The organism is Symplocastrum torsivum, assembly GCF_059505465.1.
In genome coordinates this window covers 55991-113661 of the sequence record NZ_JCACKQ010000133.1, presented here as the reverse complement: position 1 = coordinate 113661, position 57671 = coordinate 55991, and the positions used below count along the sequence as shown (strand labels likewise).

Sequence of the window (57671 nt, the reverse complement as noted above, 5' to 3'; positions counted from 1 at the left end):
CGCCAATCGGTTGAAGAAGTGCAAGATAAGATGGGCGGTGCCAGCGAGTATGATCGCATGACGCTGGAAACGGAGCTTGCGGAAGAGCAAGACCGCTATCAGATGCTTGATGAATCGCTGGTAGGTTCACGCCGTAACTTACGAGAGAGAGAAGAGATTCTGAATCAGCACATGCGGGTGTTGCGGCGTCGCCAAGGTGTGGCTGAAAGTAATAGCCCAGATAACCAGAAAATTGACTTAGGGCCAGTTTTAAGCCAGCTAGAGGCACAAAGGCAACAACAGGAAGAGGAACTGCGAAAACTGGAAAGTCAGATCGAGCAGATGCGGATTACTATCAGCCAAGCTGAAGGAATGATTCGTCATCAATCTGGCGAACAGGAGTCAACATTGGCTCAGCTAGAAAGTTTGGAGCAGGACTGGCAGTTAATAAAGGAATCGGCGGCTCAACTGTTTGGTCGGGTGAGTCTTTATCAGGAGACACTACAACCGAGGCAGGATGGTCTTAATGAAATCCGGCAGAGGTTAGAAGCGATCGCAGACGCTCTCAATCAAATTCAGGAAACAGGTGACTATCAACTTCAAGCGATCGCCCAAATGCGGCAAACCATCAATAGTTTGTTACTCTCACCTGAGTTTGCAGCGTCTTGATTAGTGGTTGGTTGTTGGTTATTGGTTGTTTGTTGGAGAGTTGGCGAGTAATGCTCAAATACTCTCTAAGCTACTTTTGAGATTGCTCAAAGGTAATCCAGTTGTCTTCTACAACGCCTGTTGCACCTGTAGGAAACGACGAGGTGCGAGAACGGTTTGGGGCGGTGATTAAAGCGGTCATTTCTTCGATTTGCTCAAAGGTGGGAGCCGCCTGTTGGACGAGAGTGAGAAACTGCCGGATAACACGACGTTGTAGGGCAAGGGAGGCATGACGCAAGACTAGGCGGTTTAACCGAGGGGGAGTACAGCCATTGTCTACTCCTCCTGGTTTAGTGACTTGTTCTTCCCCGTCAACAGCTATCATCGCTTGCTCTCTTAGCTGATGGGCGGCAGTTTCGAGATATTCAACATCCGCTCGGAGCAGTTCAGCGGTTTGGGCTAAAGCTGTTTCAACCTGTGGATTGAAGTGGGTTTGTAAATAGGGCAGTAGCTCTTGCCGAATGCGCGTCCGAGCAAATTTCAGGTCTTGATTGTAGGCATCTTCCCAAATTGGTAGATGCTGCTGTTGGCAGAACTGGAATGTCTGTGTGCGGGTGATTTCCAAAAGGGGACGTACTAGCTGTAGTCCTTCAGCAAGTGGACGTTTCCAAGTCAGGGATTGTAAGCCATCCGCACCTGCACCACGGATTAGATTGTAGAGGACAGTTTCTGCGCGATCGCTTTTTGTGTGACCTGTAACAACGTTCTGGTAGCCGTGAGCTTGAGCAACCTCAATTAGGGCTTGATAGCGCCACCGCCGTGCTGCTGCCTCGCTTGTAGTCACCTCTGAAGCGGTTTGGAGATAAAAGGGAAGCACCCAAGTGTCAGCAACGTGCTGAACATGAGCAGCAATTCCGTCATCGGCTAGCCAACGGTGATCACAATGGGCGATCGCAATTTCCCATCCCCATTTCGGTTGCAAATCCAGCAGCAGCTTCATTAGGCACAGAGAATCTTGTCCCCCGGATACCGCCACTAAAACCGGCTGGTGCTGCGGCAGCAGTTGCCGTTGCCGCAGCGTTTGATGTAACTGGGCATGGAGAGGTGTCCAGTTGGGACGATTAGACATTGTTGAACAAGAAGCGACTAATTGATAGGGGGGGGAGAATGGTCTGAAAGTCAAGACTTTGCAAAGCATCCGCCATATCTAGAACCTGTGCGTAAGTCCTGCTCCTGAACTTCTGCGTTCTTCTTGTTCAATATGCCATTTAAATGCACATCAGCTTACTGATTGTTCTGCCAACTCGCCTGATTCATGTCTTGCCAAACATCATCCAGTAATGAATCAGTTCCGTTGTCGTCTGACTCATTGCTCAAGGAAAAGTCACCGAACTCAAACTCATCATCACTACCAGCAGAGGTTTCACCAAAATCTAGGTCATCTAGGTCATTATTGCTGTTTACAGAGAATTCAGCAGTGCTAGCAGAGGTTTCACCAAAGTCTAGGTCATCTAGGTCATTGTTGCTATTTACAGGCATTTCGCCAAAATCAATGTCATCGTCGCCTAGATCCATTGCTCCCAAATCTAGCAACTCGTCGTCACTTGCCACGGGTGGCTCGACAAGCTCCAACTCTTGCTCAATACTCTCAGATATCTCTCCTAGGTCAAACTCGTCGTCTAGGCTAGTGGACATCTGGGCAATAGCAAGTTCGTCTTCAGGGCTGAACGTTGAGACTTCTATTACCGTCTCGGAATAAGTGACGCTCGGAGCTTCATCACCTGTATCTGGTATCTCTAGGTCAAACTCAGGCTCCATGCTTGTTGGTGGGGCGACTTGGTCTAGCTCCTCCATAACAAGCTCCTCCATAACAAGTGGAGATTCTTCTATATCCAGTTCTAGGTCATCCATCGTGTTGACAGGTGGCATTACCAGGATGACCTCCTCTTGCACGATTAGGGGAGGTGCCACTTCCAGATCTAGTTCAGCCACTGGACTAGGATCGGGCGGTGTCAGGTTTAGCCCTTCTTCCATAGTGAAGGCAGGCTCTCCCAGATCGACTCCCAAGTCTAGGTCATCCTCGCTATCTACTGGTGCTGCTGTAGATGACTCATAGTCAAGGTTTGCTGAGATATCTTGCTGGTCATCCTCAAAGTCTTGTGGGCAAAATTCAAGGTTGATTCTTACCTTGCCTTTTTGCCAGCCGTTTGCCGTAAACCTTAAGACTTCGCAGGGAATACCATCTTCACTAAACCAGGCATTTTTTTGTTCACTCCAGCCACTGATGCCATATTCAAGCTGCATCCTGATGGCTTCTGAAATTTCGCCAACTCTGAACGTGCGGTGCCCAATCAAAAATTGAGCCGATTCATCAACGGATAGAACTTCGCCAGTAACAAGTGGCTCGAATCGATTATCCACGCCGATTTTCCCCGAATAACTTTATCTGTTTTTTTTTGCAAGTCGTAGTCAGTTTGGGTTAACAGCTGGCATCTGTAGGCAAATGTGCTTTCGATTCGCTGTCCAGAGGACGTAAACGCTTAGAAGAACCAGCCGTAGGAATGTAATCCTTTACCCAGCAGATTCACACCAAGATAGCAAATCCAGACGACTACAAACCCTGTTGCTGCTAAAATTGCTGGTCGCCTTCCTTGCCAGCCACGGGTAATACGGGCGTGAAGGTAGGCAGCAAAAACCAGCCAAGTAATCAATGCCCAAGTTTCTTTTGGGTCCCAACTCCAGTAGGAACCCCAAGCCTCATTTGCCCAAACAGCACCTGCAATAATCCCGATTGTAAGCAGGGGAAATCCCAGTCCAATAACGCGATAGCTAATATTGTCGAGAGTATCAGCAAGGCTGAGGCGTTGTGGAGAGAGAATTGGTATCGCTCCTAATACAGATGAGGCAGGAGTCGTAACGAGGTTCAGAACGGCTATATTTCCAGCACCGTTGTTCTGGGCAACACTTCCAATAGCTGTGGACGTATTAGAAGTGGGTTGTGGCTGAGGTTTTTGGTTATCGCCGTTGCGTTGCAGTCGGTAGTAGGGCTGAGCCGTGGCATCATCTTTGCTACGATATCCACCCGTGCCAACGGAACTACCACGTAGCTCGATATTTTGTCCACGAGTGACGACTAAAAAAGCGATCGCCAAAAGTGAACCTACCATCAGCGCGGCATAACTGAGCATCATGACACTGACGTGCATCATCAACCAGTTGGACTTCAACGCGGGTACCAAAGGTTCTGAGTGCTGCATTTCTGATGGCAGCGTCAACGCGGCAAACGCTGTAATCGCCATAGCAACAGGAGCTGTTGCAACACCTACTAAGCGACTACGGCTCATGTTTTCGGCGATGAGATGAACGGTTGTAATCCCCCAGGTAAGGAAAAAGAGGGATTCATAGAGGTTACTCAAGGGAAAGTACCCTGCCTCTAGCCATCTTGCTCCGAGCAAAGCGGCAATACACAGATTTGCGATCGCCATGCCCGCTGTTGATAATGCTGATAGATAAGGAATGCTCCCAAAAGCCGCTCCTACCCAGTACATCAACATTGTCACGAAGAGGACGAAGAAGGAAATATTGTCCAATCCGTTCTGGAGTGCAACCAGATCCATAAAGTATTCCCTCTAACCAATTATTTAAGTCTAAATTCTTGCAGCGCTAATCTTATCCTATCGGTTCCGGTTACGCTCAAGCTCAATTGAAGAAGAGGCTGAAGGAGTAGGTGATGCTGAAGGAGTAGGTGATGCCGAAGGAGTAGGTGATGCCGAAGGAGTAGGTGATGCCGTGGGAGCAGGTGATGCCGAAGGAGTAGGTGATGCCGTGGGAGTAGGTGATGCCGTGGGAGTAGGTGATGCCGTGGGAGTAGGTGATGCTGTGGGAGTAGGTGATGTCGTGGGAGTAGGTGATGTCGTGGGAGTAGGCGATGTCGTGGGAGTAGAGGGCGTTGGTTTAGTGGCTTTTTGTAACTGAACGAACAGATTAAAGCGGTTGCTGCGTTCATCGCTAATGGCGGTGGTGACACCGATAGCACGAACTGCCTTCGCTAGCCGTTTCTGATCTGGAGAAAGCAGTTGTGGCAGATTCAGATTACTGCTGTTGATTGTGTCTTCAACATCTAGGAAAAACTGACCATTACTGGGATTAGGCTTGGTGGGCACTGATTCTTGGAACAGAGGGTTTTGGATTAATGTGGCTTGGGGTTGGGGAACAATCGCATTAACAATCGGTGCTCCTAGGGTGAGGAAAAGCACGTTACCCTCTAACCAACCGTGAGTAGCACTTACTCCTCCCAATGGGGATGCCCAGCTAACAAGAGGTTGACGCCCTAGTTTAGTTTCCTCGACGATGAACTGATAGCGAGTCGCCATCACTTCGTCGAGCTGCTTGAGGGATTTTTCCGCGAGTTTGCGATCGCTAGCCTGGATCATGAAGACTACACCTGCGCCTAACTGGGTAGACTGCTGGTTTTCTGGAAGCGCTAAAGCATTTCGAGAGGCAGGAATGAGAGCTATTGAAAACTCGCCTCCCATCCACGGTAGTAAATCTTTCTCTAAATCTAAACCTAAAGTCGCTTGCAAACCCGCAGTGATATTGACAGGTGGAATTGGGGTTAGAGGATTCGATTCAGCTCCTTGGGCATAATCCTGCCAGAACTGCGCTAAGTTGCCCCCAGAGAGCATGAACCACGTCTCCTCTGGCAAACGTCTAGGTAAGCGGCTAGTGTTGTTTTGAACAGCATTTTTTTGAGAGCTGTTGGGCTTGAGCCAAGAAATGCCTTGAAAGTGCATTCCTTCTCGCTCTAATGTTACCGTTGCCGCAATTCCCTGCCATTGTTGATTAGCTGCAAGATTTTCATTTTGCGATCGCAAAGCGCCATTGGGGAGTCCTGCTCGTGTTGAATTAGCAGCCGCGATCGCTGAAAACGTCGGTATATTCAAATACAGTTGAGCAAAAGGCTCACTTGCCCCAATCTTACTCAATTCCTTGATATACCCAGGTGTTGCTGCAACCGATGCTGCCCCCTTGTAAGTTTCAATCACACGCTCCGTTGTTTTGGGATTGTTTGTAACAACCAAGAAGCGTCCTAGCACAGTCGTTGATAATCCGCGAACATTGCTCTTTTGGGTTTCTCGAATCCGAATACCCTTATAACTTCGTTCAATAAACGACTTGGCTTTCTGGGAGTTAGCTTTTTCTAGCAACTCTTTCGCTTGAGCTGGGTTCTCAATTGGCAGCACAATGATGTCCGGCAGCAATGAACGCCCACTTGGAGGTGCCTGTTCTGTGTCTGTTGGTAGTGCAACAGATGAAGACGATAGATAGGCAATCATCGCCGTTTCGCCCAACCACGGCTGGATATCTTTCTCATAGTTGTAGCCGTTGCTGGTTAAAAGATCGTTCCGTAGCTGGGTAAGTTGTTTTTCCAGCGCTGCTTTAGTTTCCGCTGTTCCGTACTCGCTCAATTGCTCCCATTGTTCAGAATCCGTAGAGATTGATGCTGTTAACAAGGCATCTTGAGGAATGAGTTGGGCAGGGGCATTCACTTGAGAAAGATTCCGCTGCACCAGTAGCCAGTAAGCGGTTGCTCCCCCGCCAATTAGTAAGATAGTCGCTCCTAGAGTTAGCAGCAGGAACGGTTTATTTTTTTTGAGCATAAACTTTAGTTTGTCTGTTGTCCGTTTTAGGAAGATTCAGTAGTTTCCCTATTCCCCAACTCTTAGCCACTTACCATCACTGTGAGCTTAGGTGTTGATAGATGTCGATACAGTGTATCTCGCTGCTGGTAAGGACGCCCTAGAGAGCTAATTGCTTCCTGCAACGTTTCCACTTCCATGCAAGTACCACCCTGCGCTCCTGCCATTGAGGTGATATGCTCTTCCATCAACGTGCCACCAATATCGTTACAGCCCCATCTCAGGGCTTCTGTAGCACCAGTAAGACCAAGTTTTACCCAACTCGGTTGATGATTGGGAATCCAGTTGCCAAGGAAGATTCGGGCGACGGCGGTGAGTAATAGTGCGTCTTTGAGATCGGGTTGGTCACGTCCAACACGGCGGCGCAAGGGTTTCGGGGCTTCTTGTCCAACAAAGGGTAAGAGGATAAATTCAGTAATGAAGCTTGGGTAACCTCGATCGCGGGCAGTTTGTTGAAGCGATCGCAATTTCTCCAAATGCCCCATCTGCTGTTCTGGCGTTTCAATATGACCAGAAAGCATCGTACTCGTAGTAGGCATCCCCAAGCGATGCGCTGTTCCCACAATCTCTAACCAAGTGGCTGTATTCGTCTTTTCGGGACAGAGAATGCGCCGCACCTGATCATCCAAAACTTCCGCCGCTGTTCCTGGCATTGAGCCAACACCCGCCTCTTGGAGGGCAGCAATCACTGCGGCATAGCTAATCCCGTCATTCTCAGCAATAAACTGCACTTCTTGCGGCGAGAAAGCGTGTAGATGCAGTTGCCCAAACTCATCTTTTATCGTTCTCACCAATCGTTGGTAATAAGGCAAGAATGCGCCGTTGATTTTTGCTTCCGGGTTCAGCCCTCCCTGCATACAGATTTCCGTCGCACCCCGCCGCACCGCATCAGTTGTCTTCTCCTGGATTTGCCCCCAGTCGAGCCAATAGGCTCCATCTTCCCCGGCATCACGACGAAATGCACAGAAACTACAGTGCTGTTCACAGATATTCGAGAAATTAATATTGCGGTTAATTACATACGTCACAACATCGCCAGCTTGTCGGTGGCGCAGTTGGTCAGCCGTTTCCTGAATCGCTGCGAGGAGGGTCTGTTCGGTTTGATGAAGAAGTACAACACCCTCTTCTGGGGATATGTCTTCACCAGTCAAGGCACGGTTAAGAATGGCATCAACAGTTTGAGTAATCACAGGGCATCAGGAAAAACCAGGTTACTCTTTCCAATTTTGGCAGGGAATCCTCAACGTGAGGCGAAGAAAAAGAAGAGAGCAAGGGCAAGGGAAGCAGAGGCTGGTAATTCTTGTCGTCCAAAAGCTGCGATCGCGAAGCGCTACTGCTTGCCGCAGATCGCTCTTTCTCTAACAGACGGGTAGATATTAATACAAATTCTCCTCTATTTCCCTGCCTCTGCTGCTTCCTCCGATTCCCTTCTTCTCTCAATCAACATCCTCCTGCTGTCTTTTTCGCTCCTTTTCCTCTAGAGCTTCCTGAGGAGATTGGCGACGGCGTCGATACCAAGTTGCGCCACCAACCAGCAATCCTGTCAAGCACAATGCTCCAATTAACGGTAAGAAATCACCAGTTCTCATTGCCTGTAATCCGGAACTTCCTAACATTACGAAAGGCAATACCCCCGGCACTGTACCCAAAATTGTGCCAAGTAGGTAGTCCCGAAATTGAATGGAGGTTAAACCAGCGGCAAAATTTACTAACCCATAGGGAATAATCGGCAGCAGTCGAATGGCAAACATATAGAACAAGCCACCTTGAAGCATTTCAGCATCCATCGCTTGCCAGCGCCCAGCTAGCCTACGGGCAACCAAGTCTCGTCCAACCGTGCGGGTAAAGCCAAACGCTACTACAGCTGCAATTACTGCTGCAATGCTCGTCCAGAGAGTACCCCACCACGGTCCAAAGATTGCACCACCTGTAAGATTGAGGGCTGTTGAAGGTAAAACTAATACCGTTGCTGCTGTATAGAGAGCGATGTAGATAATCGGTGCCCAAATTCCGGCTTGATTGAGCCGTGCTTGGAGTTGAGCGGAGTCAATACCTCCCAGCAGAAATACTGCTAAGCCTGTGACAATAATACAGAACACGGTGAGAAGGAAAATCCCGCTTTTGAAGTTCAATGCAATACTCCTTCGCCCTATACGTCTTCGGAAATTAGGTTGTGTTTGTCACAACTTTAAAACAGCCAGCTTGCTTGAGCATTAACTGTTTTTTATTATCACTTCGTTGGCAAGGATAGCTTGACCTGCTTTATGCATTTATGATTCAGGTTGGACTGAATACAGGTGTTTAAATATAAATTTCTTGCAAAAATCCCTCTAAGGGAAGAAGCATTTTTAGACAGGTTTTGGAGTACTGCTGAAAATCCTGGAACTAATGCTTTGCAGGTAAAGGTGTGCATCACTTTCCCGCTCTTTTTAAACCGTAAGACTTGCTCTAATGAGTATCTATCACCCTCCCTCCCTTCTTCAGGTTCCCTCAGGTTCATTGCAGATACCGCTAGCTGTTGACTCTGAATCGCCAGATACTAGCCCTGAATTATTGAATGGCGAAATGCAACCGCATTTAAGGAAGACAGTGTGCCCAATTCTGTTTTCTCTGGTGATTCCCACTTATAACGAAGGGAAAAATATTCCAAAAATTGTGACTCTCCTGAGTCAGATTTTGGATGAAGCAATTCCAGAAGCTTACGAACTGATTGTCGTGGATGACAATAGCCCTGATGGTACCTGGGAAATCGCTCAGGCGCTGATGCCAGAGTACCCTCAACTACGAGTAATGCGGCGGGTTGAGGAGCGAGGACTTTCTACGGCTGTCATTCGCGGCTGGCAAGCCTCCAAGGGAGACGTGCTGGGTGTGATTGATGCTGACCTTCAACACCCTCCAGAAGTATTGCTGCAATTGTGGAACGAGATACAGCGAGGCGCTGATTTAGCCGTTGCTAGCCGTCATGTGGAAGGTGGTGGCGTTAGCGATTGGAGTGTTGCGCGTCGATTTTTGTCGCGTGGTGCTCAAACGTTGGGGTTGATGATCTTACCAGGGGTGATTGGACGGGTTTCTGACCCGATGACGGGTTATTTTTTGGTGCGTCGTGCCTGTATTGCTAGTAAAACCCTAAGTCCACTAGGTTACAAGATTTTGATTGAGGTATTAGGTCGCGGTAATATCCGCTGGATTGGAGAGGTGGGTTATGTTTTCCAAGAGCGGCAAGCGGGGGAGAGTAAGGTTACCTGGAAACAATATGTGGAGTATATCCAGCATTTGTTGCGGTTACGCTTTGCTCGTTGGCCAGTGGCGAGATTCCTCCGCTTTGCTGTGGTTGGCTTCAGTGGTGTATTTGTCGATTTGGCTGTGTTTTATCTCCTGCGTCAAGCGGGTTTAGGGCTAACTCGTAGTATTATTCTTTCTGCTGAAGTGGCAATTATCAATAACTTTTTGTGGAATGACTTGTGGACGTTTGGCGATATTTCCCAACGGCAACCGGGCAAAAGCCAGCGCTTCAGGCGGTTATTGAAATTCAATATGATTTGTCTAGCTGGGATGGTTTTGCAGACTTTGATCGTGAATTTGCTGTTTAATGTCTTTTTGGTTAACGAGTATCTAGCAAAGTTAATTGCGATCGCTACTGTCACGCTTTGGAACTTTTGGGTCAATCTTAAGCTCAGTTGGCGAGTTACCCAAGTTGATTGAGGCTCTAATCTGTTGAAATCTTTTCTTTCGTCACGCTGGTTCCAGCTACTACTCCTGTTCGTATGGATTGCCATTGGCACAGGCTTACGGTTCACTCACCTGGCAGGGAAGCCACCCTGGACGGATGAGTTTGTAACGATGGTATTCAGCTTGGGCAATAGTTATCAAACGGTGCCACTGGATCAGGCGATTTCCTTAGACGCACTTTTGCAACCTCTGCAACCGAATCCTACGGCTGGTGCCTCGGCAGTGATGCATCACATATTTACAGAAGATGTCCATCCTCCCCTCTACTTTGTGCTGGCTCATTGGTGGATGCAGTTATTTCCAGCATCAGGAGAGTATATTTCACTTTGGGTAGCGCGATCGCTTCCTGCTTTGCTTGGTGTTATTTCCATACCAGCAATGTATGGACTCGCCTGGCTAGCGTTTCGTTCCCGTTTAGTGGCACAACTCGCCGCCGCGATGATGGCAGTTTCTCCCTTTGGGGTTTTCCTGGCACAGGAAGCACGTCATTATGCACTAGGAATACTCTGGGTAATTGCTTCTCTGTGCTGCCTAGTGGTGGCTGTGCAGCATCTCAAAGGTCGCACACCTATTCCCCTTTGGCTTGTCTTGTGCTGGGTAGTAGTCAATAGCTTAGGCGTAGCAACCCACTACTTTTTTATCCTGACTCTCACCGCCGAAGCGATCGCATTAACCGTTTTGTGGGTTTCAGACAGCCGCTTGGCTTTTAAATTCAAGACTAAGCCTGAAGAACTACCACCCATTCCCAATTCCCAATTCCCAATTCCCAATTCCCAATTCCCAATTCCCAATTCCCAATTGTGGCGAATTGGCGCTGTTGCTGTTGGAACTTTAGTGGGGTGCTTAGTTTGGATACCCGTATGGCAGATGAGTCACGACCCACAGATGACGCAATGGATTATGAGCGATGGCACGTTTCTTTCCTTGCTTAACCCAATCTTTCAGTCGCTTGCGGCTTGGGTTACTATGCTGTCTCTGCTGCCTGTGGAAGCACCATCCCTATTAGTAGTTATCATTTCGGGTGTTGTGATGATTGGGTTTTTCCTTTGGGCAATACCAATTTTCTATCGTGGCATCAAAGCTCTGTTGGGACAGCCTGATACTCGTTTGGCAACAGGTATTTTGGGAGGATTTGTTTTAGGAGCGATCGCTTTATTTTATGGAATTACTTACTTCCTGGGTACTGACCTCACACGAGGCGCACGGTATAACTTCGTCTACTTTCCTGCGGTCATCGTGTTAGTCGGAGCAATACTCTCGCTCAATTGGGCTACCGCCAACACTCCTAATTTTAAACAATCTCCTGATACAGAAACACTGTTTTCACAAAATACGAAACTCTCCTCACCATCTACTCCCAATTTTTCATATTTTAGAACCCGTGGAAAAGTAGCTGTGGCAATCATCGGGATTATGGGGTTGTTAAGTGGGGTTACTGTCGTCAACAATCTGGGTTATCAAAAATACTACCGTCCCGATCTTTTGGTGCCGATATTTCAAAAAGCCTCATCAGTACCCGTATTAATTGCCACTACTCACAACACTCTTGTACAAACTGGTGAAATGATGGGCATTGCTTGGGAATTCCAACGGGCGGATGCTTCTAAAAAGTCAGTATTAAAACCCCAGTTTCTCCTAGCGCATCAAGACCAAGAGCAGTGTATTAGCCTTCAAGGAACAGATTGTCGCGCTTTTACTACTCTCCAACAAACATTAAATCAACTTTCACGTCCCTTAGATTTGTGGCTAGTGAACTTTAAGGCATCAGTAGAACAAGATTTACCCAACTGTTTTGCTGAAGAAACGACTCAGTATCACTCATCAGTAGATGGTTACCAAACTCAGCTATTTCACTGCCTTTCCTCTGATTCTGATGTTTCCCGGCAACCGTGAAGAGGTTTATGAAGAGTTCAGCCACCGCTGACGGGTGGAATTAGTACTACTTCATCACCATCTTGAAGGATAGTTTCTGCCTCAACAAACTCAAGATTAATGCCAAAGCGGGTAAGATTTTGCCACTGTTTGAGTTCTGGATGTTCGGTAATCAGATGTTCTTGCACCGCTACCACAGCTGTTCCAGATGGAAATTCCAGCCTTAACTCTGGCAGACCATACGCTTCCTGATAAGCGGCAAAAAGTTTAACCGTAACGGTGACTGAAGACTCTGACATATAACAATTCAAAATTCAAAATGGGGAGATCTAATATCAGCAAGCATTTGGCTTTTCCCTACAAACAGCTAAATAGACATTAGTTCAACACTTCCACAGCAGCAAGAACACCTGAAACCCTTGACTTAATGAGTCAATTTACCATGAAGCGCGTATATCCCAAAACAAACTGGTTTAACATAAATCCTCTCGCCCGGTACATGAGCAAGCTTTCCTTGGTAGGTAACGTGGGCATTAAGTAAGAAAGCATAGAGAGATGTCTCTATTATGGACAGGGCGATCGCTTCTTTAATGGGACGGCGACGCCTACTCAGCATCTGGGTAGTAGGCATCTCTGCTGGGATTTCAGCCGCGTGCGCCACTGAGCGCCGCTCAAGGAGCGCATCAATGACAACAAACAAGCAACAAAAACAGAGTAGACAGGCAGCCGAAAACGGACGTCTACTGGCGCGAGTGACACCACCAACAGAAACAGGCTCACTTGGCTTGCAACCCTTGGGACTTTCCGCTAAACGCGACGGTTTCATCTATGTACCCAAAGGTTACCAAGCTTCTCGACCCGCACCGCTGGTGCTGATGCTGCACGGTGCAGGGGGCGACGCAGAGGGCGGTCTTGTTCCGTTCCGACAGCTGGCCGATGCGGCTGGACTCATTCTGCTTGCGCCGGATTCGCGCCGCCAAACCTGGGATGTAATTTACGGTCAGTACGGGCCTGATATCGCCTTCATCGACCAGGCACTGACGCAGACGTTCAGTCGCTACGCCGTAGATCCAACGCGCCTTGCGGTTGAAGGCTTCTCTGACGGTGCCTCCTATGCACTTAGTATTGGCATCACAAACGGCGACCTGTTCAGCCATGTCATAGCCTTCTCGCCAGGGTTTATGGTACCAGCAGGGCAAGAGGGTTCACCGCGCCTATTCATCTCCCACGGCACACATGACTCAGTCTTACCAATTGAGCGATGCAGTCGCAAGATTGTACCGCAGGTGCAACGTGCTGGTTATGACGTGCTTTATCGGGAGTTCAATGGTCCCCATACTGTTCCCCCGACAATCGCTGACGATGCACTGGACTGGTTCATGGCAGAGGGGAAATGAGGGTTTCTTGACTGACGCGGCTCAAAATGGGTGTTACAAAATTTGCTGAATGCGGCGGAAATCTCGTTCAACTTCTGCCCAAAGGGAACGGTTGTGCGGATCGGTACGCAGCGCTTTTTTGAGGTAAATTCTTGCCTTATCGAGTTGCCGCTCGGTAACGAGATGACGGCCCCAACTCGCATAAGCGATCGCTTGCCATTGTCGCACTTCTGGGTCTTGGGGAATACGATAGGCTAACCCTTCGACAAGTGCGATCGCTCTGGCAAATCGCTTGTGTTTTAGTAACTGCTGTAATTGCTTATAGGCATTCCACTTTAGCTGTTTTTCAATGGCTGATAGCGGTGGATTAAATGGAACAGCTCGTGGCTTACGAATCACCTTCGTTGCTGGGGCAGGACTTGGCGATACGCCAGCTGATGAAGATGGACTTGCAGCCTTAACCGTCTGGGGAGGTGGTGACACCTTATTAGCCCCAGACGGCTGGATGGTACTGAGGAGAAACTTGTAAGCCTCAGTTAACTCAATAAACTTTTCTTGGGCGAGTAGGTCTCCAGAATTGACATCAGGATGATACCGTCGTGCTAGACGCCGATAAGACGCCTTGACTTCAGCTATGGAAGCTCCATCTCTCAAACCCAACAAACGATAACAATCCGCCAGATTCATCTAAAGGAATAGCACTGATGAGGTTGACACCTTGGTAAGGGCACCCTGAGTACCGTCAAAGGCAGAATTAAGGGTCTGCCTTACCAACGTGTCTATCCTAAGATGCCCGATCCTCAATGACCCGGTCAATCAATCCGTATTCCAGCGCCTCTTGAGCTGACATGAAAAAGTCACGATCCATGTCTTTTTCAATCTTCTCAATGGTTTTACCCGTATTGTTGGCGTAGATTTGGTTGAGCTGATGGCGGATTCGTATAATCTCTCTAGCTTCAATCTCAATATCTGTGGCTTGTCCGCGTGTGCCACCTGAGGGTTGGTGGATCATAATCCGCGAGTGAGGTAAAGCTAGACGTTTGCCTTTCTTCCCAGCCGCTAGCAGGAAGGAACCCATTGAGGCGGCTAAACCGACACAAATGGTTACGACATCTGACTTGATGTGCTGCATCGTGTCAAAAATTGCCATGCCTGCGGTGACTGAACCACCAGGGGAGTTGATGTAGAGGAAAATATCTTTGCTGTTATCTTCCGAGTCCAGATAGAGCATGACAGCGATGATTTGATTGGCAATCTCATCATCAACTTCCTTGCCCAGAAAAATGATACGTTCCCGGTAGAGACGATTGTAAATGTCAATCCACTGGGTGTACTGTTCCCCTGGCATCTGGTAGGGAACTTTAGGAACGCCAATAGGCATAATTTGCTCCGAGTTTGAGTAAAGACGGTTAGTACTTCGTTTGTAGACCTAGATTTTTTGTCAGTTGCAAGGGACAACCAACTAACAAAAAGCGATAACTTGTATCTGTTAGCGTAGCGGTTCGCTAGGGAAGCCGTGAACTTAGCAGACTTGAGGTTATAAACGCCAAACCAGTAGATGTTATGGAGAAAAGGGCGTTAAGAGACACCTACAGGCAGTGGCGTAGGGAGGTCTTGAGCCTCTAGTACGCGATCAATCAGACCATACTCTTTTGCCTGATGCGGTGTCATGTACAACAGTCGATCCATATCCTTGACAAGCTTTTCTCGTTCCTGACCTGTATTACGAGAGAGGATATCAATCATCGTTGCCTTGTTTGCTAACACTTCCTGGGCGCGAATCTGGATATCTGTCGCTTGACCACGGGCATAGCTCTTGGTCTGGTGTAAGACGATCGAAGCGTTAGGTAAGCTTGCTCTATTGCCTTTTGTCCCCGCAGATAGAAGCATGGCAGCCATGCCCATTGCTGAACCAAGGCAGATCGTGTGGATGGGTGGCTTGATGTAGTTCATCGTGTCACAAATGGCAAAGGCTTCAGTTTCAAAGCCAACGGGTTCGCCATTGTAATGGGAGGTGCCAGTAGAATTGATGTAGATTCTAATCGGCTTGTCAGGGTCTTGGTACTGTAAATACAGCAGTTCAGCAATAATTAACTCGGTTACCGCTGGCACCAAGGGCATACCCAGATACACAATCCGCTCATTCAGCAACAACGAGGGTAAATCTGGCGGTGGTGTTCGGTATGTAGTATTACCGTAGTAGGTGGATTGAACAGCCTGAATCGGTATTTTCATGGTGTTTAGGGCTGCAATAATGGCGCTATCTTTAATACATAGTAGCGTGTCTAGGAACTAGTCTGTGACCGTTCTTTGAGAGGCTTCTACCGCTGTTATTGTACTAATTCGTCTACTCAATAATTGTTCGGTTATTGTCCCTCGTTATTCCGTAGTTCTAGGGTATTCCTATGAAGTTGCTATTGATATGTCTCGCTTGCTCAGGAGCTTTATGAGATGAAAGTTGGTTTGCACCCTGCTCTAAATGATGCCCATGTTGATGGCAATCAATCAAGTACTCAGCGTCAGCTATCAATCGCAATTAGTGCGATCGCGACTGGGCAAGAATCGAATGTTCCGCTAAATTTATGCCTAGTTCTTGACCATAGTGGCTCAATGCATGGACGCCCTCTGGAAACGGTGAAAAAGGCAGCGCTCAATTTGGTCGAGCGACTAAACCCAGGCGATCGCATTTCCGTCGTTGCTTTTGATCACAGAGCAAAAGTTTTAGTCAAAAATCAGACTATTGACAACTTAGATGAAGTCAAAAAACAGATTCAACGCCTTTCTGCTGATGGTGGAACAGCAATTGATGAAGGTCTAAAGCTGGGAGTTGAAGAAGTAGCAAAAGGCAAACAAGATACCGTTTCTCAAGTATTCCTACTAACGGATGGAGAGAACGAGCATGGTGACAATAAACGCTGCCTAAAATTAGCGGAACTTGCTACAGGCTATAAATTGACCTTAAATACGTTAGGATTTGGTGCTAACTGGAACCAAGACATCCTTGAAAAAATTGCTGATGTGGGTGGTGGCACACTGTCTTATATTGAACGCCCTGAACAAGCCGTTGATGAGTTTGCAAGGCTTTTCCAACGGGTTCAATCCGTACAGTTAACGAATGCCTACCTATTGTTCGATTTGATGCCCAAGGTGCGGTTAGCCGAACTTAAACCCATTGCACAAGTTGCCCCAGATACAATTGAACTGCCTGTCCAACAAGAAGGCAGTCGCTTTATTGTGCGCTTGGGAGATTTGATGACGGATGCTGAGCGAGTTATCTTGGCAAACCTGTATATTGGTCAATTACCAATGGGGCGTCAGGCGATCGCAAATGTGCAGGTTCGTTATGATGACCCAGCCGCAGGGCAAGAAAGTGTACTCTCCCAACTCGTGCCAGTAGAAGCCGATGTTCAGGGCAGCTACCAACCCGCACCCAATTCTCAAGTGCAACAAGCTATCTTGGCGTTAGCGAAATATCGGCAGACACAAATTGCTGAAGCGAAATTACAGCAAGGCGATCGTGCCGGGGCAGCAACGATGCTCCAAACAGCCGCCAAAACAGCGATCCAAATGGGCGATCAAAATGCCGCAACCGTTCTCCAAACGAGTGCAACTCGCTTGCAATCTGGCGAAGAACTCTCAGAAGCCGATCGCAAGAAGACCCGCATTGTCTCAAAAACTATTCTGCAAGAGTAGACGTGCAGGATTAGTAAGATTTCCTTGTATAGCAGTAGTCACTTAGGCTCTTGACATTAACCGGAGAAGAGCGTTCCTGCTTAAGTGAGCCTATTTGACCGAAAGCTGACCGCTGAAAGCTGACTGCTGATTGCTATAAGTGTAGGATGGGCAGCTTGTCCCGTCCTGCATTTTTTTAGGGCAGACTCCAAGCCTGCCCTATGACTTCTTCTTCGCTTTCCAGGTGCCACCGTAGAGATAATGTGGGTTATCTTGACTCAGAGAAGACCAACAGTTGTTGCACACAAAAGTCCAATCCCCATCTTCCTCGTACTTCACTCGGTAGAGAACTGCCGAGAGTTGGTGACATCCCCCACAGTCTTTACTCCGAACTGAACGCCCCATTAGTCTCAAGCAACAACCGACGCTTGCGGACGCGCAAAAATCATTCGCCCTGCTGAAGTTTGCAACGCTGAGGTTACAACAACTCGCAGTTCACCCCCGACATGGCTACGTCCCTCTTCCACAACAACCATCGTGCCATCGTTGAGATAGCCAACTCCTTGTGCGGGTTCCTTGCCTTCTTTGAGGATTTTTAGGTCAAGGCTGTCACCCGGACGGTAAATCGGACGTAGCGCTTGCGCTAAATCGTTAACGTTGAGGACTGGAACCTTCTGCAAGTTCGCAACTTTGCTGAGGTTGTAGTCGTTGGTCAACAGCGTACCGTTAATTTCCTGGGTGAAACGCACCAGTTTGGCATCGACCGTGTGAATGTCTTCGTAATCAGCGGGGTGAATGACTAAGCGTTCGGGAAAGGCTTCCTGCATCCGATTGAGGATGTCTAACCCACGACGCCCCCGAATGCGCTTTTGATCATTAGCGGCATCAGCCAGTTGCTGCAACTCTTGTAAGACAAACTGGGGTATGAGAATTTGCCCCTCGATAAAACCAGTATTGAGTAGTTCTTCGATGCGACCATCAATTATACAACTAGTATCTAGAACCTTACTCGATGCGGGTTTGAGTGTGCCTTCTGCTACCAATATGCTTTCCAAACTATTGGGGTTAATCAGCCGTAGGAAGGTACGACCGTGGGTATCAGCCAAACTAACGCCCAAAAAGGAAAACATCACACTGCCCAAAATCGCTACCAGAGGCTTGATAAAGGTAAAATCAAACGGTATTGGCAGCAAGAAGATGGGTGCAAGCATCAAGTTTGCTAACAACAACCCAAGCACTAAACCGACGGCTCTGGTTAAAATCACCTCAATCGGCATTTGGCGCACACGGGCTTCCAGCCGACGATAGGCAACCTGCACCGTTAAGCCAATAGCGAAGCCAATAATCGCCCCGAAGCCAGCCGTAATCCAGCGTAACGCCTCAAGATTGGTGACTTGGTCTTGAACAGTGACGGGTAGTAATTCAACGCTGTCGAACCCTATGCCTGCCGCTGCTAGGATAAATAAAAGAATGATGACAAAATCAAGCATTGTTCCGTTCCAAGTAATTGGTGTGGCAATTCCTTACGGAATTTCATAAACACAAAAGTGATATCCGACACTTCAGGATTATTATATCTTTCACGTCATTTCCTTTTCTTATGCCAATTGGGTTAGATAAAGCATTTAATTTATCCCTATCAGTTTCTCATCGGGAGAATCTTTGGCAATTAGAAGGTGTAACTTAGAAAGCAAGTGCTTACTGAATCATGCTTGTATCCTCCTTATTAGAAATGCGATCGCCCTTTGGCGCAAATTTTAGCTCCGGCAGTTTAATCGTGAAATCCGTCAAAAAACTCATTTAATTCATAAGTGTTAATCAAGCATCACGATTGGCTTAACAATTAAAGTTTTTCTGTAAAACAAAAGTGTCAAATCGATTACATCAATCTGAGGAAGTTTTTGGTTCAGTAACTCCCACTTCTGCCTACATTCATATTCCCTTCTGCCGTCGCCGATGCTACTACTGTGATTTTCCAGTTTCGGTGGTGGGAGATAAAGCAACAGGCAGTACATCGGGTACGATTGAGCAATATGTCGAGGTGTTGAGTCAGGAAATCGAAGCAACACCACGCTTGAGCCGTGATTTAGAAACAGTATTCTTCGGTGGTGGCACACCTTCGCTGTTATCCGTGGAACAGCTAAAGCACATTCTAGAAATACTAGAGCAGGGCTTTGGTATTGCGGCTGAGGCTGAGATTTCTATGGAAATGGACCCAGGAACATTTAGCTTACAACAGCTAAAGGGATACCAGGAAGCTGGAGTTAATCGAGTTAGCTTAGGTGTTCAAGCCTTTCAGGATAAATTGCTTAATGCCTGTGGGCGATCGCACAATTCTATTGATATCTTCGCAGCTATTGAACTCCTACACCAGGTAGAGATTTCCGACTTCAGCTTGGACTTAATCTCTGGGTTACCCCATCAAACGTTAGAGCAGTGGCAGGAATCCTTGGAGACAGCGGCTAATCTTGCTCCTACCCACATTTCTTGTTACGACCTAATTATTGAGCCAGTTACTGCTTTTGGGCGCCAGTATGCTCCCGGAGTGAAGCCTTTGCCAACTGATGAAACGGCTGCCAAGATGTACCGTCTTGCCCAGCAAATCCTAACGAGTGCAGGTTACGAGCATTATGAAATTTCCAACTATGCCCTATCCGGCAGAGTGTGCCGTCATAATCGAGTTTATTGGGAAAACCGTGCCTACTACGGCTTTGGGATGGGCGCAGCTAGCTATGTGCAAGGACAGCGATTCACCCGTCCCCGTACAAGACGAGAGTATTACGCCTGGGTGCAACAGCTAATTGACGCAGGTGGTGTTCTAGATAGCCAAGAAACCTCAGCGGTAGATGTTCTGCTAGAAACTTTAATGCTAGGGCTACGCTTAGCAGAGGGTTTGAGCTTAGATAAACTGAGGAACCAGTTTGGGGAGAAGACCTTAAAAGAGATTTGGACTAGTCTACAGCCACATTACAGACGTGGTTGGGTGGAAGTGCTGAACACTTCGGGGGAAGTTGTTGAGGATGCACAAGCCGTACCAACGACAGGTCAACTCCGGCTAAGTGACCCAGAGGGATTCTTGTTTTCCAATACAGTTCTTGCAGATTTGTTTAGCCAGCTAAGTTAGGATCGAGCAAATATCGACTAGCAAATTTTTTCACTATTGGATATTCTTTTGGCTTAGTTAGTCAAAAGGTTGATTGAGCGGGAAATTCAAAACTTTTACTTTTGCCTATACATCCGGAGTAACTGGCAGCACATATGTATTAGGTATGAATATTTCTCGTGATGAGTCTGCCCCCAAGATGACTAAGTATTACTCAATGAACCAGGCAGCTGGGTACAGTATCGTTACGCTGATGGATAAAGATCAGATTGCGGCATTGGGGGCTTCCCTACGACAGATTGATCAAAAATTATTGACCCCAGCGAAGGAGGAGGGCATCACTAGAGTTTGGTATCAAGGTGGAGAGCCTTATTTTGATGTGTTTGTGGAACTACGCCAAGGCAAAATTCAGTGGTTTCAGTTCACATTGCGCGGCAAATCGATCTCGTGGAATCCAGAACATTCTGGCTGGCAAAGTGGAACGACGAATGAATTACGTGCTGATGATATTACCTTCTATCCAGCCAGCAAAGTAATTGAGAACGATAAGCACCCAGATTGGGAGTTCATTCAATTAGTCCGCTCAATCCTAGAAACTCGTGCTGGTGAAGATATATTTGACCAGATCCTGGCGCTGTTTGACACTGAAAATTAACCCTTGGATGACTCTAAACGCTGACTGCTGATTGCTAAGAACTTCTTTCTTTTAACCTTGTTCTGTAATAATGGCTATCTGTGTCAATTAGGGGAAAGGAGGGTATTCAATGGCTGGTAGTCAAGTGGGTGCAGATCTGTGGGTAAGCGAGTACATCACGCCTTGGGATATGTATGTTCACGGTGTAACCAAAGTTCTGGCTTACAAGAAAACGGCATTCCAGGAAATGTACATCGTTGAAACAGGTGCTTATGGCAAAGGACTGGTTTTGGATGGTAAGTGGCAATCTTGTACAGGTGATGAGTTTCTCTACCATGAGCCTTTAGTACATCCAGCCATGATTTGCCATTCTTCACCTCGCAATGTTCTTGTTTTAGGAGGTGGAGAAGGCGCTACAGTACGGGAAATTCTGCGCTGGAAGACAGTTGAGCAGGTAATGATGGTGGACATTGATGGTGAGGTGGTAGAAGCTTGCCGCGAACACATGCCGGAGATGCACCAAGGGGCTTTCGATGACCCACGTACTAATTTAGTGATTGGTGACGCTTTAGAAGTTTTGGACACGACGGAGCAGAAGTGGGATATTGTCATCTCAGATCTTTCTGACCCAATTGAAGAGGGGCCATCGTTTCAGCTATTTACAAAAGAGTATTTTGAAAAAGCTCAGCGAGTTCTGGCACCGGGAGGCTATTTTGTGCTGCAAGCTGGCCCTGTTGCCCCTGTGGAACTAACTCTCCATGCTCGTCTGGTAAACACTCTAAAAGCTGTGTTCCCGAATGTGCATTCCTACGCTTCTCATACTCCTACCTACGGCTCACCTTGGGGGTTTGCAATTGGTACAGCAGAAGCGATCGCAACTCAACCTGATCCAGATGCCACGAACCAATTGCTAGAATAAAAAACGACGGGTGGCTTACGCTTAATTGATGGCATGAGTCTGTTAGGAATCATGCAAACGCCGGCATACATTCGTAAAGCGATCGCAGCAGAAACCCAAGTTTATACCATCAAAGAACCCCCGAAATTCTTTGGTAAAGGAGCGCTTGGACAATAATCACTGCAATTTCTTCCTTTGTTAGAAGTGAGTAGGGAATGGGAACTGGGAATGATTAGAGTATTACTTTCCTAGCTTTCCCTACTCTTGGAGGTGAGAAGTTGAAGCTAGATTGGCTGGAACTACATATCCCGAATGTATCTTTTTTAACAAGCTGATTTAACATAAACCCCTACCGTCGGTATATATGAGCAAGCTTTAGTAGCAGTTAAATTTTGATCAATGTCTAATTGCAGCCTCAAGAGTAGCGTTGCTTAATAAGGAAAGAAATTAAGCAGCGCTTATTTTTTTGCTGTTACTAGAGCCATAAAACTCCTGGTCTAAGTTGGATAAAGCGATCGCTGAGAGTGGTGTGATCGCTTTTTTCTGATACTTCTAGCTTCTCCAATTAGAAAAGCTCGTATAATTCATAACACATTGATTTAAACTAAAGCCTTTCGTTTGATATAAGTAAGCCATTTAAGGACATTGTTAAATGAATATGTATGTAATGAAGTTTGCGATCACTTTTTGGTTGGACTTGGGTGATCGCTTTTCCTAGATGATTTAGAGCTAATGTGCAATTCTATTTCTTGATTTGTTTTCAGTAAAACAGTACTCACTACTTGATTACCTCTTAAACCCATCTTGCACAGCCATTTTCTTTCATGAGGTGCAATGAAATGCACCTCAAAGGTGGGATTTCAAGGCAGTCACAGTCAGAGTAGAGTATTTTTGTAATTTCGATTCAGTAGTGAGTATCATGCCTGAACAAGAAGATCAAACAGCAAAAGAAACTGCTAACGAAGGGGATTCTGAGGAGCTACCTCAAGGAGTTACCGAATCCTATGGAACAGGTGTTCAGCAAGAGCCAGGGCTAAACGTCGGTGGTCGAACGATGCGTGATCGCATGGATCAGTACACATCGACTGGCCCAGAGCTAACGGGGGGTGATGTAGATGCTCGTTGGGATCAGGCTCATCTAGTGGGTGACGAAGCAGTGGGGGGAACTGTCGCTACTCCCGATCAGAATGTTGTTGAGGAACTAGGAGCTGCTGTTGGTATTGATTATGACGACAGGGTACCTCTCCAGACAGTAGACATTCTTGATGAGCGTGATGACAGCAGATGGGAATTAGATCCCTTGTCTTCTGAAGATTACCAGGAGCATCGGGATTGATAGCTTACTCTACCTAAATGAACATAGCAGTTAGCGGTCAGCTATCAGCCATCAGCTTTTTTGTTTTCCTCATTTTGACGCTTATTTCACAGCCCTTAACTGTACGTCATACATGTGAGAACTGCTATAGACTTCATTTGAGAGTAGGCAGTAAAGAAGGGTGATTCAGGGAATTTTTCAAGAAGTCTAATCCGGATTCAGGTTGCATTTCGGGGCAACGGTTAAAAGGCTTTCAGAAAGTACCTTTGACCTTCCCCCTTTGCCCTTGAACCTGAAACGATACTTTGCCATTGCTATTTAATAGCTCGTCAGCTTATTAAACTCATACCCATAGGAAATTTTACGATGGTGTTGCAAGGAGTAATTTTAGATGTCGATGGCACGCTCGTACTGAGCAATGATGCCCACGCCCAAGCCTATGTTGATGCATTTGCAGAATTGGGCTATGACGTGCCATTTGAGAAAATTCGACCGCTAATTGGTATGGGTAGCGATCAGTTGGTACCTCAAGTAGTGCCAGAACTCAAAGATGATGAAGGGAAGGTAAAAGCCATCAGTGAGCGGCGCAAAGAACTCATCATCAGTCATTATGGATCGACACTTTCCCCAACTAATGGTGCAAGGCAATTGGTACTGCACATGCAGCAGGCTGGACTCCGGCTAATGATTGCTAGCTCAGCCACAAGCGAAGAAATGGAAATTTTGCTCAAAGCTGCCCAGGTTGACGACTTACTTAAAGAAGTAACGACATCAAGTGATGCTGAAGCTTCTAAACCTGAACCAGATATTGTGGAAGCAGCATTGAAAAAATTACAAATGGAGCCATCGCAGGTTTTGATGATTGGTGATACACCCTACGATATCCAGTCAGCGGGTGCAGCAGGAGTGGAGGTCATTGCGGTACGCTGCGGTGGCTTTGATGACACTGCACTAGCGGGGGCTAAGGCAATTTACGATGATCCTGCTGATGTATTAGCTCATTACGCCGATTCGTCACTCAGCAAAGCTGCATAAGCTGAATAACAGTGACTTAAGGAAACCGTAGGTTGGGTTGAGCGATAGCTTACCCAACTAATCTATTATCCTGTTGGTAAGCTGTTGTGTATCTCGCATTGCATTGCATAGTCAGATACGGGGTTAAAGGGAAGGGACTGTCGTCAATCTACTTTGACCTTTGACATTTGACCTTTGACCTTTTCCCTCAAACCACTTGCTTGATTAGTGCAAGTTAAAGCAAGGCAGCTTAACACTCACCTCAACTCAACCTACAAAGCTAGCAACTGGAGCTTTTTTCACTGCCATTGTGCATAAGCTAATGTGCATTCAAATTGCCTAGAGGTAACAGGCAAATAGCTCTCTAGTCTTAGTTTCCCGATTTGGAATTTTGAATTGCTTAATAGTCTACCCCATAAGTTTGGAAACTATTCAGGAGAATTCACGCCCTGTTTTAACCGCAAAAAGGCATTAATCCTTGCCATTAACTCATCATAATCAATGGGCTTACGGATAAAGTCATTGGCTCCTAAATTTAATCCTTCTGGAACATTAGCATTCTCATAAGCCGTGATTAAGATGATAGGAATAAATGGTAGTTTTTTATTTTGCCTAATCCGTCGAGTGACTTCATAACCATCCATTCCGGGCATCATGGCATCAAGTAATACTAAATCAGGTGGGGAAGCTTCTATCTTTGCTAAGGCGGATTTGCCGTTTTTAGCACTATCAACCTCATATCCTTCTTCCGTCAACATCGACTGAAGTAGAAACACGTTATCCTCTATATCATCTACAACCAGAATGCGCTTAGCTTGTTGAGTTCGGCGTTGAGATTGAAAAGACAACATAGAATTAAGCCTCCCTGTGGGAAAAATGTCAATAAAATTGCTTTGGTTTGTAGTCCTGTAGATAGAGGGTATCTGTAACAGAAAAAATTTTCTTCCTCCTGTTTAATGATCTACACAGCAAAAAAAACTATCCCAAATTCAGAGTCTAAGCCTGTGGTGTAAGCTGTTGAAGTTGTCTTCCGAGCCAATTAGAACCCATCGCTATGCACTGAGGACAGATATCACCATAGCTATCACCCTGCTCGTTGCAAACAATCAGTCTTGCTTCTTTCAGCTCAAATTGCTCATCGCATGTTAAGCAAGTTTGGTGAGTTTTAAAAAAACTGTTGCATTCAATTTGAAACTGCATACATTTCTCTTCCTAAGTCAATTGATGCACTATTTTCATTGAAGAAAGAAATCTCTATCTGTTAAAAAGTATACTAACTCGCTTTTTCTTCAACTTCTACCCAAGGAAACAGGTTTAACGTTAATCTAGCTTGTAATCATGAACACAAATAATCTTTGAACCTATGCCAAAACAGTAGCTTCAGCTAGCCACCTATATCTATTTGACATAGAGAATACTGAAAATTCTTTATTTAAGCTTATCAATTTCATCAATAAAACTGAAGATAATCGGTGCCAACTTCTCTGGGCAGAACATACTCCATTCATGGTACTCTCCTGCTAGAACATAACATTGTTGAGATAAAGCTTTCTAAGTAAGTCTCAATTGATACAGCCCATCCCGGCAAAAACAGGATATGAGTAGAGGTTGAAGTTATCCCTCCTGCCCAGTAAAAAATTGTAAAATCATCTAAATCAACTTGTTTTTCAATCAGTTGGCTTTCCTGGTTCAAAGTCAACTTAACAGGTGATAAAAACTAAGCAAGATATGTATCAGACTTAGCTTGTTTCTAGTAATTGTTTAAGACAAATTTCCTCTAGAAACTGAGTTAATCTAGCACCCGCCTCCAAACTCCTTTAAATAAAGCCTCTTGTTCAGCCGAGCCGCTTAACTGCTCAAGAAACAGCACTAACTGAGGTGCCTCCTTTGGAGATACACCAGCACGGATAAGATTTCTCTGACGAATCTGTTCTTGAACTGGATTTCTCCCTTGGGCAATAAGTTCCAAATATTCCTCATCAGACATGCCTAAGTCTAAAAGTTCAGGCACGGTTGTTATTCTCCTTGTTATTATTGTCTTTTGGATTTCCTAAATGAATGTAAGAGTAAGCCTGGGAGTTTTTAACCGGGAGGCAAGACATTAATATTAAAGATTCTTCTCACAAGCTTGACGCAAAGGAGCAATCTAAAAGAAATGCTGTTGTCCTTCCCGTGTAAAAGCTCCCAGGAGACGTTACCGAGGTTACGATTTGTTGTCCTTACTCAAGGTAATGGCTACTGTTTTCCTTAGCTTCTAGCTGAGGAATGGGCTTCTTGTTAAATTAGCCTGTAATATTGGATACAACCTTAACAACTGAATGTCAAAAATCTTGACAAACGCCAGAGACGTGTGCTGGCTAAAATCAAGATATGATGACACACCGATACAACAAACAACAGATCGAAGCGTTCGCCCAATCGGTTCTGAACGACGGACATTGTGTGTTGCCTAATCACTTCTCCCCAGCAACACTCAATTCTTGGCGTGAGGCTTTCACGCCTTTGCTAGAGGATCATATCGAGCGCGAAGGCAAACTGCGTAATCGAGGTCCTAACCGTTATTATGTTACGTTGCCCTTCGCCGCGCCCTTTGCCGACCCTAGTATTTACGAAGATGAGGATATTTTAGCGATCGCAAAACTACTGGTAGGCGAAGACATGGTAATGTGCCAACTGGCGACAGACACGCCATTACTAGGGTCTGACTATCAAGTAGTACATCGGGATGCGCCGCCACTCTTCCCGGAAACAGGTATGGAGACACCGCCTTTCCAGATTGCCATTAACTTTCCCCTCGTGGATGTAACCGTTGAAAACGGACCGTTTGAGACGACACGCGGTACGCACATGATGTCGAAAGAGGAAGGACTGCGCCGCCTGGAGTCGGGTGAAATTAAATTAGAACCAATCCCGATGCAACTAGGCGATGTGATGATTCGCGATGTCCGAGCTTTGCACCGAGGTACCCCTAATTACACACAAACACCACGCCCAATGGTAGTCATTGGCTATAGCCGCCGCTGGCTGTATCGTCCTGAGGTGTCCATTCAAATCCCGCGTGCTGCCCTCGATACACTTTCCGAACGCGCCCGCCACTTGTTACGCTTCAATCCGATTGTCGAATCCCTTGAGGACAAACCAGATGCTGAGGTTTATCAATCGTTTGCTTACTAGGTTGTAGGTTGTCGGTTGTAGGGAAAATCAGTTCACACCTAGCACCTAGCTCTAGTTTGAAGTAAACATACTTTTAGCTTTAATTATGTTACTTTAGCTACAAATTCAATAAATTCTTTATTGGTATAGCCCCGGTCGATACTGGGGCTATTTTATGCAATTAGATAGATGCGGTATAAGCTTGTACTGCTAGTCACAAGCTCAATTAACCTTAATTATTTCTTTAGGCATAAAAAGTCTAAATCGTGAGATAGAAGTCAGGCGCAGTAATAACCGCTATGCTAACGAGAGTGATAGCCGATTTTAAGAAGGGCAAAGCTCCCTAAAAGTTTTTAAAGGACAAAAGAAAACAGCGATTCTTTTTAGGCATGGGCAACATGTCGCTGTTTTCAACTTATTCCTCAGTGTCTAGCTAAGGAGCGAGAAATGGCTTGGGCTAACTTTAGCCTTCATTTCACATAACCACTCTTAAAAAATTCACTTCCATAAACACTTCCATAAACAACAACTATCTCAGGTCGTCTATGTCCCCAAACAACGGTCAAATCAAGAACAACAATATCAAGAATGGCGCTTCCAAACAGATGACTGAAGGAACGCTATCAGGGCGACATGAATCAAGTATTTTGAAGGATCGCCTACCGTCAGGCGACACATCCTCCACACGCAAAACTAATGTAGAACCGCAAGAGTTCTCATCTCTAAACACATCTAACCAAGATGTTAATGGTCGTGTTGCCTCTACAAAGGCACCCGATCTAGTTTGCTTGTCTCACTTGCGTTGGAATTTTGTATTCCAAAGACCTCAACATCTTTTGACCCGGTGTGCCCAAGGACAGCGGGTATTTTTTATCGAAGAGCCAATGTTTAGCTCCGATGCCTCTGTATCTTCCCAAACGGTGGGAGGAGTAGGGGAAGTTGGACGGGTTGATGTAACCCAGCACGAGAGTGGAGTCTGGGTTGTGGTACCGCATCTACCAGAGGGTTTGAGTGAAGAGGCAGTGAATGCGGCTCAACAATCACTACTCGATCGCCTTTTTGCAGAACACGAGATTAGCAAGTACATCTGCTGGTACTACACACCAATGGCGATGGGCTTTACCCGCCATTTGGAGCCGCTGGCAGTTGTGTACGATTGCATGGATGAGTTGTCTGCTTTTAAGGGAGCGTCACCTGCCCTGAGACAACGCGAGGCTGAGTTATTTAACCGTGCGAACTTAGTCTTCACAGGGGGACAGAGTCTTTACGAAGCCAAGCGCGACCAGCACGCAAACATCTACGCATTTCCCAGCAGTGTAGAAGTGGCACACTTCGCACAAGCGAGAACCATCAAAGAAGACCCAATTGACCAAGCGAACATTCCCCATCCACGCCTCGGATTCTATGGGGTAATCGACGAACGGATGGATCTCGAACTGATTAAGGGGATTGCCGAAGCGCGACCAGACTGGCATCTGGTTATGATTGGGCCAGTGGTCAAAATTGATCTAGCAAACCTGCCGCGCCACGAGAACATTCATTATCTGGGTGGTAAAGACTATAAAGAGCTACCAACCTATCTTGCTGGGTGGGATTTGGCGATGCTGCCGTTTGCCCGCAACGAATCAACGCGCTTCATTAGCCCCACCAAAACGCCAGAGTATATTGCCGCAAGTAAGCCTGTTGTGTCCACTTCGATCCGAGATGTAGTTCGTCCCTACGGGCAGGAACGTCTGGTGCGAATAGCAGACACGGTTGCAGAGTTTGTCGCTGCTGCTGAAGCGGCAATGAAAGAAGACTGCAAAGAGTCAGGATGGCTCGATCGCGTTGATACATTCCTACAGCAGATTTCTTGGGATCGTACCTGGGCATCAATGAGGCAACTAATCGAGTCGGCATTAGCAACACGGAATCAGACAAGTATGACTGTCCAGGTTAGCACCACAAACGGGAAGGTAGGGACAAACGGTAAAAGCGATCGCGTTGCTACAGGCAGCAAGCAACCGCCTAGCATCATTACAAGAGAGTTTGCCTTCGATTACCTCGTTGTTGGGGCAGGTTTCTCTGGCAGCGTCATCGCTGAACGCATCGCTACTCAGCTAGGTAAGAAAGTTCTAGTAGTTGATAAGCGTAACCACATCGGCGGCAACGCTTATGACCATTACGATGATTCTGGCATCCTCGTCCACAAATACGGCCCTCACATCTTCCATACCAACTCCCGCGATGTCTTTGAGTACCTCTCCAAATTTACCGAGTGGCGCTCCTACGAACACCGCGTCCTTGCTAGTGTGGACGGACAACTCGTTCCGATTCCCATCAACCTCGACACCATCAACAAACTCTACGGACTGAACCTCACCTCGTTCCAGGTTGAAGAGTTCTTGGCATCACTAGCTGAACCCAAAGAGCAAATCCGCACTTCAGAAGATGTCGTTGTCAGCAAAGTCGGGCGGGAACTCTACGAGAAGTTCTTCCGTAACTACACCCGCAAGCAATGGGGACTCGACCCATCGGAACTCGACAAATCAGTCATCGCCCGCATCCCCACCCGCACCAACCGCGACGATCGATATTTCACCGATACCTACCAGGCGATGCCAATGCATGGCTTCACCCGGATGTTTGAGAATATGTTGAACCACCCGAACATCAAGGTGATGCTGAACACCGATTACCGTGAAATTCAGAAGGCTATCCCCTGCCGTGAGATGGTCTATAGTGGGCCAGTCGATGAATTCTTCGAGATGCGCTATGGAAAGCTGCCGTATCGATCGCTAGAGTTCAAGCACGAGACACACAACAAACAGGTGTTTCAGTCAGCACCAGTTGTGAACTATCCCAACGAGCAGCTATACACCCGTATCACGGAATTCAAGTACCTGACGGGACAAGATCACACCAAAACCAGCATCGTCTACGAATTCCCGCGTGCCGAGGGCGACCCTTATTACCCTGTACCGCGACCGGAGAACGCCGAAGTCTACAAGAAATACAAAGCGCTGGCTGATGCCACTCCAGGAGTGTATTTTGTGGGACGGTTGGCGACCTACAAGTATTACAACATGGATCAATGTGTAGCTCAGGCTCTCACCGTCTACAAACAGATCGCCGTCAAACAGCAAGCTGAAACCGTCGTAGAACGTTCCTAGAAGGGATGAAACATCAGGTTTAGATCTTGGTGTGCTGGCTTCGAGGCTACTAGACGAAAAGGGATGGGACGAAAAATCCCATCCTATGACTTCGGCTGCATCATTCGGGAAAGTCTTACATCTGGCTGCAATCATTTCTTGTTTTGCTTATTCCTGGTCTAAGTCTGATTTCAGGCGTTTTGATTTATATAAGCGTCTTTGGCTCCCTTCTTTTATATGTCTGACCCGCGTAGGTCATTTGAAACCTATCCGGAGGACGATACGATTAAGCATTTTCCTCCAATTCAAAACACGACGCTTATACGTCGAATCGGGGAACTTCCTCCTCTTTTCCTGCCGTTACTTTTGATCGGCACCTGGGTCTTCCTTTTGATAAAAGAACTTGCTTGAACCTTGAAGGATCACAGGGCGCATCTACACCCGATTAACTCATATGCAACCTGTACGAGAACACTAAATTTAATCTAATGAACATAGAGCCAATCACTATCTCCCCCCCAGAAGTGTGGGCTGGAATAGAATGCACAGTTAACCGCGTCGGTGACCAATATTTCGACCAACTGGAGCGAAACGGTCACGCAACGCGCCTAGAAGACCTCGACTTATTTGCAGAACTTGGGGTACGTGCCATTCGTTACCCAGTACTGTGGGAGCGGACTGCACCCAACGGATTAGAAACCGCTGACTGGTCGTGGGCGGATGAGCGGCTTAGTCGTTTGCGCGAACTCGGTATCCGTCCAATCGTTGGTCTGGTTCACCACGGCAGCGGCCCCCGCCATACCAGCCTCATCGATCCAGCCTTTCCTGAGAAACTCGCCGAATTCGCCCGTGCGGTTGCCCAGCGCTATCCCTGGGTAGATATGTACACACCCGTCAACGAGCCACTGACCACGGCGCGATTTAGCGGGCTGTATGGTCACTGGTATCCTCATGGACGGGATGGACTAACTTTCGCCCATGCCTTACTTACGGAGTGCCATGCCACTGTACTCTCGATGCAAGCAATTCGTGAGGTAAACCCTGCCGCACAACTGGTACAGACTGAGGACTTGGGCAAAACCCACAGTACACCGCTACTCGCGTATCAGGCAGAGTTTGAGAATGAACGTCGCTGGTTGAGCTTTGATCTGCTGTGTGGTCGCCTAAATCGTTCTAGTCCAATTTGGACTCGCCTATGCGAATTAGGTGTTGATGAAGCCGAACTAGAGTGGTTTCTTGCCAATCCCTGTCCACCCGATGTGCTTGGAATTAATCACTACCTGACGAGCGAGCGCTTCCTAGATGAGCGCACAGAACGCTATCCAACTTGGTCGCATGGAGGCAACGGGAAACACAACTACGCCGACGTAGAGGCGGTGCGTGTCTGTACCGAGGGACCCGTTGGACCACGGGCACTGCTGAAAGAAACATGGGAACGCTACGGGCTGCCCCTGGCTGTTACCGAGGTACACCTCGGCTGCACCCGCGAAGAGCAACTGCGTTGGCTGAAGGAAATTTGGGACGGAGCAGTTTCTTTGCGGCACGAGGGCGTGGATGTACGTGCCGTGACGGCTTGGTCTCTCCTCGGTGCCTACGACTGGAATAGTCTGGTAACTCGCGCTGACGGTTTCTATGAACCAGGGGTGTTCGATCTGCGTTCTCCACAACCCCGACCTACAGCGATCGCTCGAATGATCAGCGATTTAGCCGCAGGGCGCGAACCCGATCATCCACTACTTGACACACCAGGGTGGTGGCAGCGACCTGAGCGACTGTTCTATCCCTCGGTAAGTTGTCGCTCAAACAATAAAGGAAAAGAGCAGACTTTAGATTTTGGCAAGACAGAAATTAAAAATCCAAAATCACAGCGTCTACTCGCAATCATTGGAGCGAGAGGGACGCTTGGCAAAGCTTTTGCTCGTTTGTGTGAACTCCGAGGCATTGGCTACCGTCTGCTGACACGCCAGGAGATGGATATTACTGACCCTACCTCTGTCGATGCAGCTCTTACTGAATTGAATCCCTGGGCAGTTGTGAACGCAGCCGGATATGTTCGCGTAGATGATGCAGAGCGCGAAGTGGATGCTTGCTTACGTGCGAACGCTGAGGGACCAGCAATCCTTGCAGCTAGCTGTGCGAGGCAGGGAATACCCCTACTTACTTTCTCATCAGATCTTGTATTCGATGGAACTTGTGCTACCCCTTATATAGAGACTGATGCCGTTGCACCCCTCAATGTGTATGGGCGTAGCAAAGCCGAAGCAGAGGTGCGGGTCTTACAGGCTCATCCCTTAGCGCTTGTGATTCGCACCAGTGCCTTCTTTGGGCCTTGGGATGACTATAACTTTGTTACGATCGCCTTACGCCAGTTAGCGGCAGGGCAAACGTTCGTGGCAGCAGAGGATTCAGTTGTCTCGCCTACCTATGTTCCGGATTTAGTGCATACGACGCTTGATCTGTTAATTGACGGCGAGAGCGGCTTGTGGCACATAGCAAATAAGGGTGCGATCGCTTGGGCTGAGTTGGCGCGGCTGGCTGCTTCTACAGCGGGTGTCGATGCATCTCTTGTCGAAGCCCGTCCCACACGAGAACTTGGTCTTACTGCTCCCCGCCCAACGTACAGTGTTCTTGGCAGTGAACGAGGTGTGCTACTTCCCAGCCTTGACAATGCTATGTCACGGTACTTCGATGAGCGGCAACGAGTTTAGGACTTACGCTGTTTGAAGCTTTAAACTCTATTGGTATTAGGGTGGTTAATACCCACCCTAAATTTAGATTTTCGATTAGGAGAAGTTAGGCGTGTCTGAAGATAAGTCAACCATTCTAGTGACAGGCGGAGCAGGATATATTGGCTCCCATGCTGTACTCGCTCTCAAAAATGCAGGCTACAACGTAATTATTCTGGATAACCTGTCCTATGGGCATCGAGAAATTGTGGAAGAGGTCTTGCAGGTCGAGTTGATTGTTGGGGATACAAGTGATCGCGCTCTGCTCGATCAACTATTTACAACACACAACATTGCAGCAGTGATGCATTTTGCTGCCTTTATTGCTGTGGGTGAATCGGTTACTGACCCAGCCAAATACTACCGCAACAACGTTTCAGGCACTCTAACGCTTTTAGAAGCAATGGTGGCAGCCTCCATCAACAAATTTGTCTTTTCTTCTACTTGCGCTCTCTATGGGATACCAAAGACTGTTCCCCTTGTAGAAGACCATCCTCAAGACCCGATCAGTCCCTATGCAACCAGTAAGTGGATGGTAGAGCGGATTTTATCTGATTTTGATCAAGCCTACGATTTAAAATCTGTCTGTTTCCGCTACTTCAATGCTGCTGGGGCTGATCCAACTGGATTGCTGGGTGAAGACCACGAACCGGAAACTCACCTCATCCCACTGGTGCTGTTCGCTGCTTTAGGTAAGCGAGAGTCCGTCTCAATTTTTGGCACGGATTATCCCACCAGAGACGGCACTTGTCTTCGGGATTATATCCATGTCAATGACTTGGCACAAGCCCATGTTTTGGGTCTAGAGTACCTACTTAAAGGGGAAAAAAGTAATGTATTTAATTTAGGGAATGGTAGTGGATTTTCGGTCAGAGAAGTGATAGAAAGTGCCAAAGAAGTAACAGGGAAAGACATCAAAATCGTGGAACGCGATCGCAGACCTGGTGACCCACCTGTCTTAGTCGGCAGTAGCGACAAAGCCAAAAGCGTTCTCGGTTGGAATCCTCAATACCCAAACATCAACGATATCTTGACTCATGCATGGCAGTGGCATCAGAAGCGTCATAGATAAACGGTTCCACTACTCCATGAACACGAGATAGCAAAGTTAAGTTAACAGGTCACTACCAAAGGAATTACTAATGCCGTCTCAAGTTGTTTTTGGAAACGCTCAGGTTGAAAGTGAAAGTCGCTGGGGTTGGTTTCTGGGTCACTTCGTAACCCCAAGCGATGACCCTCGTTCGACCTCCCTTCTAGAGGTGAAATGGGGTGTCCATAAAGCAGGAGATGGTAGACCAGAGTGGGCAGTGAATGCCGAAGCGACCACACTTTCTATCCTGATCCAAGGGCGATTCCGCCTTCAATTCCCGGAGCAAGAGTTTCTCCTGTCTCGTGAAGGCGATTATGCCCTCTGGTTGCCAGGGGTGTCTCATTCTTGGTCTGCGGAGGAAGACTCTACCGTTCTAACTGTCCGATGGCCTTCAAAGCCAGAAGATAGTATAGAAGTGCCGATATAGTTTGAGCGAAAGGCGATCGCTTTTGAGAACTGAGTACAGGATGTGAGCAAGTTTGTACGAATTGACCTTCATCTTTACAGCGTAAGCGATTGCGCTTAGCGCTGTGTTCTGTTGCGATCGCTTTTGAGTGAGATCGGAAATAGGTATTCTTCTTGCGGGAAGTAAATATTGGCTATCCAGGATGCTCGAAAAAGAAGAAGATTACAGCTTAGTCGAAACGACACCTCTTCCCCTTCAGGAAATTCAAGAGGATCTAGTCTTACCAGAAACGGTACTTCTAACAAACCCACCTTTAAGACTTTCTAAGCCGGAAACTCGCTCAACTCTCAAGGCACTAACTTTTGAGGGTGCCTTCGGTACGCTTTTTTACAGTATCAGCGGTGGTGCGTTGCTCAGTAATTTCTTGCTGGAGCTAGGTGCTGGGTCTGTGGAAATTGGTGTGCTTGCTTCGATTCCTCTACTGGTGAATCTGCTTCAACCAGTGGGAGCGTACATAGCAGACCAAACTCCGAGCCGCTATCGATATTCTCTGTGCATTTTTGGTCCGTCGCGGTTGCTGTGGCTGATTCTCGTACTAGCAATTTGGTTAGCAGGTTCATTTCATATTGCTGAGTATCGGCTGGTGCAGTGGACATTGGCGATAATCTGCGTAACACAGTTCTTGGAAGCTTTCGGTCGTGCTCCCTGGTTAAGCTGGATGGCTGCATTAGTACCTCAGCGGTTGCGGGGTCGGTATTTTGGCTTTCGCAATAGTGCTGTCAGCTTGACGAATCTCATCGGTGTGCCACTGCTGGCGCTGGTAGTATCAAACTGGCCCGGTGGAAGACTCCAAGGTTACGGTGCAGTCTTGGCGCTAGGGGTTGTGTTTGGTGTCACCAGTCTAGTTTGTCAGTTCTTTATGACTGATGTGAACCCAAAGCTTATGCATATACATATTGATGGGTCAGATACCGCCGAACAGTCGCCCTCTCGGACAGCTTTTAGCTTCCTTAAAGATGCCAATTTTTTGAAGTTTTTGCTTTACTTTGGCGTATGGAGCTTTGCCGTTAATAGCTGCGCTCCCTTTTTCAACCTCTACTTGCTGGATAACCTGGCTATTGATGTCAGTGTGGTAACGATCTATGGCAGTTTGGGAGCGGCGGCTAATATGCTGATGCTGGTTTTTTGGGGAAAACTGGCTGACCGGATAGGCAATCGCCCACTCCTGTTGATTGTGGGAATTTTGGTAGCGCTGACACCTCTACTCTGGCTAGAAGGTGGAACTGATCCAATTTTCTTGTGGGTGTGGTTTCCCTTGTTGCACATCCTGGGTGGTGGAACATGGGCAGCGATTGACCTATGTACTAACAATCTTCAGATGGAGGTTGCACCGTTGCGGAATCAGTCCAGTTATTTTGCGATCGCAGCAGCAGTTGGTGGAGTGACTGGCGCGATCGGAATTACTGTAGGTGGCTTTCTTGCAACTCTCACTGATCTTGGTGGCTTGTCAGGGCTGTTTGCCCTCTCAGCCGTCCTCCGACTGGTTGCTCTGTTGCCCTTAGTTTTTGTTCATGAGCGGCGTTCTGTATCTCTGGGTAAGTTTTGGCTCCTCCTGTTACCAGCCTGGTGGAGAAGAGTGCCGATTGAACCTGGAAATATTACGTTTCAACCATTGATTGTTGAAGAGTTGAACTGTTCACCTGAAAGCTCATCCGAGCAATCTTCTGCTATTGATTGACCCTACGGCACAAGAGGTTAACTTAGCTCAAACAACTGCATAGTCTGTAAATTTTCGCATAAAAGGCGAGTGAAATCCCAGTACGATGTCCTGTTTGGCTACGCCTAACTGCACCAATTCTTCTGCAAAATCAATTTCTGTCCCGTTGTACTGAAGCCAAATTTTGCAATCTTTTATATCAAAGTGTAAAACACATCCGTACACTCGCCGTTGATCATCCCAGCCAACATTAAGGAGCAAATAGCGATCGCGTTGGGTATCAAAAATGAGTTCTCGTTCAATATCTCCTCTAGGCGAGCCGAAGTTGGCATAGTCTGTTATGACTTTTTGTACCAGCTCTCGATATCGAACTAGTTTATCCATTTTTCAATTACCTCCCGTTCAGGATTGTAAAGGATTAATTTAAGATTCTGCTCTCGAATAACAATTTGGGTCAGTTCTAGGCGTAAGAAGGGTTCATAGATTGAAACTTGTGCTGCTAAATATAGCTCACGCTACTCTTAATTTTCGTTTAAGCCCCGTTAAGCAGAAAGGCAGGTCTACACCTGCCCTTCTGTATGGATTTTGCCAGACTTTGTATTCTACTTCCGCATCAGGTTTAGTAGTTCTTTGGGAGAGGCTAGCAAGTCTATCGCTACAAAGAAAATCTTGCCTTGGGGATCTAATAAGAACCGCCACGCAATGTTCATACCTACATCGTTACCGAACCAAGGAGTTTCTACTTTACCTGTCACTTTAACCTGCGTGTAGCCATTTTCTATGCTCTCGGCTACGCCCCGTTCTGGCATCAGCTTAAGTCCCACACATTCTTCACGCATATAGGTGAGAATAGCTGCCTTGCCGACTATTGGCTTCTGGAATGGAGGTTGCAGGGCACCTTCTTCAGCAAATAGACCCACAGCCGGAGTGAAGTCAAATGCATTCATGTAGTCAATGTAGTTCAATACCGTGTAATTGTTGATGCCCTCAATCTTAGCCTGAACACGTTCAGCTAGTGCCTTCGGTGTGCTGCGGGGGGCTTCGCGTTGTGCGTAATCCTCGCTGAGAGCTGGGTCGTAGCCCATGTTAACTACGGTATTACGCAAGACTGTGATTTGCTGACCGGGATCGAGTTTCTTGATAGTTTCTAGCACGGCAACAGCATCAGAACTCATTTGATAACCAGGGGGGATGGGAGCGACTATGCCCTGTTTCATCAACTGCCCTAACTCATACCAGAAACCTAGCTTGGTGTTGACACGGAAGGAGGAATAGGTACGACTGATAGGAGTGTCAGCATTGCTAGCCAAATCATACATGGCTTGCGATTGAGCCTGTGCAGGCATTTGCTTGATTTCATCTAGTAAGCCTTCCGCTAGAACCATGCTGGCGGCTCCTGTGGCGGCGGAAGTAATAGAAATACCCATTTCGGTGTAGGCAAACCAGAGTAATGCTAGTTGATCCTCAACGCTGAGTTTATTGAATGCTTGCGTGGTTGCGGGAACCGCATTGGCAATTTGAGTACTAGGGAAAATGCCTTGAGCCGACTCGATGGTATAAGTCATGATTTTGCCAAAAACCCTTTAGTGTTGAGCAGTTAATCAGTTTGAGGTGCGTATCTCTCTTGTTTGCCCTCTTCAACTTCATATTGCAGTGTTTTGTTAAAAAATGCAAATAAATATTACAGATGATAATCATAAGAATCAAAAATGCTATATTTAAAGATTAGCAGTCAATTTAATAAAATTGACCCACTAATTCTTTTTGCATATCAAGGTTCAAGAATTTGCTTGTCAACTCCATGCGCTAGCCACTGCAACTCGATTTCCCAAGATTGGCTATCAGTGACGACATAGCATCAAGACAGTCAAGGACTTACCTCTGGAACCAAAATACGTCCGGCGTAACCGGATCGCTTTAGCCTTGCACGTAGACCTGCCCGTAACGTATTGACATTGTAAATACGCATACCTACACTTTAGGCAGGGACGTATATTTCGTGCTTAACGGCATTACCTTTGTTTGGAATGAGGAAAAAGCTCGAAAAAATCCTGCTAAGCATGATGGTGTGACATTCCAGCAAGCAGCGGAAGCGTTCTTCGATCCGTTTCTAACGGTAGTCGATGCCAGCCGTAATGACGAAGCACTCCTATGCGATTATCGGTATGGATAAACGATGGAATCTTCTATACGTGGTTCACATCGAGTTTGACGATGATGATGTAATCCGGATTATTTCGGCACGCATGAGCGACGCCCAAGGAACGTGAATACTATGAAAGCTGAAACTCTGAAAAAGCGATTGGATAAAAATCGTCCTATGACTGTTGTCACCATTCGCATCCCCGAAGATGTGGTAGAAGATTTAAAGCGATTAGCTCCACTACTAGGCTTTTCGGGTTATCAACCGTTGATTCGTGCATACATCGGTCAGGGACTCCGAGCAGATCTTGAACGGTTGGAGAATCATACTGTTTCTGCGTTGATTGCCAGTTTAAAACGTCATGGTGTGAGTGATGAAGTGATTCATGAAGCGCTCAGTGAAGTTGCTCACAGTAGTTAAATTTCTTGCTGCATATAAGTGTCAATGATTCGAGCAATACTTCTCTTACTGATTGGGCTGCACTAGAGGTAATGACGGATGAGGAGATTGATTACTCTTATATTCCACCTCTAACAGAGGAATTTTTTGAGAAGGCTGTGCTGAGAGTGCCAGCCGCTCAAGCTGATAACCTGATTCAGCTAGACCCTGAGGTTATGGCATGGTTTCGATCGCAAGGTGCAGAGTATAGAAGCCTGATCAACTCGGTCTTACGCCGTTACATGGAGAACAGTAGCGGTAGGCAGTCGGTCTAAAACTGCGCGGCTAGCATCACGCGATCAAGAGTGTAAATTGCATAGATTCACTGGAATACTTGGTATGGATTTACAGCGTTTAAGATGGACTAAAAACGTAAAGCGCGACGATGGTGCATGGGCTTATTCAGATTTTAAAATTGGCGATCTATTCAAACTAGCTTGGAAAGACAATGAATCCAATGCCAGTAAACCTCAAAAAGACGACTTGATTCTGCTTAGACAAAAAGGGTATGTCACCCATTTAGTGAAAGTTCTGGACTACAAGGCTGAACGTGAAGCTTGGGAAGGTGATTACACCATCTACAGAATTGTTGAGATACTCTGGACTATTGATTGCGATCGTCCGCCTTCATCAGCAAAAGCAGATGAAGTGTTCGGCTACTCAGAGGTTCTCAAATATCAGAGTGGTGATGTAATGGAGTTAGAAACTTTACGCACCTTTAAGCAGCGTTGGGATAATAACGGTGGTCTAGGTGCTTTCCAAGAGTACGTTCGGGATTTGTTCAAGTTATCCTGAAGGATAGAATCTGGGATTCTGACACATGGCGCGTACTACGCTGTTAGGGTACTGAGAGAAAAAATACTATGACTGCTCTAGTACAGGAACTTCTGAATACCTTTGACCGCTTGACAGAGACAGAGCGGCTAGAGTTGACATTGGAGATTTTGAAGCGGGTAGTTAATTTAGACTTTCCACCCTTATCGAATGAGGATTTAGTCTTGAATGCTGAAGAGCTTTTCCTAGAGTTAGACAAGCAAGAAGCCACTCATGAGTAGTCCCGATCGCGGTGAGGTTTGGCTCGTCGATCTAGGCTACACAGCGAAAGTCAGACCTTGCTTAGTTATAAGCATTCCTGCTCTAGAACAAGATCGTGCGTTAGCGACGCTAATCCCTCACACAACTAGCCTACGCAGTTCCAGGTTTGAGGTGGAGATCGAGGTCAACTTTCTTCGAGCAGGTGCCTTCGATGTGCAAAATATCATTACAATTCCTCATGCAAAGTTGCTACGAAAGTTGGGAGATTTGACACCAGAGCAATTGGCGGAGGTAGAAGAAGTATTACTCTTTTGGTTGGGATTTGAGGAGGAAACCGCTGAAAACGGAGAGTAGTCAGTGCCTTGGTTGTGGCAGCATAACATCTCGCTACACCGAACTGACGGTTGAAAGCTAAAGCTAACTCACCTCCGGAACCAGAATACGTCCGGTGTGACCCGATCGCATATATCGTTCCAGCACATCTCGACTAATCGCCTCCACCTTCCCAACCTCAACCAAAGCCACACAAGCGCCTCCAAAACCCCCACCTGTCAGACGTGCGCCGAATACTCCAGGCGTTTCCTGCAATATCGCCACCAACGTATCTACTTCTGGCACAGAAACTTCGTAATCATCGCGCTGACTAGCGTGAGACGCATTCATCAATTCACCAAAGCGTTTCGCTGATACTCCCTCTACAGCCTCAAGCACTCGATTGTCCTCGGTGATGACATGACGCGATCGCTTCCGAAGCAATTCTGGTAAGGATTCTACAGCTTGTGGCTCGGTGATATCTCTAAGCGCTTTCACTCCCAAAAGCCGTGCCGCTTCCTCGCACTCAGCACGACGCTGGTTGTATCCGCTACCTGCTGCTAGCGAGTGATGGACACCACTGTCGATAACCAAGATTTCTGCATCTGCTGGGAAAGCTAACACTCGACGCTCAAGGGTGCGGGTGTCCAGAAATAGCATCGAATCAGTACCAGCTAAGCTCGATGCCATCTGATCCATGATGCCGCAATTTAAACCTGCGTACTGGATTTCCGCTTGTTGTCCGAGTTGGGCGATTTGGACATCATCGAGAGAAAGTCCAAAAAGCGATCGCAATCCCTTGAGAGTCGCCACTTCCAAAGCCGCACTGCTAGATAAGCCTGAACCAATCGGAACTTTTGAAGTAACGTGCAGATTAACGGGTTGTAGGGTGTGTCCAATACTCTCTTCTAAAAGCCGGATACACCCAAAAATATAGCTAGCAAACCCCTGTGGTGCCGTATCCTCATCGGAAATACTTACCCGTTCGTCAAATTCTGCTGAGTAAAAGTGGTGTTGTCCATCCTTGCTTAAACCCAGTTGCACCGTAGTGCGTTGGGGAATAGCCGTTGGCAGGACAAAACCATCGTTGTAATCCGTGTGTTCCCCTAATAAATTCACCCGTCCCGGCGCACTGGCTTCTGTTTCAGGCGATGCACCAAATATCTGCTGAAAGTCCATCATGGCTTGTTAAGAGCAAAAGAAGTATTTCTGTAGTAACTGATTGTGTTTCTTATTTAAAGAAATTGTGTATTGCTAAATACCTGATTGGTTAATTATCGCTCACCCTTTAGATCTACCTATAGTTTAACTCTAGATAGAGAGCATGGATTTATTCTACAACTATAATAATTCTGAAATAAATCAACAGAAATCTCAACATTTAAAGAATAAAAGCTTATCTAATTAATGAGAATTTTCATTTTAAGGATTTTCAATGTTACTACACTGTAACTTTTCCTGTTTGTTTAAAATCAGCAGGCTGAACCCTAGATTTGAGTAAAATGTCAGCCTAAATACGAAACTGTAGAGAATTTTATCAAGCACTCGCTTGTTAAATAGATAAGGAAGTATGGAGTTGATAATTTCCAATCATAGGTTTTCATATCTATGGCAACTGCCAGCAATTAATAAACTTCAAACCCAATCGGCATCAGTGTCCTGCAATGGAATACGAGAAGAAGAGGTGTGATGCAGGAAAAAGCTGGGTTCACAGAACAGACAGTTAACAAAGTTGTAGAAATGGCGATCGCAAGCCAACTGCAAAAAGCAGACGGTTTGGAAGTTCGTATCAAGACTGACCTCAACAAACTAAGGCATGGTCAACTCGATTCCCTTGCGATCGCAATTTATGGAGTGTTATTGCAACCAAACCTGGAGGCAGAAATACTTCAGCTTCAAATTGGTCGGATTACGGTCAAACTCCTCAGCGCTATACGCGGCAAAATTAAGCTCATTCATCCATCTGAGGGAACATTTCGTCTTGTGATTAATGAGGCAAGTTTTACCACTGTGCTCAATACAGAATCTTTCCGTGAAACGTTGCGATCGCGGGGATATATCGATCAACAAGATGCAAGAATCAGGTGTTTACTGTCCGACAACACCATTACATTTAGCACGGAACTCCTTGGGAACAACACCGAAGTTCCTCAGCATTTTGTTTTAGTCGCAACTCCTGAAATTGCCCCTGAAGGGCAAGCCGTGTTGCTCCAACAAGTACGCTACGTGGAAGGCTCCGAACCCTCACCCGAATTTACAAGTGCGTTACTTGCACGAATGCATGAACTGTTGAGCCTGCGGGACTTCGAGAGCAAGGGAATGCTCCTGCAAATTCAGCAACTCGATGTGTCAGCAGGCAAGCTGACACTGCAAGCAGAGGCTCACATTGAGCAATTTCCATCTTCCTAAATCACTTTTTTACAATTCTTTTTAGCCGAAACAAATGACTCACTTTGGTATTATCTGCCCACCCTATCCCGGACATCTCAATCCTCAAGCGGCATTGGGACGAGAACTGCAATCGCGAGGACATCGCGTCACGGTTCTGCAAATCCCCGATTTGGAGTTGAAAGTGCGCTCGGAAAGGCTGAATTTTTGGGCGATCGGGCAATCCCTCTACAAACCTGGCTCGATGGCAGAAACGTTCAAGCAGCTAGCTCAGTTGAGTGAGATTGAAGCGCTTCGGTATTCCGTTGATTCTTGTCGTCATAGTGCGGAAATCATCTGTCAGGATGCTCCTGCGGCTGTGGAAGCAGCGGGAATTGAAGTTCTGATTGTCGATCAGTTGGAACCCGTTGGAGAAACGATCGCCGAATTTCTCAATCTTCCATTTGTTTGCGTCAGTTGTGGTCAAGCAATTCAGCGCAGAGCAGATGCCCCACCGTTCTTTATGCCTTGGAGCTATGACAATACTTGGTGGGCGCGGCTACGAAATCAGGTTGCTTACACTATCCTCGATCGCAGTTGCCAACCGATTCTGCAAGTGATTAATCACTATCGCCAGCAGTGGAAGTTACCGCCCTACCGCCACATCTACGCCTCCAATGCACGACTCGCGCATATCAGCCAACAGCCTGCCGCGTTTGATTTTCCCTATCCCAATCTGCCCAAGCATTTACACTATGTTGGCCCCCTGCGAAATCGATCACCGCGATCGGTATCCTTCCCCTTTGAGCGATTAACTGGACAACCGTTAATTTATGCCTCACTCGGCAGTGTGCAAAATACCAAACAGGATGTGTTTCACTGTATTGCCGAAGCCTGTAAAGAACTCGATGTGCAACTCGTCATCGCGCATGGAGGTGGGATGAGTCCCGATGCTGTACGAGAACTGCCAGGTTCTCCGCTAGTGGTTGACTATGCACCGCAGTTTGAGGTGATTGCCAAAGCTAGTCTAACTATCACTCATGGTGGACTGAACACAGTGCTGGATTCTCTCAGCCACGGTGTGCCCTTGGTTGCCATGCCGATCACGTTTGAACAACCTGGAAATGCAGCACGCATCCGCTGGACAGGAACAGGAGAAGTGATACCAATTTCTCGCCTCAGCGTTTCCAAATTGCAAGCTGCAATTCAACAGGTACTGACAGAGGAATCGTACAGACACAATGCTAGGAGAATTCAACAGGCGATCGCACAAGCAGGTGGTGTGAGGCGAGCTGCTGACATTATCGAACAGGTCATCAGTCTTCAATCCCCAGCCCTCTCACTATCAACATCCCGTACCCGTGCATAGGGTGGGTGTGGCAAAAGTAGGAGGTTCCATAGCATTGCAGTGTGGTTATGTTAGGCTGTTTCATCGCTTGCTGCTTGTGGCATGGCTTCAATTAACGCCCGAAGCACCTTGTTAACTGACTCCGATGTTGTAAAAAATTCAGCAACATCTTCATCCAAAACCACTACTGTCATCCTTCGTTTGAGACTTTGAGCAGCAAAACGGTTGGGCTTTGTCCTCTGGTAATCAAAGTGGTACTCAGGCAATAATTCATCCTCAGGGTTGAGAGATTCATCGAAAGGCGTTTTGTTCATAATCTTCACGTTCCCTTCGAGTGGCTATACGGGCACTAATGATACGAATGGCGTTGGGACGTTCAGTAAAGCTAACCAGCAGCAACCGATTCCTGCGAGAATGACCAATGATAATTTCCCGTTGCTCATCTAAGGAGTGTGCTTCGTCATCGAAGATAACAGCTAGCACATTGTCAAACACGGTCTTGGCTTCTTCAAAGCTTACACCATGCTTTTTCAAGTTGGCAGTTGCCTTCGACTCATCCCATTCAAACTCCATGCCCAAATCATAATCTGACTGCTCAAAAAATCGCACATATCACGCCGTGACCATTTCAGGTTTTGAATCGGGCAATGCTGGTTCAAAACGCAGCACCATAATTTGTCCTGGGCGTAAACCAACAGATTCGTAAGTCCGTCCGTTGCGATCGCTAAACTCAACCTCAAACGCAGCACCACCAGCCAATATTTCAACCACTGTACCGACTTGCCCACGCCACAGGTTGTATTCAGGAAGATCCACCGTCAGTGCCACTACATCAAGTAATTGGGCTGTATTTGCCGTCATCTCGTATCACCTCCAGATACTACAGAGGGTAACAGGTCGTTAATCTTGGGATATCAGAACCCTGTTCGATAATCCAACCACTCCGAATAGTCGCACTTTTATCTTGTCATTCGAGCAGGAAATCCAGGGTGTAGCGTTGTCCGAATTCATCTTGTCGCCCCAATCGCGCCTCATGAGTCTTGACAACTTCCAGAAGGATTCGGCGTAACTCCTCAGCATCCTCAGGAGTTATATCCAAGATCACACTTATCGATATCCTGTTTAACTGAGCAACTGCAATCCCTTATCTTTTAAGTTCTGCTCAATGTGCTGCATATCCTCAACCGTCTCTCCAGTCACAATCCCGTAAATATCGGTGTAAATTTTTCCGTATTTGAGCTTCTCTAGAGCCGACAGGATGATAAAGTCCTTGCGATCCAATTCCGGTTTCAGGGTTACTAAAATGGAGTCTAATGTTCCATCCATCCGGTAGTCGCTGGAATATGTCGCCACTTCTTTTCCTAGTCCCAATAAGGTATGGCGTTGTAAGCACATAGGCGTTGAGCCATTGACTCGAAAATTCGCATCGATCGCATAAAACTGTCCGTCTTTATCTTCCAAGACATCGAAGCCAATAAAGCCGAAATACCCAGAGGAGTGAGCATACTGACCTATGGCAGCAATCATCTCAAAAAATCTGCTCATGTCAGTTTCGCGGTAGTGAATCACTCCTCCTAAGTAGTTGCCCTCTGCGGTGACGAGTTGCCTCGTCGTACCGATGAGCGTAATCTCTCCCGCTTTGTTGACATAGAACTGCACGCAGTAGTTCTGCACAACATTCTTGACAAACTCCGAGACAATGATCGTATCAAGCAACTTAATATCAAGATATTTTCTCAGTTCTTCCAAGCAGTAGTTCAGTTCGCTAGTGCTTTTGATAATGTAAGTGCCTTCTCCTGAGATTCCGTGCGACGTTTTGATCAAGTAGGGGAATTGCTCTGGTAGCTGAATGTCTTCGAGACTAATGTCGTGCAGATTGTAGCTTGAGTATTTCGGACATTGCACCCCTAGGGAGGCTAGCGCCACTTTGCTGAGCAAGTGATAGTGGGTATCTGGATTAACAGCGTGTTTTTCAGGTTTGAGATTATCAAACGGAAATAGCGTGATGACGTTCTTAACGCGATCGCTTTGGCTAAGTTCATCCAGATAAGTTGAGCAATGTATCATCTCCTGATTGGTGTAGCTGAAGCCAAAATGCTCCCGCCAGTAGTCAATCAGCAATTTTTGTGGCTCAATAATGACAACTGCTGGAAGGGTGTCGCCTAACACAGCCAAATTTTTCCAAGGTTCCTTCTGGCAAATCTTGTCAAAGGAAGTTTTAGTCGCTTCACTACTGCCATCTTGAAGAAAGTATTTTTTCGTATTGGGGTAGGCAGCCCAACTGGCAGTTGCTGGATAATTTAGGATAAACGCATACTGTGTATCCGTAATATCTTGAGCAAACAGATCCGATAAAGAATTTCCCTGAAAGTATTGAAAGTCGTATGTTGAACTCATAGAAAACTGCCTGAGTAGAGCGAAAGTTAAAAAACCTACACCATGACGAATTAAAATTATCTCAAAAAGCAGATTTTCCTATCATCTTCCGGAGGTTACAGCGACTCTCAATTGAAGGATGCGATCGCTAAAACGTAACAGGCTGCGGAAGCTGTAGCAGACATCTATCTAGGCTACTTTTTAGAGCGATGTGTTTAGGATATCTCCTAGGTATGTTGGCTCTAACGAACTTTCTTTGACTGTCTCACCTACTTTTTCCAACCGATACGCTTTGGCATGAGGACGGGAACTAACGATTCTCTCCAATTGAGTACCCAAGAAATGGAGAGCAACCCCATCGTCAGCGGCATAGCCTTCACTAATTAGTCCTTCCGCTAAGAGTCGATGATAGGACGGTTTTCTTTCTGGTTCTCCGTCGTAATGAGGACAATTACTACCTTTGAGAAAGCCAAGACAACCTAATGCAGTCAGTTCCCCAGGAAAAGAATCTGTTACTCCCTCTTCAAACCAACAAATAGAGCCTGCACTCCAACCCGCAAGAATAACACCACGTTCCCAGGCTTCCTTGATGATGCTGTCAAGTCCCCAATCTTTCCAAAGAGCAAGGAGGTTTTTTGTATTTCCTCCTCCCACATAGATGATGTCTTGCTCAAGAACGAAAGACCTCAAATCCGCCGTTTGTCGTCTGAATAATAATAAATGAGATGGTGTACAGGGTAATTGTGAAAATGCCGTGTCAAATCGGTCGATATAGTTCTGCGAATCACCACTAGCGGTAGGAATAAAACAAATTTTTGGACTGTCCTTGTTTGCCAGTTTGAGGATGTATTGTTCCAATAGAAGGTTGTCAGGTTCTATGGATAACCCTGCACCTCCCATTGCCACAATTTGTCTAGTAGATAAATTTCCTGTCATTATGAAACCCAAATACCAATTTAGGCAACGATTTTTGCCAGAAATCTAATGCTTATTATTTAAGCTCCAACGGGACAGGGCGCTGCCTCCCTTCTACTTCAACACTCGGCCAGTTTGGATCGAACGTCAAATTTTCCAACTTGCCATCCTGGAGAATTACAAAAGTATCTTCAACCTTTGCCCCCACTAAACTTGGGTTCCAAGCAACAGGAATGCCTTCTACTAAAGTGTCAGTAGTAGTAGGATTTGCCACAATTTCTCGCGACAAATATCCCGTGGTTCCTCCCTGGTGATGTTGGAGGATTGCCTGATTGAATCCGTGCTTGTCATAAGCCTGAGCTAAGGCGTGATAAACTGCGTCCAGCGATGTGCCAGGTTTGCACAAATTCAGCGCTTCGGCTTCAATTTCCCGCACATGACGGTGCAATTCGGCGTGTTCATCCCCAAGCGAACCGAATGATACAAATCGGGTAAGGTTTGCATATAAACCATATTTCCTAGCGCAAAACACCAGCATCGCTTGCCGCCCGATCGCTTCTCCAGTTGCGGTAGCATGACGGTAAAGTGGCAAACGCCTCTCGCCAGCTACCAGAGTCAGCGCTGGATGTATACCTCTCACCCACAACGCCTCTGCACCCGCACCCGCAAGCTGATATTCTGTCCAAGTCGGCTTGGCGGCTGTTAGGACTTCTGTCATCGCTTCGCTTGCCTTACGCCCGACTTCACGATATCGCTCTAGCTCACTTGACATCATTACTCGTTTATGCTGTTGTAGAGACGCAGGTACTCGCTTCTCTACATGAGGGATGGGGCGATCGCTTAAAATCTTCCCCCCATTAGCAACATCTTGCACAAATGATTCACGCGCAGAAGAATCAGCCCAAGGGTTCACATTAACTTGGAAATTTGCTGGAAGTTCCTCATCTTTTAAACGCTGCGCTTCGATTTCATCCGTCAATATCCAAGCATCTTGAGCGGTTACCAACACTTCTGCCACTCCAGTTTCAGCCGTCAGCAACACAGTATTGGAAGCGCCAGCAGTTGCCCAAGCAAACCAGTCTGTTCCCTTAAGGCGGACACCCGTTGCCTCAGTTTCACTTAGGGCTTCCCGGATTAACTCCAGTTTGCGCGAGACTTCTTCGTTTAATTCCTTCATAACTCACCTCTTGCACCAACTGAGTTCTTGCACCATCCACGGGTTTGTTGCTCTCACCCACCCGGAGTTTAAACTCCGGGCTAATAGAGCAAGTCCACGCTTTGTGGACTGAAATCCTTATAGGAAAAGCCTTTAGTCCTCTTGAGAGGACTTGAGCTATTAGCCAGGGATTTGAATCCCTGGCGGATGAGTGGGTAAGTGGAAGATTTGAGATTGACCAACGCCTCTGCGTTTGGGGGAGAGACACCAGAGTTGTTCCCCCCTCAGTGCAAAGGAAGGGAGTTAGGGGGCTAGGTTTTTGATTCACACCCTCACTCCCGCTTCAAGAATTACCGATACCGCCTGTAAGTCCTTGGCTTTCTCTTCAGGGAGAGCGTCATTGGCAAACATTCCCGCTGCCAGTTCAGTTCCAGCTAGGTACTTAAGTCTCTCCTGGGTACGATAGGGGGGATAGAACTCGGCGTGCAGATGTGCTTCTGGATGAGGTTGCCCGTCAGTAGGTGCCTGGAACCAAGCCATTAAGTAAGGGAAGGGGCGTTTCCATAAGCCGTCGTACTTGAGGGTGACAGTCTTTAAGGCTTTGGCAAGTCCTCTCCGCTGCTCTGCTGTAAGGTCAATAAATGTCGCAACTGGCTCAATGGTTGCAATCCAAACTTCGTAAGGGTAGCGGGCACACACGGGGACAAATGCGATCGCCTCTTCATCCAGATAAATAATTCGCTGGTTGTCCTCAATTTCCTTTTGAATCAAATCTTGCAGCAAGCCCCGCTGATTTTCCTGGTAATATGCCTGCTGGCGTTCCTGCATCCGTGCGGGAACAGGAGGCACAAAAGGATAGGAGTAAATCTGACCATGGGGATGAAGCAACGTCACCCCCATCTCCACACCTCGATTCTCGAAGGGCAGCACGTACTGAATCTGCGAATTCCCTCCGAGTACACGAGTGCGATCGCCCCATACTTGCAACAGCAAATCTAGGTGAGAGATTTCCAGGGAACCGAGGGATGCTTCCGGGTCTTGGGTGAAAACCACGACCTCGCACGCCCCATTTGCAGGTAGAGTTTCAACAATGCTGCTAGGTGGCTCATGCGCCGCCAGCGCCATCGAAGGAAAGCGGTTGTCGAAAACCGCTATGTCATATTGTCCTTGGGGGAGTTCGGTAGGAAATTTAGGATCGATGGTGGGGGCCAGTGGGTTGTACTCCGGGGGCGGCATGAACGTCCGCCCCTGACGATGACTGGCGTAAGCAATCCACTCACCCCGCAGGGGATGCCAACGTAGGTGTGGATTTGCCTGAATCGGCTCATTACCGGGGCTGGGAGCCTGGATACCCTCCGCAATGGGGTACCGACTGTATAGAGTCAGCGGGCGTCCATCCGGCTTTAGCAGCTCCTGGGAATACATTTGCCTCTGGGGACCAACTAGCTTTAACTTCTGAGAGCATAACGTCCTCTTCTTCCTCTTCGCCCCTGCCTAGGGTTGCATATGCGATCGCTTCTAGCGGAAACTTTGGCGTGCGGTCTGCATACAACAGACCATTTGCTTCCTGGAAAGTATCCGTCAACTGCGTGTAACAAAATCCGCTGAACATTCCGACTTTGTTAACCACATCCAGTAGCGCCGTATACCGAATTTGCAACTCCGAGACATCCGAAGACCGCACGTATCCCCAGACTTTATCCGCATCAGGTTGTTCACGGTCAGCGTAAGCGATGCCGCCGAACTCAGTTAGCATGATCGGCTGTCCGTTATGGGGATGACCATCAAGGGTGAGAACACGCCCTCCTGGACGCTGGCGATCAAACAGGTCTGATAACTTGACCTCTGGTCCATAACGCTTTGCCAACCGAGTTGGCTTATTATCGTAGTCATGAATAGCCAGGATGTCAGTCGCTGCACTCTCCCATCCGTCATTGCCGACTACTGGACGAGTTGGGTCTAGAGTTTTGGTCAAGTGATAGAGTGCTTGGACGCAGTGCTGATGAGGTTCCGTCGCCGTCAAGTCAGGAACGCCCCAAGATTCATTAAAAGGCACCCAAACCACGATACAGGGGTGGCTAGCATCTCGGTTGATCACCTCAGTCCACTCTTTTGTCATGCGTTCTACCGCTTTGGGCGTGAAGCGATAGGCACTTGGCATCTCCTCCCAGACCATTAAACCCAGGACATCCGCCCAATACAAGAACCGAGGGTCTTCAATCTTTTGGTGCTTGCGGACGCCGTTGAAGCCCATCATCTTGACTAACTCGACATCGCGCCGCAACGCCTCATCTGAGGGGGCAGTCATCAGCGTGTCGGGCCAGTAGCCTTGGTCTAGAACTAGCCGTAGATAGTAAGGATGCCCATTGAGCATGAAGCGATCGCGCTGTATCGCCACAGTCCGCATCGCTGTATAGGACTTCACCTCATCGATCAGCTTGTCGTCTTGCCACAGTTGAACTTCCGCATCAATTAGAGTTGGCTTCTCCGGACTCCAGAGCAATTCGTTGCGGTAGTCGTCGATACCAGGGTCAGAGAGTGCAATGCGACGGTGAATTTCCCCGTTGATCACCTCGTAAGTATCGTTTACCAGCAGTTGGCAACCAACTGTTAGTTTCACCTTTATTTGCATACCATCGTATTGCTTACCCGCGACAAAGGCTTCAAAGCCAATCTCCCACCGCTCGAAGTGGGGTGTCCAGCGGATGCGCTCGATGTAAGTGCTAGGAACGACCTCAGCCCAGACTGTTTGCCAAATACCACTTGTGCGCGGATACCATAGACTGTGTGGCTCTAACTGCCAATCTTGCTTACCGCGTGGTTTAGCCAGATCGAAGGGGTCATCCTGTGCCCAAAGTGTTACCCGTTGTGGTCCGTTTTCATTCAAGACATGTGTGATGTCGATGCTGAATGGAGTATGTCCACCTTCATGGTCTGCCACGAATTGACCATTAACCCAAACACGGGCACGATAGTCTACAGCCCCGAAGTGGAGCAGCACCCGACCCTCTTGTTCGGGTAAGTCAAATTCCCGCTCATACCAGCAGTTTGGGTGAAAACCTGTGTCGCCGATGCCACTTTTTGTGCATTCTGGAGCAAAGGGAACTTGAATGGTATGAGTCCAATCAGAAATATCACCTGGTCGAACAAATTGCCCAGCGTCGTCAAACGTAAACTTCCACGAGCCGTTCAGACAAATCCAGCTAGCACGCCGCAACTGTGGACGTGGATATCCCATTTCGATCTGCGAAGAATTATCCTCGGTAGTAGCATCACAGGACAATTCATCACACTCTTTCAGCCGTTTCCCCAATGAATGCATAAAAACATCTACCCTAGGTTATATCTCTAGAGTACCCACAAGAATGGTTGTTTAGGTCTTGCACATCGTTGATTCACAATAAATTTAAAGTCTTGGCTGTTATTTAGTGTTTACACAAAGTTCCATCATAATTCCCTAAAATCTCAAACCAACCCCACCTTGCACAGAAAGAGCGGCTCCTCCTCCATTGCGATAGGCATCGAAAGCAATAATTGCATTGCCAAATAGAACAGTGTTGCTATTCGGGACAATGTAATCAATACCCGGTTGTAGGGCAAAGCTAGTTTTATCTCCTACTGGCGAAGGCGAAGTACCACTTGCAAAGGCAACGCCAGCGCCTAGATAGGCATCGGTTTGCCAATTGAGGGGAACGTCATAAGAAATTGTTGGCACAATCGCCGTGCCGGAGCCAATGAGAGCTTGGGCACGTAATGAGACAGGTATTTCCAACAGTTTGTAGCGCACCGCCAGCACTCCACCAATTTGCTGAGCCTCTCCTCGTGAATCTTCAAGAATACCTACCGTCGGACCCACTCCAACATAACTCCCGTAGGCAGCTTGAGCAGAAGCTGACTCCGTGGTGAAGGCAAGGGTTGCGGCAATAGCAAAGCCTCCTAAACCCATAGCACTCAGTCCGGACAACAAGCCCTTAAGACGAACCATTTCCTTACTCCTCCACACCTGTAAATCCGAATGCTTGATTTGAGCAGATTTTAGCTTAATTTATAGGAAAACCAAATTCTGCATAGGTGCTGATTTGTTTATATGCAGTCAGATAAAAATTATTAGTCTGTGTAGAAAGCGATCGCTTTCGTCTATGCCAAACGAATATCCTGTCAAAAAATTCCACTGCTTTATAATTTTTAAGCAAAAAATTTTAAAGATTAGAGAATAGTCAGCCTGGGGCGATCGCTTTCTTCGTGGGCTAGCTAAACTCTCCCTTCAAGCTTGAACTTAAAAAGCTTGAATCCACTCTTTCACCTCGTATTCAGTCCAAATCCCGTTTTGCCAATAGGGGTCAGCCTCGATGAGCTGGCGCACTGTGGCTTCGTCTTCAGCTTCATAGATGCCAAAAACTTTAGTGACATCTTTGGTAGGACCAATCGTAATTAAGACACCGCTCTCTTTTTGAGTAGCAAGACCATCAAGATGAGCTTGTCGGTAAGGCGCACGCTTTTCTAAAACATCCTCACAGTAGCTTCCCCACATCACATATTTAGGCATCGCTAGTTATTGGTTGTTGGTTGTTAGCTGTTAGTTGTTGGTTGTTGGTTGTTGGTTGTTAATTATTTTCTAATAACAGTTAACCAACAACCAATAACTATTTAACTTCTGAGACTGACACCGAATTTTTCAACTAGGGCTTCTCGGACTTTTTGATGCACTGGCTCAACTTCTTCATCCGTCAGAGTGCGATCGCTTGCCCGATAGATTAGCCTGAATGCCAAGCTTCGTTGTCCAGCAGGGACAGATTCGCCTTGATACTCATCAAATAACTCTACAGAGTGCAATAACGTCCCGCCTGCTTTTTGAGTAGCGCGTTCTATTTCTGCTACAGAGACTTTTACAGGTGCGAAGAAGGCGATATCCCGGTCAGTCGCTGGATAGGTCGAATATACCTGGAACCGTGGAGTCAGTTTTTCATCCTGATCTAAAGCATCCAATAATACATCCAAGTCCAGATCAAAAGCATAGACAGCATCGGGTAAGCCTCGTTCCTGACGTAGTTGAGGATGTAGCTGTCCAAAGTTGCCTAAGCGATCGCCTTGAAACCACAACGACGCTGTACGTCCTGGGTGAAAGCGCTCATCTTGTCGATTCGGCTGATACTCAACATTGAGATTCAAGCGCTGAAACACACTTTCTAGGACACCCTTTGCCTCATACCAAGTCATTGGTGAGGAACGTCCTCCCTTCACCCATCTGCCTTGAGTTGGATCACCCCCGATAATTCCAGCGATCGCATCGGCTTCTTCCAATCCTTCTTCTTCTTTCCAGAACAGCCGACCAATCTCAAAGCCATTGAGCGCCTCATTCCCTTGCTCTAGGTTGTACTGGAAGGCATCAATTAGCCCCGAAAGTAAATCGGTTCGTAAGGCGGAGTACTCTGTAAGCAGAGGATTAACCAGGTGAATTTGCGTCTCGTTCTCTGGCTTGACTAATGAGTAGTGAACTAATTCTGTCAGCCCTCCCGCACGAAACGCTTCTCGCAGTTGTCGTGTTAGTTGCTCTTCTATGGAAAGATACCCTGGTTCTGTCTTATCCGGTAAGTCATCACAGAATTTGTCGTAGCCGTAGAGGCGAGCGACTTCTTCGATTAAGTCAATTTCGCGCTCCAAGTCCCGATAGCGGTAGGGGGGAACGGTGACTATCCATTGGGTAGAAATGTTTGAATCACTACGCTTCAGTTGACACCCAAGGGCAGTGAGGATACGTTCGACATCTTCCGCGAGGATTTCGCCTGTGTCTTCTCCCAAATCTACGGGACCTAAAATCTGATTAATTCGGTCAAGACGTAGCTCAATTGAACGTGCCCACGTTGAGGGATCGGGGCGTGTATCGGCAATTTCTTGTGAGGTTGGTGTCCCAGAGGCTAACTGGGTCATTAATGCGATCGCACGTTTTGCCGCAATCCCCAATTCTGCTTGATTCACACCTCGCTCGTAGCGAGTAGACGCTTCTGTCCGTAAGCCTTGGGTACGGGCTGAGCGACGAATTGCCACCTGCTCAAATAACGCCGCTTCTAAGACTAGATTCTGCGTGTTCTCGTGGACTTCTGTTTCTTCGCCACCCATCACCCCAGCGAGAGCAACAGGTTTATCGTTAGCGGTAATTAATAGGGTTTGTTGTTGAAGGCTTCGGGTTTGACCATCCAGCGTCTTGAGAGATTCGCCACTTTGGGCGAAGCGCACTCCAACAGTTAAGGCATCTCCACCTGCAACTGCCTTAAGGCGATCGCGATCAAACGCATGAAGCGGTTGTCCCCACTCCAACAAAATGTAGTTTGTGACATCCACCACATTGTTAATCGGTCGCACTCCCGCTGCTTGCAAGCGCCGTTGCAACCAATCTGGGGAGGGAGCAATCTTCACTCCTTCAATCACCGTCCCAATGTATGCCGGACAAGCTTGTGGCTCAGAAACCTTGATCCTCAGATTTCCAGAACCCTGTGGAATCGTTGTTTCAGGAGCGTCTGGAAGCCTCAATGATGCCCCTGTAAGCGCCGCCACCTCTCTGGCGACCCCCACCATACTCAGGGCATCAGCACGGTTTGCTGTTGCTGTCAGGTCGAGAATGACATCTTCTAAGTCGAGGAGGGGACGAGCATCACTGCCCACCTGGAGATTCTCCTCTTCAAAAATGTGAATACCAGCCGACTGTTTTTCCAAACCCACTTCAGCTAGTGAGCAAAGCATTCCTTCTGAGCGAACCCCCCGCAGCTTTGAGGCGCGAATTTTCACATCAATTACGGGTAGGTAAGTGCCGACAGTGGCTACAGGAACATAAATCTCTGGTCGGACATTCGCCGCGCCACAGACAATATTAAGTACACCATCAGCCGCGCCAATATCCACTTGACAGACTCTGAGCTTATCCGCATTCGGATGGGGCTGTACATCCAGAACCTTCCCAACTACCACGCCATCGGCGAAGCTCCGACGATCTTCGATGTCTTCAACCTCAAATCCTGCCAGTGTTAGGGTTTCGGCTAACTCTTCTGGGGTCAACGTCACGTCCACCAGTTCTCGTAGCCAGTTTAGAGAGATACGCATTGAACTCTAAGTTTTACCTTCCGTAGTTCGATTATTTTACCGTCAGCATTGAGGGATTGGGCATTGAGTATTGGGCATTGGGAAGACTTTAATTGTGTTTAGCCACTTTCCTATTGCCGCTGTAGGTAACTCAATATTTTCTTTAGTTTGTCTGCTCAGCATGGACTTTTATTACTGCTTTATAGGAAGTTAAGCTAGCTTCATCAACTCTTTACATAAATTTTGGCTAACTTGACTCGATTTGGCTTCCTTCTTGACCAGGTAGACATGAAAAGTAGGATATCCTGGTCTTAAATCAGATCTCTATCTACAAGGCTTGCCAAACTAGGGTGCATTCGGCGGTGCGTTCCCAACAAGAGCCAGTATGTAAAGCCGGGTGCTTCAATATAAAGCTTCCGTCCCAGCACGGACGACGCCCCATCGGTGACGCTGAATGAGCTACTGCCTAAATCCTGCCTGTCCTCAGCCCAAAAATCCGATGCACGCCGATGTCTGTCAGGCGTGCGGCACAAAGCTATTGTTACGCGATCGCTATCGGGTACACAAAGCTTTGGGTCAAGGTGGATTTGGGGCAACATTTCTCGCTGAAGATAAATCTTTGCCCGGTGACCCCTGTTGTGTCATCAAGCAACTGCGTCCGGCATCCAATGTCTCTCATGTCATACCGATGGCACGGGAGCTATTTGAGAGAGAAGCCAGAACCCTCGGAAAAATTGGTAATCATCCCCAAGTCCCTCGGCTGCTGGATTATTTTGACGAAGAACAGCAGTTCTATTTGGTACAAGAGTACATTAGCGGCTCGACCCTCCAGCAGGAAATCAAGCGCTCTGGCCCACTATCGGAAGCCGGAGTCAAGCAATTCCTTAGTGAACTCCTGCCATTACTTCAGTACATCCACAGCCAGCAGGTCATTCATCGGGACATTAAGCCCGCGAACTTGATTCGTCGTGAACAAGACCGTAAGCTGGTTCTCATTGACTTTGGTGCTGTGAAAAACCAAGTCAACGCCCCTACAGCCAGTAACTCAGACCAAACAGCTTTAACAAATTTTGCGATCGGTACCCCAGGCTTTGCGCCACCTGAGCAGATGGCATTGCGACCTGTTTATGCCAGTGATATCTATGCTGTCGGGGTCACCTGTATTTATTTATTAACGGGTAAATCACCAAAAGACCTAGATTACAATCCCTCAACTGGGGAAATGGTCTGGCAGAAATACGTTCATGTCAGTGACCATTTTGCTGAAGTTTTGAAAAAAATGTTGGAGGCTTCGGTTCGTCATCGCTACCAGTCAGCAACAGATATCCTAAGAGCGCTTGACTTGGAGCCTTATCTTGACAGTCTAGAGCAGGGATTGGTTGCTAAGCCGAATCAGCCACACAACCCTCTAAACCCTCAACTCTTCTACTCTGGAGACTTAGGCTCACCGAGTTCGTCTTCATCCCCCTCCACGGCAACGACGAAGTTGGCAGATGCAATTCGAGCGCGACGCGCCCGTAAGGAACAAAGCGGTTCTCGAACGTTAGGCGGGCAACGTAATCAGGGTATTCCTGCTCAACGCGCTTCAACAACTTCCGTTCGTACTGAGAGCGTTACAACAGGAAAACCAAAACTTCCTGCTAAGTTAGATGCGAATGCGCTCTTGACAGCTTATATGAAAGGTCGGAGAGATTTTGCCGCTCAAGATTTGAGTGGGCTTGATCTTCATAAAACCGAGTTAGCTGGCGGAATTTTTCACCAAGCGAAGTTGGCTCGAACCAATTTACAGGGGGCAGATTTATCCAATGCTGATTTTGGACGGGCAAGTCTCAATCGGGCAAACCTACGGGATGCAAAATTAGGTCGAGCTTACTTAAGCTATGCCGATTTAGAAGGGGCTGACTTGCGCGGTGCAGATCTGAGCTTTGCGTATCTCAACAACGCGAGTTTAAAAGGGGCAAATCTCTGTGGGGCAAATCTCTCCAACGCCAAGATTACTGAGGAACAACTAGCTGTGGCAAAAACCAATTGGGCGACTGTGTTACCCAGTGGTAAGCGAGGTTTTTGGTAGCCAGTTCAGAACGAACAAGTGTTCACTCAGAGAGAGGTTTTGGGCTGTGGTTGGTTGATTATTATAAAACGTAAGGCAAACAAAATACCAAGTATGCGATCGCATCCAGTGGCAAGGTCATTTGGATGTGTCGCTAAGTGGGCATAAAGGTAAGACTGATGATTAAATCTTGGGTAGTTATCGCTACTGTGACTTTTGTCGTGGCGCTAGGCAGCTTCTTGATTAGACCCCGCCGTGACATAAAGTGGGCTAAACGTTTAGACCGACCGAACTG

At 47.2% G+C, this 57671-nt stretch carries 57 protein-coding genes and 3 pseudogenes (2 of these 60 running past the window's edge); 28 read left to right on the top strand and 32 right to left on the bottom strand.

Features of this window, described 5'->3' with window-relative positions:
- Positions 1-648, top strand: partial view of a pilus motility taxis protein HmpF gene (gene hmpF, locus AC5JL3_RS34385; protein WP_496078732.1) — the end only. 1116 nt of this gene lie to the left of the window's left edge; only the last 648 of its 1764 coding nucleotides appear in the window; the start codon falls outside the window, past its left edge; the stop codon is at positions 646-648.
- A 70-nt stretch (positions 649-718) separates the two neighbouring features.
- Here the strand turns inward: hmpF and tilS are convergent, their stop codons facing one another.
- From tilS to cofH, 5 genes are all read right to left on the bottom strand, one after another.
- Positions 719-1756, bottom strand: a complete 1038-nt coding sequence (gene tilS / locus AC5JL3_RS34380; protein ID WP_496078731.1) for a tRNA lysidine(34) synthetase TilS — start codon at positions 1754-1756, stop codon at positions 719-721.
- Positions 1757-1911: 155 nt separating this feature from the next.
- A complete protein-coding gene (locus AC5JL3_RS34375; protein WP_496078730.1) occupies positions 1912-3048 on the bottom strand; it encodes a KGK domain-containing protein in 1137 nt (378 codons plus the stop codon).
- 119 nt (positions 3049-3167) lie between these two features.
- Entirely contained in the window at positions 3168-4244 is a 1077-nt protein-coding gene (gene ccsB / locus AC5JL3_RS34370) for a c-type cytochrome biogenesis protein CcsB (protein WP_496078729.1), read from the bottom strand.
- A 57-nt stretch (positions 4245-4301) separates the two neighbouring features.
- A complete protein-coding gene (locus AC5JL3_RS34365; RefSeq protein WP_496078728.1) occupies positions 4302-6287 on the bottom strand; it encodes a DUF3352 domain-containing protein in 1986 nt (661 codons plus the stop codon).
- A gap of 62 nt (positions 6288-6349) precedes the next feature.
- Positions 6350-7516, bottom strand: coding sequence for a 7,8-didemethyl-8-hydroxy-5-deazariboflavin synthase subunit CofH (cofH, locus tag AC5JL3_RS34360; protein ID WP_496078727.1), 1167 nt, complete (start codon positions 7514-7516; stop codon positions 6350-6352).
- 36 nt (positions 7517-7552) lie between these two features.
- On the opposite strand from cofH, the gene AC5JL3_RS34355 reads away from it, so the two are divergent.
- On the top strand, positions 7553-7699 hold the full coding sequence (locus AC5JL3_RS34355) for a hypothetical protein (protein ID WP_496078726.1): 147 nt from the start codon (positions 7553-7555) through the stop codon (positions 7697-7699).
- Between the two features lie 63 nt (positions 7700-7762).
- On the opposite strand, the gene AC5JL3_RS34350 is transcribed toward AC5JL3_RS34355, so the two are convergent.
- Positions 7763-8458, bottom strand: coding sequence for a TVP38/TMEM64 family protein (locus AC5JL3_RS34350; protein WP_496078725.1), 696 nt, complete (start codon positions 8456-8458; stop codon positions 7763-7765).
- Positions 8459-8777: 319 nt separating this feature from the next.
- Here AC5JL3_RS34350 and AC5JL3_RS34345 point away from each other — a divergent pair, with 319 nt between their 5' ends.
- Together AC5JL3_RS34345 and AC5JL3_RS34340 are read left to right on the top strand one after the other, a co-directional pair.
- Complete coding sequence (locus tag AC5JL3_RS34345; RefSeq protein ID WP_496078724.1) at positions 8778-10028, top strand: glycosyltransferase; 1251 nt, start codon at positions 8778-8780, stop codon at positions 10026-10028.
- A gap of 12 nt (positions 10029-10040) precedes the next feature.
- Positions 10041-11948: a glycosyltransferase family 39 protein gene (locus AC5JL3_RS34340; protein WP_496078723.1), complete on the top strand. Its 1908-nt coding sequence runs from the start codon at positions 10041-10043 to the stop codon at positions 11946-11948.
- Between the two features lie 17 nt (positions 11949-11965).
- On the opposite strand, the gene AC5JL3_RS34335 is transcribed toward AC5JL3_RS34340, so the two are convergent.
- Together AC5JL3_RS34335 and AC5JL3_RS34330 are read right to left on the bottom strand one after the other, a co-directional pair.
- Positions 11966-12226 carry a MoaD/ThiS family protein gene (locus tag AC5JL3_RS34335; RefSeq protein ID WP_496078722.1) on the bottom strand — a complete coding sequence of 87 codons (261 nt, stop codon included), beginning with the start codon at positions 12224-12226 and terminating at the stop codon, positions 11966-11968.
- Positions 12227-12351: 125 nt separating this feature from the next.
- Positions 12352-12627: a hypothetical protein gene (locus tag AC5JL3_RS34330; protein WP_496078721.1), complete on the bottom strand. Its 276-nt coding sequence runs from the start codon at positions 12625-12627 to the stop codon at positions 12352-12354.
- Between AC5JL3_RS34330 and AC5JL3_RS34325 the strand changes: the two genes are divergently transcribed.
- A complete protein-coding gene (locus tag AC5JL3_RS34325) occupies positions 12614-13324 on the top strand; it encodes an alpha/beta hydrolase (protein ID WP_496078720.1) in 711 nt (236 codons plus the stop codon). The two genes, AC5JL3_RS34330 and AC5JL3_RS34325, sit on opposite strands and share 14 nt — an antisense overlap.
- A gap of 33 nt (positions 13325-13357) precedes the next feature.
- Here the strand turns inward: AC5JL3_RS34325 and AC5JL3_RS34320 are convergent, their stop codons facing one another.
- The 3 genes from AC5JL3_RS34320 to AC5JL3_RS34310 all read right to left on the bottom strand — a co-directional run bounded on the left by AC5JL3_RS34320 (position 13358) and on the right by AC5JL3_RS34310 (position 15538).
- Positions 13358-13990 carry a J domain-containing protein gene (locus AC5JL3_RS34320; protein WP_496078719.1) on the bottom strand — a complete coding sequence of 211 codons (633 nt, stop codon included), beginning with the start codon at positions 13988-13990 and terminating at the stop codon, positions 13358-13360.
- A 97-nt stretch (positions 13991-14087) separates the two neighbouring features.
- Entirely contained in the window at positions 14088-14684 is a 597-nt protein-coding gene (locus tag AC5JL3_RS34315) for an ATP-dependent Clp protease proteolytic subunit (RefSeq protein ID WP_277927596.1), read from the bottom strand.
- Positions 14685-14881: 197 nt separating this feature from the next.
- Positions 14882-15538, bottom strand: coding sequence for an ATP-dependent Clp protease proteolytic subunit (locus AC5JL3_RS34310; RefSeq protein WP_496078718.1), 657 nt, complete (start codon positions 15536-15538; stop codon positions 14882-14884).
- Between the two features lie 216 nt (positions 15539-15754).
- On the opposite strand from AC5JL3_RS34310, the gene AC5JL3_RS34305 reads away from it, so the two are divergent.
- Positions 15755-16996 carry a vWA domain-containing protein gene (locus tag AC5JL3_RS34305; protein ID WP_192220210.1) on the top strand — a complete coding sequence of 414 codons (1242 nt, stop codon included), beginning with the start codon at positions 15755-15757 and terminating at the stop codon, positions 16994-16996.
- Positions 16997-17194: 198 nt separating this feature from the next.
- On the opposite strand, the gene AC5JL3_RS34300 is transcribed toward AC5JL3_RS34305, so the two are convergent.
- Both AC5JL3_RS34300 and AC5JL3_RS34295 read right to left on the bottom strand, forming a co-directional pair.
- Positions 17195-17380, bottom strand: a complete 186-nt coding sequence (locus AC5JL3_RS34300) for a DUF8622 domain-containing protein (RefSeq protein ID WP_496078717.1) — start codon at positions 17378-17380, stop codon at positions 17195-17197.
- Positions 17381-17385: 5 nt separating this feature from the next.
- The gene (locus AC5JL3_RS34295) at positions 17386-18465 is read right to left on the bottom strand and encodes a PIN/TRAM domain-containing protein (RefSeq protein WP_192220212.1); all 1080 of its coding nucleotides are present in this window, start codon (positions 18463-18465) and stop codon (positions 17386-17388) included.
- A gap of 377 nt (positions 18466-18842) precedes the next feature.
- Here AC5JL3_RS34295 and hemW point away from each other — a divergent pair, with 377 nt between their 5' ends.
- From hemW to AC5JL3_RS34270, 5 genes and pseudogenes are all read left to right on the top strand, one after another.
- Positions 18843-20099: a radical SAM family heme chaperone HemW gene (hemW, locus tag AC5JL3_RS34290; protein WP_496078716.1), complete on the top strand. Its 1257-nt coding sequence runs from the start codon at positions 18843-18845 to the stop codon at positions 20097-20099.
- Positions 20100-20244: 145 nt separating this feature from the next.
- A complete protein-coding gene (locus tag AC5JL3_RS34285) occupies positions 20245-20733 on the top strand; it encodes a hypothetical protein (protein WP_496078715.1) in 489 nt (162 codons plus the stop codon).
- A gap of 109 nt (positions 20734-20842) precedes the next feature.
- Positions 20843-21787: pseudogene (locus AC5JL3_RS34280) on the top strand (fused MFS/spermidine synthase).
- A 742-nt stretch (positions 21788-22529) separates the two neighbouring features.
- Complete coding sequence (locus AC5JL3_RS34275; protein WP_496078714.1) at positions 22530-22946, top strand: DUF6335 family protein; 417 nt, start codon at positions 22530-22532, stop codon at positions 22944-22946.
- A gap of 345 nt (positions 22947-23291) precedes the next feature.
- Entirely contained in the window at positions 23292-23960 is a 669-nt protein-coding gene (locus tag AC5JL3_RS34270) for an HAD family hydrolase (protein WP_496078713.1), read from the top strand.
- Between the two features lie 407 nt (positions 23961-24367).
- Here the strand turns inward: AC5JL3_RS34270 and AC5JL3_RS34265 are convergent, their stop codons facing one another.
- Positions 24368-24790 carry a response regulator gene (locus tag AC5JL3_RS34265; RefSeq protein WP_496078712.1) on the bottom strand — a complete coding sequence of 141 codons (423 nt, stop codon included), beginning with the start codon at positions 24788-24790 and terminating at the stop codon, positions 24368-24370.
- A 938-nt stretch (positions 24791-25728) separates the two neighbouring features.
- Positions 25729-25950: a hypothetical protein gene (locus tag AC5JL3_RS34260; protein WP_496078711.1), complete on the bottom strand. Its 222-nt coding sequence runs from the start codon at positions 25948-25950 to the stop codon at positions 25729-25731.
- A gap of 359 nt (positions 25951-26309) precedes the next feature.
- Between AC5JL3_RS34260 and AC5JL3_RS34255 the strand changes: the two genes are divergently transcribed.
- The 6 genes from AC5JL3_RS34255 (at position 26310) to AC5JL3_RS34230 (ending at position 36183) form a co-directional block, all read left to right on the top strand.
- Entirely contained in the window at positions 26310-27113 is an 804-nt protein-coding gene (locus tag AC5JL3_RS34255) for a phytanoyl-CoA dioxygenase family protein (RefSeq protein ID WP_496078710.1), read from the top strand.
- Positions 27114-27637: 524 nt separating this feature from the next.
- The gene (gene glf / locus AC5JL3_RS34250) at positions 27638-30244 is read left to right on the top strand and encodes a UDP-galactopyranose mutase (RefSeq protein WP_496078709.1); all 2607 of its coding nucleotides are present in this window, start codon (positions 27638-27640) and stop codon (positions 30242-30244) included.
- Between the two features lie 467 nt (positions 30245-30711).
- Positions 30712-32931: a family 1 glycosylhydrolase gene (locus tag AC5JL3_RS34245; protein ID WP_496078708.1), complete on the top strand. Its 2220-nt coding sequence runs from the start codon at positions 30712-30714 to the stop codon at positions 32929-32931.
- Positions 32932-33022: 91 nt separating this feature from the next.
- On the top strand, positions 33023-34021 hold the full coding sequence (gene galE / locus AC5JL3_RS34240) for a UDP-glucose 4-epimerase GalE (protein WP_496078707.1): 999 nt from the start codon (positions 33023-33025) through the stop codon (positions 34019-34021).
- Positions 34022-34091: 70 nt separating this feature from the next.
- A complete protein-coding gene (locus AC5JL3_RS34235) occupies positions 34092-34466 on the top strand; it encodes a signal peptidase I (protein ID WP_192220223.1) in 375 nt (124 codons plus the stop codon).
- Positions 34467-34647: 181 nt separating this feature from the next.
- Positions 34648-36183, top strand: a complete 1536-nt coding sequence (locus AC5JL3_RS34230; RefSeq protein ID WP_496078706.1) for an MFS transporter — start codon at positions 34648-34650, stop codon at positions 36181-36183.
- 27 nt (positions 36184-36210) lie between these two features.
- Here the strand turns inward: AC5JL3_RS34230 and AC5JL3_RS34225 are convergent, their stop codons facing one another.
- From AC5JL3_RS34225 to AC5JL3_RS34215, 3 genes and pseudogenes are all read right to left on the bottom strand, one after another.
- Complete coding sequence (locus tag AC5JL3_RS34225) at positions 36211-36546, bottom strand: XisI protein (protein WP_496078705.1); 336 nt, start codon at positions 36544-36546, stop codon at positions 36211-36213.
- A pseudogene (locus tag AC5JL3_RS34220) lies at positions 36534-36665 on the bottom strand (fatty-acid oxidation protein subunit alpha); the annotation flags it as partial. The pseudogene AC5JL3_RS34220 and the gene AC5JL3_RS34225, both read right to left, overlap by 13 nt.
- Positions 36666-36764: 99 nt before the next feature.
- Positions 36765-37727 carry an orange carotenoid protein N-terminal domain-containing protein gene (locus AC5JL3_RS34215; protein WP_496078704.1) on the bottom strand — a complete coding sequence of 321 codons (963 nt, stop codon included), beginning with the start codon at positions 37725-37727 and terminating at the stop codon, positions 36765-36767.
- Positions 37728-38161: 434 nt separating this feature from the next.
- Between AC5JL3_RS34215 and AC5JL3_RS34210 the strand changes: the two genes are divergently transcribed.
- From AC5JL3_RS34210 to AC5JL3_RS34180, 7 genes are all read left to right on the top strand, one after another.
- Positions 38162-38335, top strand: coding sequence for a BrnT family toxin (locus AC5JL3_RS34210; RefSeq protein WP_496078703.1), 174 nt, complete (start codon positions 38162-38164; stop codon positions 38333-38335).
- On the top strand, positions 38298-38432 hold the full coding sequence (locus tag AC5JL3_RS34205; protein ID WP_496078759.1) for a hypothetical protein: 135 nt from the start codon (positions 38298-38300) through the stop codon (positions 38430-38432). The genes AC5JL3_RS34210 and AC5JL3_RS34205 overlap by 38 nt, the downstream gene beginning before the upstream one ends.
- A 5-nt stretch (positions 38433-38437) precedes the next feature.
- Entirely contained in the window at positions 38438-38725 is a 288-nt protein-coding gene (locus AC5JL3_RS34200; RefSeq protein WP_192220226.1) for a hypothetical protein, read from the top strand.
- Positions 38726-38730: 5 nt separating this feature from the next.
- Positions 38731-39018: a BrnA antitoxin family protein gene (locus AC5JL3_RS34195; protein ID WP_496078702.1), complete on the top strand. Its 288-nt coding sequence runs from the start codon at positions 38731-38733 to the stop codon at positions 39016-39018.
- 64 nt (positions 39019-39082) lie between these two features.
- Positions 39083-39538 carry a hypothetical protein gene (locus AC5JL3_RS34190; protein WP_496078701.1) on the top strand — a complete coding sequence of 152 codons (456 nt, stop codon included), beginning with the start codon at positions 39083-39085 and terminating at the stop codon, positions 39536-39538.
- Between the two features lie 68 nt (positions 39539-39606).
- Complete coding sequence (locus AC5JL3_RS34185) at positions 39607-39798, top strand: hypothetical protein (RefSeq protein ID WP_496078700.1); 192 nt, start codon at positions 39607-39609, stop codon at positions 39796-39798.
- Complete coding sequence (locus AC5JL3_RS34180; RefSeq protein ID WP_496078699.1) at positions 39791-40132, top strand: type II toxin-antitoxin system PemK/MazF family toxin; 342 nt, start codon at positions 39791-39793, stop codon at positions 40130-40132. Before AC5JL3_RS34185 ends, AC5JL3_RS34180 begins: the two co-directional genes overlap by 8 nt.
- Before the next feature lie 63 nt (positions 40133-40195).
- Here the strand turns inward: AC5JL3_RS34180 and galK are convergent, their stop codons facing one another.
- Entirely contained in the window at positions 40196-41272 is a 1077-nt protein-coding gene (gene galK, locus AC5JL3_RS34175) for a galactokinase (protein WP_496078698.1), read from the bottom strand.
- Positions 41273-41779: 507 nt separating this feature from the next.
- Between galK and AC5JL3_RS34170 the strand changes: the two genes are divergently transcribed.
- Together AC5JL3_RS34170 and AC5JL3_RS34165 are read left to right on the top strand one after the other, a co-directional pair.
- On the top strand, positions 41780-42499 hold the full coding sequence (locus tag AC5JL3_RS34170) for an LmeA family phospholipid-binding protein (RefSeq protein ID WP_496078697.1): 720 nt from the start codon (positions 41780-41782) through the stop codon (positions 42497-42499).
- Between the two features lie 34 nt (positions 42500-42533).
- On the top strand, positions 42534-43826 hold the full coding sequence (locus tag AC5JL3_RS34165) for a glycosyltransferase (RefSeq protein ID WP_496078696.1): 1293 nt from the start codon (positions 42534-42536) through the stop codon (positions 43824-43826).
- Between the two features lie 50 nt (positions 43827-43876).
- Here the strand turns inward: AC5JL3_RS34165 and AC5JL3_RS34160 are convergent, their stop codons facing one another.
- From AC5JL3_RS34160 to pheT, 13 genes and pseudogenes are all read right to left on the bottom strand, one after another.
- Positions 43877-44119, bottom strand: coding sequence for a hypothetical protein (locus AC5JL3_RS34160; protein ID WP_496078695.1), 243 nt, complete (start codon positions 44117-44119; stop codon positions 43877-43879).
- On the bottom strand, positions 44097-44414 hold the full coding sequence (locus AC5JL3_RS34155; protein ID WP_496078694.1) for a BrnT family toxin: 318 nt from the start codon (positions 44412-44414) through the stop codon (positions 44097-44099). Before AC5JL3_RS34155 ends, AC5JL3_RS34160 begins: the two co-directional genes overlap by 23 nt.
- Positions 44415-44417: 3 nt before the next feature.
- Positions 44418-44666 carry a DUF4926 domain-containing protein gene (locus AC5JL3_RS34150; RefSeq protein WP_496078693.1) on the bottom strand — a complete coding sequence of 83 codons (249 nt, stop codon included), beginning with the start codon at positions 44664-44666 and terminating at the stop codon, positions 44418-44420.
- A 19-nt stretch (positions 44667-44685) separates the two neighbouring features.
- Positions 44686-44757, bottom strand: a pseudogene (locus AC5JL3_RS34145) (DUF6883 domain-containing protein); the annotation flags it as partial.
- 15 nt (positions 44758-44772) lie between these two features.
- Positions 44773-44904 (bottom strand): hypothetical protein, encoded by a 132-nt coding sequence (locus AC5JL3_RS34140; protein WP_496078692.1) that lies wholly within the window; start codon positions 44902-44904, stop codon positions 44773-44775.
- 23 nt (positions 44905-44927) lie between these two features.
- Positions 44928-46202, bottom strand: a complete 1275-nt coding sequence (locus AC5JL3_RS34135) for an ATP-grasp domain-containing protein (protein WP_496078691.1) — start codon at positions 46200-46202, stop codon at positions 44928-44930.
- Between the two features lie 180 nt (positions 46203-46382).
- Positions 46383-47117 carry a Type 1 glutamine amidotransferase-like domain-containing protein gene (locus AC5JL3_RS34130; RefSeq protein ID WP_496078690.1) on the bottom strand — a complete coding sequence of 245 codons (735 nt, stop codon included), beginning with the start codon at positions 47115-47117 and terminating at the stop codon, positions 46383-46385.
- A gap of 55 nt (positions 47118-47172) precedes the next feature.
- Positions 47173-48273 carry a M24 family metallopeptidase gene (locus AC5JL3_RS34125; RefSeq protein WP_496078689.1) on the bottom strand — a complete coding sequence of 367 codons (1101 nt, stop codon included), beginning with the start codon at positions 48271-48273 and terminating at the stop codon, positions 47173-47175.
- Between the two features lie 303 nt (positions 48274-48576).
- Positions 48577-49677 carry a galactose-1-phosphate uridylyltransferase gene (gene galT / locus AC5JL3_RS34120; protein WP_496078688.1) on the bottom strand — a complete coding sequence of 367 codons (1101 nt, stop codon included), beginning with the start codon at positions 49675-49677 and terminating at the stop codon, positions 48577-48579.
- A complete protein-coding gene (locus AC5JL3_RS34115) occupies positions 49580-51574 on the bottom strand; it encodes a glycoside hydrolase family 2 protein (protein WP_496078687.1) in 1995 nt (664 codons plus the stop codon). The genes galT and AC5JL3_RS34115 overlap by 98 nt, the downstream gene beginning before the upstream one ends.
- A gap of 135 nt (positions 51575-51709) precedes the next feature.
- Positions 51710-52237: a hypothetical protein gene (locus AC5JL3_RS34110; protein ID WP_496078686.1), complete on the bottom strand. Its 528-nt coding sequence runs from the start codon at positions 52235-52237 to the stop codon at positions 51710-51712.
- A gap of 291 nt (positions 52238-52528) precedes the next feature.
- Positions 52529-52798 carry a YciI family protein gene (locus tag AC5JL3_RS34105; protein WP_496078685.1) on the bottom strand — a complete coding sequence of 90 codons (270 nt, stop codon included), beginning with the start codon at positions 52796-52798 and terminating at the stop codon, positions 52529-52531.
- 101 nt (positions 52799-52899) lie between these two features.
- Entirely contained in the window at positions 52900-55347 is a 2448-nt protein-coding gene (gene pheT / locus AC5JL3_RS34100; protein ID WP_496078684.1) for a phenylalanine--tRNA ligase subunit beta, read from the bottom strand.
- A gap of 433 nt (positions 55348-55780) precedes the next feature.
- Between pheT and AC5JL3_RS34095 the strand changes: the two genes are divergently transcribed.
- Both AC5JL3_RS34095 and AC5JL3_RS34090 read left to right on the top strand, forming a co-directional pair.
- Positions 55781-57397: a serine/threonine-protein kinase gene (locus AC5JL3_RS34095; protein ID WP_496078683.1), complete on the top strand. Its 1617-nt coding sequence runs from the start codon at positions 55781-55783 to the stop codon at positions 57395-57397.
- A 158-nt stretch (positions 57398-57555) separates the two neighbouring features.
- On the top strand, positions 57556-57671 hold the beginning of the coding sequence (locus tag AC5JL3_RS34090; RefSeq protein ID WP_496078682.1) for a TspO/MBR family protein. 361 nt of this gene lie beyond the right edge of the window; the window shows 116 of its 477 coding nt (coding positions 1-116); the start codon lies at positions 57556-57558; its stop codon lies beyond the right edge, outside the window.

Coding starts and splice junctions, on each gene's coding strand:
- tilS (WP_496078731.1), bottom strand. CDS start 1,756: ATGTCTAATCGTCCCAACTGGACACCTCTCCATGCCCAGTTACATCAA.
- ccsB (WP_496078729.1), bottom strand. CDS start 4,244: ATGGATCTGGTTGCACTCCAGAACGGATTGGACAATATTTCCTTCTTC.
- AC5JL3_RS34365 (WP_496078728.1), bottom strand. CDS start 6,287: ATGCTCAAAAAAAATAAACCGTTCCTGCTGCTAACTCTAGGAGCGACT.
- AC5JL3_RS34345 (WP_496078724.1), top strand. CDS start 8,778: ATGAGTATCTATCACCCTCCCTCCCTTCTTCAGGTTCCCTCAGGTTCA.
- AC5JL3_RS34335 (WP_496078722.1), bottom strand. CDS start 12,226: ATGTCAGAGTCTTCAGTCACCGTTACGGTTAAACTTTTTGCCGCTTAT.
- AC5JL3_RS34325 (WP_496078720.1), top strand. CDS start 12,614: ATGACAACAAACAAGCAACAAAAACAGAGTAGACAGGCAGCCGAAAAC.
- AC5JL3_RS34320 (WP_496078719.1), bottom strand. CDS start 13,990: ATGAATCTGGCGGATTGTTATCGTTTGTTGGGTTTGAGAGATGGAGCT.
- AC5JL3_RS34315 (WP_277927596.1), bottom strand. CDS start 14,684: ATGCCTATTGGCGTTCCTAAAGTTCCCTACCAGATGCCAGGGGAACAG.
- AC5JL3_RS34310 (WP_496078718.1), bottom strand. CDS start 15,538: ATGAAAATACCGATTCAGGCTGTTCAATCCACCTACTACGGTAATACT.
- AC5JL3_RS34305 (WP_192220210.1), top strand. CDS start 15,755: ATGAAAGTTGGTTTGCACCCTGCTCTAAATGATGCCCATGTTGATGGC.
- AC5JL3_RS34300 (WP_496078717.1), bottom strand. CDS start 17,380: ATGGGGCGTTCAGTTCGGAGTAAAGACTGTGGGGGATGTCACCAACTC.
- AC5JL3_RS34295 (WP_192220212.1), bottom strand. CDS start 18,465: ATGCTTGATTTTGTCATCATTCTTTTATTTATCCTAGCAGCGGCAGGC.
- AC5JL3_RS34285 (WP_496078715.1), top strand. CDS start 20,245: ATGAATATTTCTCGTGATGAGTCTGCCCCCAAGATGACTAAGTATTAC.
- AC5JL3_RS34275 (WP_496078714.1), top strand. CDS start 22,530: ATGCCTGAACAAGAAGATCAAACAGCAAAAGAAACTGCTAACGAAGGG.
- AC5JL3_RS34270 (WP_496078713.1), top strand. CDS start 23,292: ATGGTGTTGCAAGGAGTAATTTTAGATGTCGATGGCACGCTCGTACTG.
- AC5JL3_RS34265 (WP_496078712.1), bottom strand. CDS start 24,790: ATGTTGTCTTTTCAATCTCAACGCCGAACTCAACAAGCTAAGCGCATT.
- AC5JL3_RS34255 (WP_496078710.1), top strand. CDS start 26,310: ATGATGACACACCGATACAACAAACAACAGATCGAAGCGTTCGCCCAA.
- glf (WP_496078709.1), top strand. CDS start 27,638: ATGTCCCCAAACAACGGTCAAATCAAGAACAACAATATCAAGAATGGC.
- AC5JL3_RS34245 (WP_496078708.1), top strand. CDS start 30,712: ATGAACATAGAGCCAATCACTATCTCCCCCCCAGAAGTGTGGGCTGGA.
- AC5JL3_RS34235 (WP_192220223.1), top strand. CDS start 34,092: ATGCCGTCTCAAGTTGTTTTTGGAAACGCTCAGGTTGAAAGTGAAAGT.
- AC5JL3_RS34230 (WP_496078706.1), top strand. CDS start 34,648: ATGCTCGAAAAAGAAGAAGATTACAGCTTAGTCGAAACGACACCTCTT.
- AC5JL3_RS34225 (WP_496078705.1), bottom strand. CDS start 36,546: ATGGATAAACTAGTTCGATATCGAGAGCTGGTACAAAAAGTCATAACA.
- AC5JL3_RS34215 (WP_496078704.1), bottom strand. CDS start 37,727: ATGACTTATACCATCGAGTCGGCTCAAGGCATTTTCCCTAGTACTCAA.
- AC5JL3_RS34205 (WP_496078759.1), top strand. CDS start 38,298: ATGACGAAGCACTCCTATGCGATTATCGGTATGGATAAACGATGGAAT.
- AC5JL3_RS34200 (WP_192220226.1), top strand. CDS start 38,438: ATGAAAGCTGAAACTCTGAAAAAGCGATTGGATAAAAATCGTCCTATG.
- AC5JL3_RS34190 (WP_496078701.1), top strand. CDS start 39,083: ATGGATTTACAGCGTTTAAGATGGACTAAAAACGTAAAGCGCGACGAT.
- AC5JL3_RS34185 (WP_496078700.1), top strand. CDS start 39,607: ATGACTGCTCTAGTACAGGAACTTCTGAATACCTTTGACCGCTTGACA.
- AC5JL3_RS34180 (WP_496078699.1), top strand. CDS start 39,791: ATGAGTAGTCCCGATCGCGGTGAGGTTTGGCTCGTCGATCTAGGCTAC.
- galK (WP_496078698.1), bottom strand. CDS start 41,272: ATGATGGACTTTCAGCAGATATTTGGTGCATCGCCTGAAACAGAAGCC.
- AC5JL3_RS34170 (WP_496078697.1), top strand. CDS start 41,780: ATGCAGGAAAAAGCTGGGTTCACAGAACAGACAGTTAACAAAGTTGTA.
- AC5JL3_RS34165 (WP_496078696.1), top strand. CDS start 42,534: ATGACTCACTTTGGTATTATCTGCCCACCCTATCCCGGACATCTCAAT.
- AC5JL3_RS34160 (WP_496078695.1), bottom strand. CDS start 44,119: ATGAACAAAACGCCTTTCGATGAATCTCTCAACCCTGAGGATGAATTA.
- AC5JL3_RS34150 (WP_496078693.1), bottom strand. CDS start 44,666: ATGACGGCAAATACAGCCCAATTACTTGATGTAGTGGCACTGACGGTG.
- AC5JL3_RS34135 (WP_496078691.1), bottom strand. CDS start 46,202: ATGAGTTCAACATACGACTTTCAATACTTTCAGGGAAATTCTTTATCG.
- AC5JL3_RS34130 (WP_496078690.1), bottom strand. CDS start 47,117: ATGACAGGAAATTTATCTACTAGACAAATTGTGGCAATGGGAGGTGCA.
- AC5JL3_RS34125 (WP_496078689.1), bottom strand. CDS start 48,273: ATGAAGGAATTAAACGAAGAAGTCTCGCGCAAACTGGAGTTAATCCGG.
- galT (WP_496078688.1), bottom strand. CDS start 49,677: ATGTATTCCCAGGAGCTGCTAAAGCCGGATGGACGCCCGCTGACTCTA.
- AC5JL3_RS34115 (WP_496078687.1), bottom strand. CDS start 51,574: ATGCATTCATTGGGGAAACGGCTGAAAGAGTGTGATGAATTGTCCTGT.
- AC5JL3_RS34110 (WP_496078686.1), bottom strand. CDS start 52,237: ATGGTTCGTCTTAAGGGCTTGTTGTCCGGACTGAGTGCTATGGGTTTA.
- AC5JL3_RS34105 (WP_496078685.1), bottom strand. CDS start 52,798: ATGCCTAAATATGTGATGTGGGGAAGCTACTGTGAGGATGTTTTAGAA.
- pheT (WP_496078684.1), bottom strand. CDS start 55,347: ATGCGTATCTCTCTAAACTGGCTACGAGAACTGGTGGACGTGACGTTG.
- AC5JL3_RS34095 (WP_496078683.1), top strand. CDS start 55,781: ATGAGCTACTGCCTAAATCCTGCCTGTCCTCAGCCCAAAAATCCGATG.